Annotated in this window: 35 protein-coding genes, 1 tRNA gene and 1 pseudogene (1 of these 37 running past the window's edge); 10 read left to right on the forward strand and 27 right to left on the reverse strand. The window is 66.6% G+C overall.

Going from position 1 to position 57,671, the window contains the following annotated elements; translation table 11 throughout:
• Positions 1–97 precede the first annotated feature (97 nt).
• Together ABE546_RS08710 and speA are read right to left on the reverse strand one after the other, a co-directional pair.
• A pseudogene (locus ABE546_RS08710) lies at positions 98–420 on the reverse strand (DUF6122 family protein).
• 94 nt (positions 421–514) lie between these two features.
• A complete protein-coding gene (gene speA / locus ABE546_RS08715) occupies positions 515–2,404 on the reverse strand; it encodes an arginine decarboxylase (RefSeq protein ID WP_346463316.1) in 1,890 nt (629 codons plus the stop codon).
• A gap of 191 nt (positions 2,405–2,595) precedes the next feature.
• Between speA and speE the strand changes: the two genes are divergently transcribed.
• Positions 2,596–3,450, forward strand: coding sequence for a polyamine aminopropyltransferase (speE, locus tag ABE546_RS08720; RefSeq protein WP_346463318.1), 855 nt, complete (start codon positions 2,596–2,598; stop codon positions 3,448–3,450).
• A 137-nt stretch (positions 3,451–3,587) separates the two neighbouring features.
• Here speE and ABE546_RS08725 read toward each other — a convergent pair whose 3' ends face one another.
• On the reverse strand, positions 3,588–4,493 hold the full coding sequence (locus ABE546_RS08725) for an aspartyl/asparaginyl beta-hydroxylase domain-containing protein (RefSeq protein WP_346463319.1): 906 nt from the start codon (positions 4,491–4,493) through the stop codon (positions 3,588–3,590).
• Between the two features lie 475 nt (positions 4,494–4,968).
• Between ABE546_RS08725 and ABE546_RS08730 the strand changes: the two genes are divergently transcribed.
• Complete coding sequence (locus ABE546_RS08730; protein WP_070426140.1) at positions 4,969–5,622, forward strand: RIO1 family regulatory kinase/ATPase; 654 nt, start codon at positions 4,969–4,971, stop codon at positions 5,620–5,622.
• A gap of 39 nt (positions 5,623–5,661) precedes the next feature.
• Here ABE546_RS08730 and ABE546_RS08735 read toward each other — a convergent pair whose 3' ends face one another.
• Positions 5,662–6,000 (reverse strand): P-II family nitrogen regulator, encoded by a 339-nt coding sequence (locus ABE546_RS08735; RefSeq protein WP_070472404.1) that lies wholly within the window; start codon positions 5,998–6,000, stop codon positions 5,662–5,664.
• 126 nt (positions 6,001–6,126) lie between these two features.
• Between ABE546_RS08735 and ABE546_RS08740 the strand changes: the two genes are divergently transcribed.
• The gene (locus ABE546_RS08740; RefSeq protein WP_019185256.1) at positions 6,127–6,390 is read left to right on the forward strand and encodes an accessory factor UbiK family protein; all 264 of its coding nucleotides are present in this window, start codon (positions 6,127–6,129) and stop codon (positions 6,388–6,390) included.
• A 22-nt stretch (positions 6,391–6,412) separates the two neighbouring features.
• Here the strand turns inward: ABE546_RS08740 and yidA are convergent, their stop codons facing one another.
• A complete protein-coding gene (gene yidA / locus ABE546_RS08745; RefSeq protein ID WP_346463321.1) occupies positions 6,413–7,252 on the reverse strand; it encodes a sugar-phosphatase in 840 nt (279 codons plus the stop codon).
• Between the two features lie 159 nt (positions 7,253–7,411).
• Between yidA and ABE546_RS08750 the strand changes: the two genes are divergently transcribed.
• The gene (locus tag ABE546_RS08750) at positions 7,412–8,914 is read left to right on the forward strand and encodes a YifB family Mg chelatase-like AAA ATPase (RefSeq protein ID WP_346463323.1); all 1,503 of its coding nucleotides are present in this window, start codon (positions 7,412–7,414) and stop codon (positions 8,912–8,914) included.
• A gap of 96 nt (positions 8,915–9,010) precedes the next feature.
• Here the strand turns inward: ABE546_RS08750 and ABE546_RS08755 are convergent, their stop codons facing one another.
• From ABE546_RS08755 to lanKC, 5 genes are read right to left on the reverse strand one after another with little or no spacing between them, the layout of a single operon-like run.
• On the reverse strand, positions 9,011–9,706 hold the full coding sequence (locus ABE546_RS08755; RefSeq protein WP_346463325.1) for an ABC transporter ATP-binding protein: 696 nt from the start codon (positions 9,704–9,706) through the stop codon (positions 9,011–9,013).
• Between the two features lie 50 nt (positions 9,707–9,756).
• Positions 9,757–10,971 (reverse strand): FtsX-like permease family protein, encoded by a 1,215-nt coding sequence (locus ABE546_RS08760; RefSeq protein WP_346463327.1) that lies wholly within the window; start codon positions 10,969–10,971, stop codon positions 9,757–9,759.
• A gap of 11 nt (positions 10,972–10,982) precedes the next feature.
• A complete protein-coding gene (locus ABE546_RS08765) occupies positions 10,983–12,302 on the reverse strand; it encodes an ABC transporter permease (protein WP_346463441.1) in 1,320 nt (439 codons plus the stop codon).
• The gene (locus tag ABE546_RS08770) at positions 12,302–13,963 is read right to left on the reverse strand and encodes an ABC transporter ATP-binding protein (RefSeq protein WP_346463329.1); all 1,662 of its coding nucleotides are present in this window, start codon (positions 13,961–13,963) and stop codon (positions 12,302–12,304) included. The genes ABE546_RS08765 and ABE546_RS08770 overlap by 1 nt, the downstream gene beginning before the upstream one ends.
• 16 nt (positions 13,964–13,979) lie before the next feature.
• Complete coding sequence (gene lanKC, locus ABE546_RS08775) at positions 13,980–16,688, reverse strand: class III lanthionine synthetase LanKC (protein WP_019185249.1); 2,709 nt, start codon at positions 16,686–16,688, stop codon at positions 13,980–13,982.
• A 766-nt stretch (positions 16,689–17,454) separates the two neighbouring features.
• Between lanKC and ABE546_RS08780 the strand changes: the two genes are divergently transcribed.
• Entirely contained in the window at positions 17,455–18,126 is a 672-nt protein-coding gene (locus ABE546_RS08780; RefSeq protein WP_346463330.1) for a VOC family protein, read from the forward strand.
• A gap of 64 nt (positions 18,127–18,190) precedes the next feature.
• On the opposite strand, the gene ABE546_RS08785 is transcribed toward ABE546_RS08780, so the two are convergent.
• The 3 genes from ABE546_RS08785 to ubiA form a co-directional block, all read right to left on the reverse strand.
• Positions 18,191–18,334: a hypothetical protein gene (locus ABE546_RS08785; protein WP_019185247.1), complete on the reverse strand. Its 144-nt coding sequence runs from the start codon at positions 18,332–18,334 to the stop codon at positions 18,191–18,193.
• Between the two features lie 267 nt (positions 18,335–18,601).
• Positions 18,602–20,026 (reverse strand): TIGR00366 family protein, encoded by a 1,425-nt coding sequence (locus ABE546_RS08790; protein ID WP_346463332.1) that lies wholly within the window; start codon positions 20,024–20,026, stop codon positions 18,602–18,604.
• A gap of 184 nt (positions 20,027–20,210) precedes the next feature.
• Positions 20,211–21,104, reverse strand: coding sequence for a 4-hydroxybenzoate octaprenyltransferase (ubiA, locus tag ABE546_RS08795; protein ID WP_319624331.1), 894 nt, complete (start codon positions 21,102–21,104; stop codon positions 20,211–20,213).
• 158 nt (positions 21,105–21,262) lie between these two features.
• On the opposite strand from ubiA, the gene ABE546_RS08800 reads away from it, so the two are divergent.
• A tRNA-Arg gene (locus tag ABE546_RS08800) sits at positions 21,263–21,339 on the forward strand.
• A 186-nt stretch (positions 21,340–21,525) separates the two neighbouring features.
• Here the strand turns inward: ABE546_RS08800 and ABE546_RS08805 are convergent.
• The 10 genes from ABE546_RS08805 to ABE546_RS08850 form a co-directional block, all read right to left on the reverse strand.
• A complete protein-coding gene (locus ABE546_RS08805) occupies positions 21,526–22,320 on the reverse strand; it encodes a SapC family protein (RefSeq protein WP_346463334.1) in 795 nt (264 codons plus the stop codon).
• Positions 22,321–22,388: 68 nt separating this feature from the next.
• On the reverse strand, positions 22,389–24,119 hold the full coding sequence (locus ABE546_RS08810; protein WP_346463335.1) for a putative porin: 1,731 nt from the start codon (positions 24,117–24,119) through the stop codon (positions 22,389–22,391).
• Between the two features lie 50 nt (positions 24,120–24,169).
• Positions 24,170–24,862 carry an energy transducer TonB gene (locus tag ABE546_RS08815; RefSeq protein WP_346463337.1) on the reverse strand — a complete coding sequence of 231 codons (693 nt, stop codon included), beginning with the start codon at positions 24,860–24,862 and terminating at the stop codon, positions 24,170–24,172.
• A gap of 4 nt (positions 24,863–24,866) precedes the next feature.
• On the reverse strand, positions 24,867–25,280 hold the full coding sequence (locus ABE546_RS08820) for a biopolymer transporter ExbD (RefSeq protein ID WP_088433529.1): 414 nt from the start codon (positions 25,278–25,280) through the stop codon (positions 24,867–24,869).
• Positions 25,281–25,290: 10 nt separating this feature from the next.
• Positions 25,291–27,102, reverse strand: a complete 1,812-nt coding sequence (locus ABE546_RS08825; RefSeq protein WP_346463339.1) for a DUF2341 domain-containing protein — start codon at positions 27,100–27,102, stop codon at positions 25,291–25,293.
• Between the two features lie 37 nt (positions 27,103–27,139).
• The gene (locus tag ABE546_RS08830; protein ID WP_346463341.1) at positions 27,140–28,768 is read right to left on the reverse strand and encodes a ShlB/FhaC/HecB family hemolysin secretion/activation protein; all 1,629 of its coding nucleotides are present in this window, start codon (positions 28,766–28,768) and stop codon (positions 27,140–27,142) included.
• A 151-nt stretch (positions 28,769–28,919) separates the two neighbouring features.
• Complete coding sequence (locus ABE546_RS08835; protein WP_346463343.1) at positions 28,920–42,542, reverse strand: filamentous hemagglutinin family protein; 13,623 nt, start codon at positions 42,540–42,542, stop codon at positions 28,920–28,922.
• Positions 42,543–42,731: 189 nt separating this feature from the next.
• Positions 42,732–43,757, reverse strand: coding sequence for a DUF4880 domain-containing protein (locus ABE546_RS08840; RefSeq protein WP_346463345.1), 1,026 nt, complete (start codon positions 43,755–43,757; stop codon positions 42,732–42,734).
• A complete protein-coding gene (locus ABE546_RS08845) occupies positions 43,754–44,284 on the reverse strand; it encodes a sigma-70 family RNA polymerase sigma factor (RefSeq protein WP_346463347.1) in 531 nt (176 codons plus the stop codon). The genes ABE546_RS08840 and ABE546_RS08845 overlap by 4 nt, the downstream gene beginning before the upstream one ends.
• Complete coding sequence (locus tag ABE546_RS08850; protein ID WP_346463349.1) at positions 44,284–45,048, reverse strand: STN domain-containing protein; 765 nt, start codon at positions 45,046–45,048, stop codon at positions 44,284–44,286. The genes ABE546_RS08845 and ABE546_RS08850 overlap by 1 nt, the downstream gene beginning before the upstream one ends.
• Positions 45,049–45,119: 71 nt before the next feature.
• On the opposite strand from ABE546_RS08850, the gene ABE546_RS08855 reads away from it, so the two are divergent.
• Complete coding sequence (locus tag ABE546_RS08855) at positions 45,120–45,467, forward strand: hypothetical protein (RefSeq protein WP_346463350.1); 348 nt, start codon at positions 45,120–45,122, stop codon at positions 45,465–45,467.
• A gap of 3 nt (positions 45,468–45,470) precedes the next feature.
• Here the strand turns inward: ABE546_RS08855 and ABE546_RS08860 are convergent, their stop codons facing one another.
• The 4 genes from ABE546_RS08860 to ABE546_RS08875 all read right to left on the reverse strand — a co-directional run bounded on the left by ABE546_RS08860 (position 45,471) and on the right by ABE546_RS08875 (position 53,913).
• Positions 45,471–45,926: a hypothetical protein gene (locus ABE546_RS08860; RefSeq protein ID WP_346463352.1), complete on the reverse strand. Its 456-nt coding sequence runs from the start codon at positions 45,924–45,926 to the stop codon at positions 45,471–45,473.
• A gap of 107 nt (positions 45,927–46,033) precedes the next feature.
• Positions 46,034–47,389, reverse strand: a complete 1,356-nt coding sequence (locus tag ABE546_RS08865) for a Gfo/Idh/MocA family oxidoreductase (RefSeq protein WP_346463354.1) — start codon at positions 47,387–47,389, stop codon at positions 46,034–46,036.
• 53 nt (positions 47,390–47,442) lie between these two features.
• The gene (locus ABE546_RS08870; RefSeq protein WP_313219383.1) at positions 47,443–50,415 is read right to left on the reverse strand and encodes a TonB-dependent receptor; all 2,973 of its coding nucleotides are present in this window, start codon (positions 50,413–50,415) and stop codon (positions 47,443–47,445) included.
• Between the two features lie 138 nt (positions 50,416–50,553).
• Positions 50,554–53,913, reverse strand: coding sequence for a TIM-barrel domain-containing protein (locus ABE546_RS08875; RefSeq protein WP_346463356.1), 3,360 nt, complete (start codon positions 53,911–53,913; stop codon positions 50,554–50,556).
• 333 nt (positions 53,914–54,246) lie between these two features.
• On the opposite strand from ABE546_RS08875, the gene ABE546_RS08880 reads away from it, so the two are divergent.
• The 3 genes in view from ABE546_RS08880 to ABE546_RS08890 are tightly spaced (at most 23 nt apart) and all read left to right on the forward strand, a layout consistent with a single transcriptional unit that may run on beyond the window.
• On the forward strand, positions 54,247–55,404 hold the full coding sequence (locus ABE546_RS08880) for an SIS domain-containing protein (protein ID WP_346463358.1): 1,158 nt from the start codon (positions 54,247–54,249) through the stop codon (positions 55,402–55,404).
• Positions 55,405–55,410: 6 nt separating this feature from the next.
• Positions 55,411–56,337, forward strand: a complete 927-nt coding sequence (locus ABE546_RS08885) for an ROK family protein (protein ID WP_313209336.1) — start codon at positions 55,411–55,413, stop codon at positions 56,335–56,337.
• 23 nt (positions 56,338–56,360) lie between these two features.
• Positions 56,361–57,671, forward strand: the 5' portion of a protein-coding gene (locus tag ABE546_RS08890) for a D-tagatose-bisphosphate aldolase, class II, non-catalytic subunit (RefSeq protein ID WP_346463360.1). It continues 18 nt past the right edge of the window; only the first 1,311 of its 1,329 coding nucleotides appear in the window; the start codon lies at positions 56,361–56,363; its stop codon lies beyond the right edge, outside the window.

Below are 57,671 nucleotides of genomic sequence, written 5' to 3' on the forward strand. Positions count from 1 at the left end.
TGAGCCGACTGTTGTTCGGCTGTTTTTCGCGAGCCCCCTAACGCGTCCAGGTTTGCGTCAGCCGACCAACGGTCGGCTCTACCGGGGGACCGGTGGTTCAACGGGTCTGGTGCATCCACCAGCAATCAATGGCATCCAGCACGATGTGGATCATCAGCCCGATCCCGAACAGGCGCGTCTTCTTCGGTACACACAGCCCCGCATACACCGCGATCGCCGGTGCAGTGTGCAGCGGATGGAAACCGATGCTGCAGCGGTTAGGGGCGTAGATCGGGTCGGCCAGCAGATGGTCCAGATCGATGATCCAGCCCAGCAGCATCAGCACCCAGGCGGACATGAAACGCTTGCGCCAGAACATCCACGCCAGCAGCGCCGGCACGGCCGCAGCAGGAACAGATGAAAGATCGCGCGGGCGCTCATGGGGTTTCCAGGTGCCTTGGGGGGGCCGCCAGGCAGTGCCCGACGCTACGGACGGCCGGGTGAGGCCCGAAGGCCATCACCCGTCGCCACCGGTTTACGCCAGGGGCTCGTCGGACAGGTAGGTGTAGCCGGTCAGACCCGCTTCCAATGCCTCGGACAGCTCCTGCGCGCGCTCCGGCGACAGCTTCGCCGCCGCCACGCGTTCGGCATAGCTGGCACGCAGGTCGGCCAGGCTGTAGCCCACGTAATCCAGCATCACATCGGTGGTGTCGCCGCGGCGCTGCTGGGTGATCGCGTAGCCATCGGCATCGGCCAGCACTTCCACCGCATCGGTATCACCGAACAGGTTGTGGATATCGCCCAGGATTTCCTGGTACGCGCCCACCATGAAGAACGCGATGCGGTAGCTCTCGCCCGGGTTCAGCGCGTGCAGCGGCAGCGAGCTGTCCAGGCTCTCGTTCTCGACGTAGGTCTTGACCATGCCATCGGAATCGCAGGTCATGTCGGCGATGATGCCGCGGCGCTGCGGTTGTTCGTTCAGGCGCTCGATCGGCACGATCGGGAACACCTGGTCGATCGCCCACGCATCGGGAATCGACTCGAACACACTGAAGTTGACGAAATACTTGTCCACCAGGCGTTCGTTCAACTCGTCCAGCGCCGGGCGATGGCTCTTCTCGTCGTAGCTCAGGCGCGCACGCACCGCATGGGCGATGGCGTAGAACAGGTCATCGATGCGCGCACGCTGCGGCAGGTCGATCTGGCCCAGCGCATAGCTGGACAGGCCTTCGGCATGGAAGTGCTGCGCTTCCTGGAACAGCTCCACCGCCGGGCGCTCATCGAGCTCGGCGTGGATCTCACGCAGGTGGCGGATCGCCGCCGGCTCGTCGTCGTGCTGGTCCGGCACGCGGCCTTCCTGCGCCTCTTCCACCTCGGAGACGTTGGCGATCAGCACCGCGTGGTGCGCGGTCATCGCGCGGCCGCACTCGGTGACGATCCGCGGCGGGGTCAGGCCGTGTTCTTCGCAGGCATTGGCCAGCGGCTGCACGATGTTGCTGGCGTACGAATTCAGCCCGTAGTTGATCGAGCAGAAGCTGCGCGAGCGGGTGCCTTCGTAATCCACGCCCAGGCCGCCACCGACGTCCACGTGGGTGATCTTCGCGCCCAGGCGCGACAGTTCCACGAAGTAGCGGGTGGCTTCGCGCATGCCGTTGGCGATGTCGCGCACGTTGGAGATCTGCGAGCCCATGTGGAAATGCAGCAGGCTCAGGCAGTCGGCGTATTTGGTGTCGCGCAGCGACTTCCACAGGTCCAGCAGCTGGCGCGGGGACAGGCCGAACTTGGCCTTGTCGCCGCCACTGTTCTGCCACTTGCCCGCACCCAGCGACGCCAGGCGCATGCGCACGCCCAGGCCCGGCTTCACATCCAGCGCCTTGGATTCCTCCAGCACCAGCTTCAGCTCGGACGGCTTCTCGATCACGATGAAGGTCTGCAGGCCCAGCTTGCGGCCGATCAGGGCCAGGCGGATGTACTCGCGGTCCTTGTAGCCATTGCAGACGATCAGCCCGCCCGGGCGCGACAGCGCCAGCACGGCCATCAGCTCGGGCTTGCTGCCCGCTTCCAGGCCGAAACCCTCGCCGTGGTGGCTGGCCAGGGTGCCGGCCACGCCACGGTGCTGGTTGACCTTGATCGGGTACACGGCGGTGTAGCCGCCCGGGTACTCCCAGTCGGCCTGGGCCTGCGCGAACGCGGCCTGCAGCTTGCCCAGGCGCTGGCCCAGGATGTCCGGGAAGCGCACCAGCAGCGGCAGCTTGGCGCCGGCCTCGCGGGCGGCGTCCACGATCTTGGGCAAGGACACCACCGGGCCGTCCTGGCCAGTCGGTCTCACCACCATGTGTCCTGCCTGATCCACGTCGAAGTAGCCATCCGCCCAATGCGGAATCGAGTAGGTCTTGCGGGCTTGGTCGAGGGACCAATCGGTCATTTCAGTGGGCCTGGTTGGTAAAAAAGGGGGTGCATGATAACGCCTATGTGGCGACAGCTCCGTTATCATGCGCGCCCGCGCCCGTGCTCAGGCTTCAAACCTGAACGGGCAACCCGTCCGGACGTGGCTTGCGCCACGCGGCACCGCCGCCAGCCCGGCTCCAATACCCTTCCGAACAGGACTGCTACTCCATGACTGACAACAACAACTGGTACATCGAGCATTTCGAGCGCACCGGCTCGGCCATCGGCTACCGCCTGACCGGCAAGCTGGATGAAGTGCAGTCGCCGTTCCAGAAGATCGAGATCTTCGCGACCACCGACTGGGGCAACCTGATGACCATCGATGGCGCCATCATGTTGACCAGCAAGGACAACTTCTTCTATCACGAGATGATCAGCCACCCGGTGCTGTTCACCCATGCCGCGCCCAAGCGCGTGGTGATCATCGGCGGTGGCGACTGCGGCACCCTGCGCGAAGTGCTCAAGCACCCGGGCGTGGAGAGCGTGACCCAGTGCGATATCGACGAGCAGGTCACCGTGATGGCCCGCAAGCACTTCCCGGAGCTGTGCGATTCCAACGACGACCCGCGCGCCGAGCTGATGTTCGATGACGGCGTGGCCTACATGGCCAACTGCCCGGCCGGCAGCGTGGACGTGGTGATCGTGGACTCCACCGACCCGGTGGGCCCGGGCGAAGGCCTGTTCAACAAGGCGTTCTACGAGAGCTGCTTCAAGGCGCTCAAGGACGACGGCATCCTGGTGCAGCAGTCCGAATCGCCGCTGATGCAGCTGGACCTGATCAACGAAATGCGCACCGAGATGGGCAAGGCCGGCTTTGGTTCGTTCAAGACCCTGCCGTTCCCGCAGCCGTGCTACCCGACCGGCTGGTGGAGCGTGACCCTGGCCCGCAAGGGCGAGAGCAGCTTCGACTTCCGCCAGGCCGATTCGGCTGGCAAGTCGTTCGACACGCTGTACTACACCGCCGCGCTGCACACCGGCGTGCTGGTGACGCCGCCGTTCGTGGCGGCGGCCCTGAAGGGCTGACCGGAGGCGTGCCGACCCACGGTCGGCACCTACCGGGATGTGATGCGGCAACAAAAAACCCGCGCTGGCGACAGCGCGGGTTTTTTGCGTTTCCGGTAGTGCCGGCCGCTGGCCGGCAACCCCCTGAACCCCTGGCCTCAGATCGCCCAGATCCCGGCAATCACCGCCAGCACCAGGCCCCACTTGATCACCTGGTAGGCCACCACGCTGCGCTCGCGCAGCGCCTTGGCCTTCAGCCGCACCTTGTACACGCCGCCAAACGCCTTGTTGACCCCACCGGTGGGGTCGCCCGGCAGGTTCGGCGAGGCGCCACCGGCCAGCAGCGTGGACGCCACCGCGCGGTTGAACAGGCCCGGCAGGCCGAAGCGCAGCGGGCGGGCGATGTCGCAGAACAGGATCACCCGGTCGTCGGGCGTCTCGTTGTGCGCGTGGTGGATGTAGGTCTCATCGAACATCATCCACTCGCCATCGCGCCAGCTCTTCTTGATGCCATCCACCACGATGTAGCAGCCATCGTCGTTGGGCGTGGTCAGGCCCAGGTGCAGGCGCAGCGAGCCGGCGAACGGGTCGCGGTGCGGGCGCAGTTCGCTGCCCGAGGGCAGCTGGGCGAACATTGCCGCGCGCACGTCCGGCAGCGATTCCAGCAGCGCGGTGGTCTTCGGGCACAGCGTCTTGGCCGACGGGTGCGACGGGCCGTACCACTTCAGGTAGAACCGCTTCCAGCCGCGGCGGAAGAACGAATTGAAGCCGGCATCGTTGAACGTGCTGGACGCGGCGATCTTGTCCGCGTCGCGCAGGGCCAGCGCTTCGTCGCGGATCATCTGCCAGTTCTGGCGCAGCGGCTCGAGCTGCGGGAATTCCTTGCCCGGATCCAGGAACGGCGTGGTCGGTACCTTCGAGAACGCGTACATGATCACGTTGATCGGGGCCATGAAGCTGGAGTGGTCCAGCAGCTGCCGCGACCAGCGCGCACGCACTTTGCCGCGGTAATGGATGTACAGCACGCAGGCGATGAACAGCCCTGCCAGCACGATCTTGATCATCAGTCTTCCTCCGGCATGGCCGGACCCGAAATGGTGGGGGCGATGCACGGCAGTGACCGGCATCGATAGGGCGGCAGGAGGCGGGGACGTGCCGGGGAGGGGCGGCCGCCGATGTCGCGAGCAACAGCATATGGTCCGCAGCGCCTGCGTCGCGGTCAAGCACGGGCTGGGCGATGTTCAGCGCCGGGTGACCCGTGCAACCGCCTGCTGCGTTGGACGCACGGCAGCGTTGCCTGCCCCGCACTCCCCGGTGATCGCCAGCAACCCGCTGATATAGAACGAAATTATTCCAAACGATACAAGATTGTCCGCTTCAGCGTGACGAACTGTTCCACCCCGGGCTACGACATTTCTCCGACATCATCTGGATTCGTGTACTGGCCAGTACTAAAATTAACGAAATCTTTAGTTCCCACCATAAGCAGCACCGGTACGCCTGACGCATTGCGCCGACCGCCGGGTCGCACAGACCCCTATGAACACAATCGTTGCCTCGTGTGTCGATGACACCGCCCCCGCCGAGCTGCTCAAGCGCGGCGAACGCCTCCTGGAACCCGACGTCTACCGGACCTGCCTCAACGGGCAGCCGGCCGTGGTCAAGGATTACACCCGTTACCGCGGCACCCCGCTGTCGCCGATCGCGCGCCTGCTGGTCCGCCGCGAAGCGCGCATCCTGCAGCGCCTGAGTGGCTGGAAGCATGCGCCGGCCCTGCTTGGCACCATCGGTGGCCTAGCCTTGGGCATGGAATTCATTCCCGGCCAGACCCTCAGCGCGGCCCAGTCGGTCGGCATCGAGGTCTTCGAGCAGCTGCAGTACGCCCTGACCCGCCTGCATGCCGCCGGCATCACCCACAACGATCTGCATGGCACCAACGTGATGGTCAGCGGGGGCGTGCCGGTGCTGGTGGACTTCACCTCGGCCTGGCGCAGCCCGCGCTGGCTGCCGGTGCACCCGGTCTCGCGCCAGCTGCGCCGCAGCGACATGAAGAACCTGCTGAAGATGCGCCAGCGCCTGACCGGCGAGCGCCCCAGCGCCTCCGAGGCCGCCCAGGTGGCCGACCCGCGCTGGGTGGCCGGCGTACGCGTGGCCTGGAAGCGCTTCTACCGCTGGTTCAAGGGCCACGCCTGACAGCGCTTGCCCATGCGCCCATGGGCAAGCCGGCGCGCGTTACAGCGCGTCGGCGTCCAGTTCACCGGTGCGGATGCGCACCACGCTGCCCAGGTCGTACACGAACACCTTGCCGTCGCCGATCTTGCCGGTGCCGGCGGCTTTGACGATGGCTTCCACCACCTCTTCGACCTGATTGTCGACGACGGCCACCTCGATCTTCACCTTGGGCAGGAAATCGACCACGTATTCCGCCCCGCGATAGAGCTCGGTGTGGCCCTTCTGCCGCCCGAAACCCTTGACCTCGGTGACCGTGATCCCGGTGACGCCGCGCTCGGCCAGCGCTTCGCGCACGTCGTCGAGCTTGAACGGCTTGACCACCGCCATGACCATCTTCATCCGTCTGCACTCCTGTCTCTCAGGCTGCGAGGATAACGCCTGTCCGCCGGTGAACGCGATGCGCGCGGTCAGTGCCGCCGGCAGCGTGGCGGCTTATCCTTGGCGCATACCCTGCGGAGCCGCACCATGATCGACCTCAACCACCTCGATGACCTCGCCCGCCGCCTGAGCGACATGGTCCCCCCGGGCCTGCGCCAGTCGCGCGAAGAACTGCAGGCCACCTTCAAGACCGCGCTGCAGGCCGGCCTGGGCAAGCTGGACCTGGTGACCCGCGAGGAATTCGACGTGCAGCGCGCCGTGCTGCTGCGTACCCGCGAGAAGCTGGAGGCGCTGGAGAAGACGGTGGCCGAGCTGGAAGCACGTGGCGGATCGGCTGCGCCGCGCGAGTAAGCCGGGCTTGCGCTGACGCGCGTCAGGCGTCCTGCAGCACGAACCGCTCGATCGCCAACGCCACGCCGTCCTCGGCGTTGGTCGCCGTCTCGAAGCGCGCGGTCTGCTTCACCGCCGGAATCGCGTTGCCCATGGCGACGCTGGTTCCGGCGAACTGCAGCATGGTCAGGTCGTTCTCCTGGTCGCCCACGGCCATCACGTTGGCCCGGTCCACGCCGAGGTGCGCGGCCAGCTTTTCCAGGCTCGGTCCCTTGCCGGCGCGGTGATCGAATACTTCCAGGAAGAACGGCGCGCTCTTGAGCACCGCGAAGCGATCTGTCAGTTCCGACGGCAGGCGCTGGATGGCGGCATCCAGCACCTCCGGCTCATCGATCATCATCAGCTTGATGAACTGCATCGCCGGGTCCATGTCCGCCACCCGGCGATACGACAGTGGCACGTTCGACAGGTGCGAATCGGCCACGGTGTAGTGGCTGATGTCCTGGTTGGGCGTGTACATGCGCCGACCATCGAGCGCCTGGAAGTGGATACCGAGTTCGCGTGAGATCCGCTCGCAGAACACGAAGTCCTCGAAGCTCAGCGGAAACTCGACCACGCGCTGGCCGCTGCCGATGTTCTGCACCAGCGCGCCGTTGCAGGCGATGCAGTAGTCCTGCTCGCTCTGGATACCCAGCTGCTGCAGGAACGGCGCCATGCCAGACACCGGGCGACCGCTGGCCAGCACCACCTGCACGCCCTGCGCGCGGGCGCGGGCGATGGCCTGCATGACCCGGGGCGTGAGCGTGTGTGCGGGATCGAGCAGGGTCCCGTCCATGTCGATGGCGACCAGTTCGATGGGGCCGGAGCGGTGGTGCATATCCATGGTGTTCGACGGCGTGGTGCGTGGGGGCATCCAGTCTAGCGGCAGTACCGGATACGGTGGCGGTGCTTGCCTACCCCGTGGCGCGGCAAGCGCTGATGGATGGGGTTATCCATGTGCTGCCATTGTGTTCGGCATGCCGCAGACCCCGGAAACAACCGCATGAGCCTCGCGCTGGTGCACAGCCGTGCCCGCGCCGGTGTAAAAGCCCCCGCCGTGCGCATCGAGGTATTCCTTTCCGGCGGGTTGCCGCACACCCAGATCGTCGGGCTGCCCGCTGCGGCCGTGCGGGAATCGCGCGACCGCGTGCGTGCCGCGCTGATCTGCGCGCGGTTCGAGTTTCCGCAGCGGCGCATCACCATCAACCTGGCTCCCGCTGATCTGCCCAAGGAAGGGGGCCGATTCGATCTGGCGATCGCGCTCGGCATCCTCGCCGCCAGTGGCCAGATCGATGCGCAATCCCTGGACAAGTACGAATTCCTGGGCGAACTGGCCCTCACCGGCGAGCTGCGCGGTGTAGACGGTGTCCTGCCTGCCGCGATTGCGGCCGCCCGGGACGGCCGGAGCCTGATCGTGGCTGCCGCCAACAGTGAAGAGGCTGCGTTGGCCCAGCATGCCGACGTACGCATCGCCCGGACGCTGCTGGAAGTCTGCAGCGCCCTTGAAAGCGGCACGCTGCCGCCGGCTGTGGCCGCCGCCACGGTGCCGGTCAGCATTCCCGACCTGCGCGATGTGCGCGGCCAGCTGCAGGCCCGACGGGCGCTGGAAGTCGCGGCGGCCGGCGGGCACCACCTGTTGCTGCTCGGCACGCCGGGCTGCGGCAAGACGCTGCTGGCGTCGCGTCTGCCCGGCATCCTGCCCGCGGCCAGCGAGCTCGAGGCCCTGGAAGCGGCAACCATTGCCTCATGCAGCGGCCAGGGCATTGATGCGGGGCGCTGGCGGCAGCGGCCCTATAGAGCGCCGCACCATACCGCCAGCGCGGTGGCGCTGATCGGCGGCGGCTCGCATCCCAGGCCAGGCGAGATCTCACTGGCACACAACGGGGTCTTGTTCCTGGACGAACTCCCGGAGTGGAGCCGGCACGCGCTGGAGGTCATGCGCGAGCCGATCGAATCCGGGGTGGCCGTGGTCAGCCGCGCGGCAAGGACGGAGCGCTTTCCCGCGCGGTTTCAGCTGGTTGCGGCGATGAACCCCTGCCCGTGCGGCTGGGCCGGCGATCGCAGTGGCCGATGCCTCTGCAGCGAAGAGGTGATCCAGCGTTACCGGGGGCGGGTTTCCGGGCCGTTGATGGACCGCATCGACCTGCACGTCGAGGTGCCGCGGCTGGACCCGCGCGAGCTGCGCGATGACGCGCCGCTGGGCGAAGACAGCGCGAGTGTTCGCGCCCGGGTGGTGGCCGCGCGGGAGGTGCAGCTGCTGCGCAGCGGAAAGGCCAATGCCCAGCTACTGCCGTTCGAGCTGAGCGCGCATTGCCGGTTGTCGCGGGAGGATCAGCAGCTGTTGGAGGATGCTGTGGAACGGTTGCAGCTGTCGGCGCGCTCGATGCATCGCATCCTGCGAGTGGCGCGGACGTTGGCGGATCTGGGGCATCAGGAGGAGATCAAGACCGCGCATGTGGCGGAGGCGATCGGGTATCGGCAGTTGGATCGGGGTGGGGGGACGTGATGCGGCACAAGCCGGCGGAGTCCGATCCGTCAGCTTGCCGGTAGCCGGCAAAGCCGTCAGGCGGCTAAGCGGCTAAGCGGCTAAGCGGCTAAGCGGCTAAGCGACCACAAGATTCACATCGGGCCTGAATCTGTCACTGAGGGTACCGTCCACAATGTGCACGTTTCTGGTCGCCTTCAGGGCGAGATCAGGATCATGGGTGACCATGATGATCGTGGCGCCGCCAGCGTTGATCTCCTGCAGCAGCTCCATGACAGTTCCCGCCATTTCGCCGTCCAGATTGCCTGTCGGCTCATCCGCCAACAGGAGCCGCGGGCGGCCAGCCAACGCTCGCGCGATGGCTGCGCGCTGCTGCTGTCCACCAGACAGTGCTCGTGGAAAGTGATGCATTCGGGAGCCGAGGCCGACACGCTGCAGTACGCGGATGATTCTTTCAGTGCGCTCTTTCACGCCGAGTCCGCGATACCTCAAGGGCACATCGACATTGTCGTAGAGTGTCAGATCAGGGATCAGATTAAAGCCCTGGAAGATGAAACCAACCTTTTCATTCCTGATCCGACTTCGATTGCCGTCACTGAGTCTGGACACATCCCGGCCATCCAGTGTGTACGTACCCGTCGTCACATCCTCCAAAAGACCAGCAATGTTGAGCAATGTGGACTTGCCAGAGCCCGAGGGACCGGTAACAGCGAGGAACTCCCCTTCGCCTACGTGAAGGTCAACCTCCCTCAAGGCATGCGTTCGCACATGTTCGACCTGAAAGATCTTGCTCAATCCCTGCATTCTCAACATTTTCCGCCTCGCGCTTTAGGGAGACGCCTTTCAGGCGCCCTTAGATCAATTCAGAACGACCGGATCGCCTGAACAGGCGTGATCATCGATGCCTTCAGCGCCGGCGCAAGTACTGCGAACTGGCCGAGTATCCATAGCGCCGCGGCGCCAAGTGGCAAGTACATCGCGGGCAGCCGGGGCAATTCATAGAAGCGCATCAGCGCCAGATTCAGTCCGTAGGCCAGCACCAGGCCTGCGGCGACGCCGACGCTCACGATCATGAAATTTTCGATCTGGAAGTAGCGAAGCACGTCCCATCGTGTTGCTCCCAATGCGCGGCGGATCCCGATCTGCTTGCGGCGCTGCTCCACCCAGTAGCTCGCCAACCCGCCGATGCCGAGTGCAGTAGCACCGAGGAGCGCGGCGATGACGCCCGCCAGAAGTCCCATCATTACCGTTGCGTCATGGAAGAACTCTGTACGGAGCTCAGTCAACATTCGACTGGCGGATTGATCGAAGACCACATCAGGGGCGGCAGATGACACCACCCTTGCTACTTGGCCAAATACCCGCGGGAGATCGTCGGGCATTGCTCGAACGATGTAACGTCCTGCAAGGTATGGCCCAGGACTTGCTGGCACGAAGAGGGACCAATCATTTCCCAAGGCCTCGCCACCGCCGGGTTGCGAGATGATGAGATGCTCGACGACGCCGATGACAGTGAATCGCGTATCCAACGCCCACAGGCTCCGCCCCACGGCGCTCTGGCCGGGCCAATAGCGCTCCGCCAATTGTTGGGTAATCAGCACGGGCGCATTCGAAGGGACGTACTGAGCAACAGGCGTGTACTCCGCCGGCTCTGGCATCCTGCCCGCGACAAGCCTCAAGCTCAACGCCTGGAGCGCAGCGGAGTCTCCCAGGTAGAAATCCAGCACGCCACCAGGTTGCTCCAGCTCCTCGTCGGTGCTCACGCCGGCCCGGATTCCCGGCTCTCCAAAAGGCACAGCGCTTATCACCCCCACCGACTCGACACCGGGAATCGCCCTGAGGGCACTCGTCACACGGGCATTGATGTCATTGGCGTTGTCCGAGCTGAAACCAGAGAGTTGAACGACACCAAGCGCAGACTCCTGGATCCCGCTGTCCAAATTCAGTGCCCGACGTCTTTCCATAAACATGAAGATTGCATTGCAGAGCACTGCGCATGCCAGTGCAATCTCCGCTGCTATCAGAAACGTGGCCAATCGATGCTTTCGCAGGGCGGCGACGATGATTCCCACTTGCATGATGGACTCCGCTATAGCAGCTTCAATTGGGCCACTGGCTGGATCGAGCTGGCCCGGTAGGCCGGAAGGGCACCGGCCAGCAAACTGCTCACCAAAGACAGGACAAACGTAGCGATGAACATGGTGACGTCCAGGCGTATCAGGTCTGCGTATGCCACCGGCTGGGTGCGAATCGCCCATAAGGCGAACAGAGTCAGAAGCAGGCCAGCGACCCCACCAATGATGCCAATGACCCCCGCCTCCACAAGGCACTGCGTAAACACCGCTGTCCTGCTCGCTCCCAACGCCCGCCGCAGTCCAATCTCTCCGCCATGCCTCATGAACTTGGCCAGCAACAGGCCCACGACATTCGCCAGGCAGATGATGAGAAATGCGAATGACAGAACGGCCTGAACCTTCACATCACTGGGTACGACGCGATTGAAGTCCAGCCACTCCATCAGCGATGGCATACGAGTGTTCTGGTCATGCGCAATACGACCCAGGCGCTTCTGCTCGCTGGCATAGTTGGCGAGATAGCGACGGTAGTTTGCGACCTTCTCCCGACTGCCAAGCTCCACCCATACACCGACCGCCACGCACGGTGACCCCTGCAGGACGCCGCTGCGCTCTGGGGCGGCCCAGCACGTAAAGGGCTGGAAGTCCCCTTCGTTTATCTCAAGGCTCGCTGACATCGGGAGAAGGACATCATCGGCTGCGCCATAGAATCCTGAGGTCTTGCCACCAGAGAAGCGCCCCCCTCGGATTTTGTAAAACAGGGGCGCAGGGCGCCATGGCTTGAGCACGCCTATCACTTGCAGCTTCGCATCTTTGACACTGAGGGTCTGACCGACGCTGTCACGACCTCCGAACAGTTGCCGATTCAGGCGATCGGATATGACAACTACCCGGCTGCGCCGCCTATCGTCCTCCTGCGTCCACGCTCGCCCGTACTGAATCGGCACCTCGAACATCGGGAAAAAGTCCGCTGTGGTCGAGGTCGAAGACACCATCAATGGAACGGTACCGGTCAGATCTGATCGTACTTTCACCGGGCTCGACACGACCATCGTCTGCCTGTCGGCCTGGCTGGACGACCACAGATCGTGGGCAGTCCGGTAATCCAGTACGTCGTACGGCTCGCGTCCTCTGGAAGCAGGGTTCACATCGACCTGAGGGTAGAAGATGCGGGCACTCTTTCCCGGAAGTGGATCGCCCGACAGCAGGCGCATGACGGTCAGCGTAGCCATGCAGGCACCAATACCGACGGCGATCGCCAGAACCATCAATCCGGTGACGACCTTGCTTCTCGCTGCGTTGCGCAGAGCGACCTTGACGTAGTAGAAAATCATCATGAAGCATTTCCGTGGTTCGCCACTAAGGTTCTCTGCCTTCCTGACGTCGCCCGCGGTTGGTCGGGGCTGAACACACTCGGTGAGGGCTGCTCCAGCGACCCAAGGTGGTGACATTCGTCGAAGAGGTCTCGGAACCGGCTGCCGCCATGCATGATCATCACTAGGGTTCCGCCTTCGGTCCATGCCATGATCTCTCGCATCGCGACGTCCTGAGCGCTGGTATCCAGGTTTGCGAGGGGCTCATCCAGCACATAAAGATCCGCTGCTTTGCTGAGCACCATGGCCAATGCGAGCTTCTGCTGCTGCCCGGCTGACAGCTGGTCGGGATAGGCCGTTAGGATTTCCGGACAGTCCAGGCTAAAGGACTGGAGCAGGCGCTGCTCGACGTCAAGCTGTCCAACCCTCAGCGGTGGAAATGCAAGTGGCAGCGTAGCGGCACTGATCCGGGAAGGAAGCGAAACGCCCCCCTGCGTCGGGTACAGGCATCTTGCCAGAATGTTGGCAAACGTTGTCTTCCCGGATCCGTTGTCGCCCGTGATCAGAACGCGGCGCCCGGCCTTCCAGGCCACCGATACATTCCGCAGCACGTCGGCCGCGTTGTAGGAGAAGCCAACATCCATGGCGATCACGCCGTCGCTGACGTCGAAATTAGGCGTCTCGTGACCATGAAGGAATTGGGTGATCCGATGAACGGTTGCGCCATGGCTCTGGAGCTCGGCCCAGTGCTTGAAGATCGCGATCAATGTCGTCGCGGCCCGCCAGAATGAATTCATGAAGGCAATGAATGAGCCGAACGTCATCTTTCTCTGAAGGACGAACAATGCGCCAACAAAGATCGAGCAGACATCCGACAGCACCATGGTCAGGTCACTGGCACCCTGCAGGGTGCGGACGGCCTTGAATCGCTTGTAGCCGGTATCAAGCAATACGCCCATACCGTTATCGAATTCCTTGACCGTCTTGTTCACAAGCCCAAAGCCGCAAACCATCTTGATGCTTCCAACGGCCTTGGTCAGCAGACCGAGCACGTCGGCTTCATTTTCCCGCTCGGTCGATGTCAGGTGGCGGATTCTGTTGCCGACAGACAAGCTCACGACTGTCGCCACGGGAATGATGACCACCAGCACGGCAAATGCTTGCCAGGAGATGAGGATCAATGCGGAGACCAGGGCCAGCAACATGGAGATCTTCGTCGCAAGCACTCGCACCAACGCAAGCATCGGAACCAACCCATCCTTTACATCCGCTCGTATGCGCGATACGTAGTGCCCGACCCCATTGCGGAGGAAACAACGGTAGTTTTCGGTGTAGAACGCTCCAAGCAGATCCGCACTGATTCGCCTCACGATCCTGTTATCCAGGCGTTGCTGCCACAACGAGGTGGCGTAGGCGCCAGCATTCAGGGATATGCCAAGCACCAGATAGCCGAGCACCAAGATAATCACCCTTTCAACTTCGCCGCTGGACGACGCATGATCAAGAATTGCCTTGATCAGCAAGGGGTGAATCAGGCCTTCGGCAGCGCCGATCAGCACACCTGCAGCAGTCACGCCGATGTATTCACGTCGATCGCCGCCCAACAGACAAGCGAAGTCTCTCACGCTAGTCTTGGCAGTGGAGGCAGCCTGCACTCCTTGTCCTCGGGCTGCGAATTTCATTGCGCGCTCCTCGCGATCACGCAGACGCTTGGACAGCGTGCGCACCGATGCGCTTCAGCAGTGGCCCGTCCATGACATCCAAGCAGAAGTCATCGCCATCAGGAGCACTGAGCCTCTGGACGGCGCGTATGACCCCGGCCATTCCAGTTGCATAATCACACGATATGCGGAAGAGGTTCTCTCCAGGCACCGCAGCCATGTCGTCGTCTCCGAAAACATAGAGATCGGTAAGGCCTTGGTAGGCACGCTGGGCCATTTCCAGATACTTGGGGTTGCCGGAGTACACGTGGGCATCAACCAGCGTGTCGATGAGGCCAGCCAAGCCATACATGAGGCCTGCGAAGCCGGCGTACTTTCTGTGCAGATCTAGTACGAGCTGATCCACCGTCTCCCAAAGTCCGTACCGGATGGCCACCTTGACGATGCCGGCGGTGCCTTGCTCAATGTAATGCTCATAAGTCGTGATCCCTGCCGGAGCAGCGGCAAATGTCGTCACCCCTGCCTCCAGCTCATGGCCATGAGCGAGGTCGTAGCACAGGGCAGCCTTGCCCAGAGTTCGCCAGCGCTGGTCTCCGGCGGCCTGTGACAGTCGAAGGAAGAAAAGAGCGATTCCGGATTGTCCATAGCCAAAGCCGATTCGGACGACTCCATCGTCTTCCCAATACAGCCCGTCGTTGCTCCGAAGCGCGGAGGACTCGAGCTGTGCCGCGAGCTCCAGGGCCAGGTCAAGATAGCGATGGTGACCAGAGACCACGTAGGCGGCCAAATCGGCCAAGCCCAGGCCTGCCATCCCGTAGTACAGGGAAGGATGTGTGATGTTCTGCGCACTCCTGTTGGCTTGGTCCACAAAGCTGAGGCCAATGGCGGCCTCTCCCATTGCCAGGTGCGCCCAACCGATCCCCGCGAGGCCGGTCAGGAATCCCGGCGCCGCATTCTGGCTGTTCAGGCTAGAGACCTCGGCGAGATGCCGATCCCATGCCGCTTGGGGCACCTCCACTCCGGCACGGATGAGCGCGTAGATCACCCCTGATGACCCAAAACCAAGGCTGCTACCGTTTGTCGCCAGCGCGAATGGATCGCACGGGAAGAGCGTGTGATTCGGGTCGAGGCGATAATTGACTTGGATGAAGGCGGCCAGCCTCTTCAGCACGCTGTCAGCGGGAAGGCGTCTACCAGCTCTGGAGGCATAGGGCTGGCGAATGCTCACCGGCTGCAGCAGCCGTTCCTCCGCCTCTTTCAGGCTGACCTTGCCTCGTGCGAGGTCACGGATGACCCCCATGACGGGCGTGTCCTCCCAGCCGATATCCCACACAATCTCAGGCAGCACTGTATCGAACAGATCATCTCTGATGTAGGCCATGGCGACGATCGGGAACATGGCGTACATCATGATGGCAGCCACGGCATAGTTGTCATCTTCGTAGCTGCTGATCCTTGCCCGGCTCTTAAGCTTGCTCCGGAAGCCAGGTGTGTGGATGTCCTCTGACTCTCCGAGCTCGGGTCGAAACGCGGCCTCAAGATCGATCAGGCGGACTGCCAGACTGTTCTTGGCAACAAGGATATTGGGAGGAGACAAGTCACCGATCACCATGCCCGCCCCATGAGCTAGATCAACTGCACGCATGATGTTGACGAAGATGTCCCTGTACATCGCGTAGAACGCATCACTATCCGCCAGCGTCGGGCGTACTTTCATCAGTGGAGAGAACTGCAGCATGACCTGACGCATGTCATGGGCATCGACGTACTCTTCGACCATGTAGAGGTTTTCCCAGTCCCAGAAGGTATCGAGGACCGCTGGCGCGATACCCAAGGAACTCAGGATGCTCAGGTTCTCCATCTCGCGCTTGAGACGGGTAGTCGCATCCCCGCCGTTCTCGTAGAGCTCGACATGAGGACGCGCCTCCTTGATGACCACCTGTCGGCCGGTAGCGCGCTCGATCGACAGATAGACACCTCCCGTGTTGGAGAAGCCCAGCGCGCTTTCGACGAGATATCGTCCCCCATTGAGTGATCGGTCGTCAGTTTCATCCTCATCACTCGGGAACGGATCCTGAGCCCACGGCGGACTCTCGAAGTATGGGTTCCGGCGGTCAGGCATGTGCTCTCCCGATGGCCCCACTAGCATCGGTATCCGCTTACCCATGATGTCCAAGTGGCTCACCTGAATGATGCCGCCATAGCGGTAGTACAGGCAGCGGCTGTCCTTGTAGCGTCTGTCGGACAGAATGTAGGAGCCGGTCCGGGCGCCAAGCGCCTGGTAAAGCGCCTCGATCACCTGGATGAATTCGCCCTCCGTGTGCGGATAGACGGTGATGAACTTTCCGGACCCTCCCCGGGGCCATCGCTTGGATGTCATCATCCTCATCGTCCGGCAATCGTTCGCGAACTTGAACTGGACATCCTGCTCCAGCAACAGCGCCGCAGCGTCAGCCAGCATGGCGCGGCAATTGTCCTCGATCGCCGACAGGTGAATCTTCCACCCTTGGATGGGAAGAGAGCGCACCTGAGCATCGCCACCAGGCGTCACGTGCGACCAAACATTCTTCCGGCGAATTTCCCAACCACGCCCATGCGCTGCCAGTAGTGGTCGCACGATTGCGGCGAGCTCATCGCCCGGCGTGTAATGGTCGTAATCCGGCTCATAGAAGCGATCATCGCTATTGATGAACGTGATCTTGTCTACGTGCCGAAGTTCCCGCAGTGTCAGATTTTCAGATGCCATGGCGCGCGCTCCTTGAATGGGCTCGGCGCTTGACCCATGTATTGAGCCAAGCGGTGTCCAACACTGCTGCGGGAAGGACATCGGGCAGCGGTCCCCTCTCCGGCTGGATACGCCGGCTAGCGATCCTGAGACGCACGTCGCAGGTAGGACGCCGGGATGAGAGCTCCTCCTCTCACCTTGCCCACCGTCAGGCAGGATCTCCAGCTTGGACGCCGATCACTGAAGGTCTGAATCGTGGGTGCGTTCCACACCCACGATTATTCACATCAGTCACAGGCGGTGGTTAACGATCCACGCTCCCGGCGCCGCAGCAGGTGTGCGTCGAGCTACCCGAGCTGTTTCCCATCGTGCCGGCATTGGTGTCCAGGGCTAGGCGCTGCAGATTGAGTACGCGATTCATGAGATACCTCCTTATTATGAAACGAAGAATCCGATCTGACTTGATTGTCTATCGAATCAGTCGGTGACACTGCGCACTGGCATTTCAGTTGCGCAGATAAATGGGCATTACGAAACAGCAACAACCGTAATGGACCGTGTAGCGCCGCGGATTGCGGTTGATTCTCCTGCCGATAAATGTCCGCGAAGGGGCGAAGGCGTTGTCGAACATTCAACGCCTTTCGTAGCCAAGCGAGTAGCCGGTCTTCTCCGCGTAATGAAGTAGGAAATGCCCTTGTGACGGTGTCCATTTGATCAGATCAACGCATAGCGCGCGCCTCGGTTATCCAGCAGAATCTCGACGTATCTACGCGAGGCCTCCCGCACCATGCGCATCCATCAGATCGATCTCCCTGTGTCCGATGTCGCCGCCACCGTGGCGTACTTCCGCGATGAACTTCAGCTGCCGGTCGAGGGCTCAGCCGTGCGCATCGGCTGGAGCACTCTGCAGTTGCAACCCGCAGGATCGAACCCGGTCGGCGGTGTGCACCTGGCGTTCAACGTGCCCGCCAATCGCTTCGAGGCGGCCACCGACTGGCTCAAAGCACGCGCCACCCTGCAGCGCGATCTGAAAGGCCATGACCACTTCACCTTCGATGGCCGCTGGGATTCGGAATCGATCTATTTCACCGGGCCGGACGGCCTGATCCTGGAATTGATCGCGCGGCGACGCTTGCCTGCGGGCGAGTGCCAGGGCGGGTTCCACGGCAGCGAGATGACCTGCATCAGCGAGGTCGGCCTGCCCGCTGAACACGTCGGTGAAGTGCAGGCAAACGCACAGAACGCCTTCGGGCTGGAGCCTCTGTCACAGCCCACGCCGCACTTCGCACCACTGGGCGATGACGAAGGCCTGTTGATCGTGGTCGATGCCACCCGCCGCTGGTTCCCCGAGCAGAAGGTGCTGCCGAATGCGCGCGGCATCCGCGTGGTGCTGCATGACGTGGTACCGGGTGCGGTGGTCGAAGACGCAGCACTGGGCTGGCACCTGCGCTCGGCCTGAGCAGGCCCGGACGAACGAAGCCCCGCCGGAGCGGGGCTTCAGTTCACACAGCAGCCAGCTGGGCTCACTCTTCCTCGTCCTGCTGGCCGCCCTGCTGCTGGTTCTGGTTGCGCTGCTGCTGTTCCTGCTGCTGTTGCTGCTGCTGGCCGCGACCACCTTCCTGCTGCTCACCGCGCTGATTCGGGTTCTGCTGGTTCTGCTGAGCCATCTCGATTCTCCGGTTGCCGCAAACGGAATGTCGCGGTCCGGGCCATCCTCTGCAGCGCGAGGTTAACGACGTGTGGGGGTTTGTATACGAATTCGTCAACGTCTCCACGCCCGCCTTTTCAGCGAGTGCAGACCCCATGTCGCAGTAGGCGTTGACCCGCATATGAACGGTTCGAATGCCCTTATTCCGCTTCCCACAGAATGCCTCGCCGTGCGACTGAACAGGGCATCGCTGAGCCAACGTCTGCAGATGACGCGCAGATGACGATCACGGCATCACCGGCGGCACGTAGGTCAGCGTCATGCCGAGCAGCCACAGCAGGCCGAGCACCAGCGGGATGTGCACCAGCAGCTGGATGAAGGTGAAGCCGACGATGTCGCGCGCCTTCAGGCCGAGCACGCCCAGCAGCGGCAGCATCCAGAACGGGTTGATCAGGTTCGGCAACGCCTCGGCCGCGTTGTAGACCTGTACCGCCCACCCCAGATGGGCCTTCAGTTCGTTGGCCGCCTGCATGACGTACGGCGCTTCGATGATCCACTTGCCGCCGCCGGAGGGCACGAAGAAGCCGAGCACGGCCGAGTACACGCCCATCACCAGCGCGAAGGTGTCGGTGGTGGCGATATGCACGAACAGGGTGGAGAGGCGATGGGCGAGGGTCTCATCGCCACTGCCGGTGGCGTGGGTGAGGATCATCGCGATGCCGCCATACAGCGGGAACTGGATCAGCACGCCGGTGGTGCTGGGGACGGCCTTGGCCACGGCGTTGAGGAAGCTGCGCGGGCGCCAGTGCAGCAGCAGGCCGAGCGAGATGAACAGGAAGTTGTAGGTGTTGAGGTTGGCGATGGCGGTCACCACCGGCTTGCTGGCGAACTCGCCGAACAACCAGCCGAACGCGAGCAGCGAGAGCAACACCGTCAGCAGCGGGCTGTACTCCAGCCACTCGCCGGGGCGGGTGCGCGGCTGCAGCGGCTCGGCCTCGGCGCGGGCAGCGCCTTCGAAGTCCTTGGCGGTGCGCGCAGTGGCGGCGCCGGGCGCGGTCAGCCAAGCGATCAGCAGCGACACCAGGATCAGTGCGGATGTCAGCGCGATCGACTGCCACAGGAAGATGGTTTCGGTGAAGGGCAGCACGCCGGTGATTTCCACTAGTCCGGGCGGCATGCTGGCCGGGTTGGCCTGCAGCTGGGCGGCCGAGGAGCTCAGCCCCATCGCCCAGACCGCGCCGAGGCCGAGATACGCCGAGGCGCCGGCGGCGCGGTAGTCCATGTGGAGTGCTTCGCGGCGGGCCAGCGCGCGGACCAGCAGCCCACCGAACACCAGCGAGAAGCCCCAGCTGAGCAGCGAGGCCAGCATACTGATCAGGCCGACGTAGACCACCGCGCCACGGCCGGTTTTCGGGACGCGGGCCAGCAGATCGATGAAACGCGCGACGATCGGCGCGGTGGCCACCGCGTAGCCGCCGATGACCACGAAGGCCATCTGCATGGTGAAGGGGATCAGGCTCCAGAAGCCCTCGCCGAATGCCGTAGCGGTGGCCTGCGGGGTGGCGCCGAAGCCCATCGCGGCGGCCGCGACGATGACCACGCCGAGCACCGCGAACACGTACGCATCAGGGAACCATTTTTCCGCCCAGGCGGCTGAGCGCAACGCCGCGCGCGCCATCCAGCCGTCCTGTACCACCGTCGACGTGTTCATTGCCCCGCCCTCCCCGATCATTCAATGGGAGGGATTCTGGGCGCTGGCCACGGCGCTGTCAGTCGCCTAATGGTCGTAGTGCCGGGGGCTGCCCGGCTCCGCGAGGTGGTCGGGTGCCGGCCAGCGGCCGGCACTACCCATGTGCGCGTTACCGGTAGCACCCGACCGTTGGTCGGGTGCCCCCTCAGCGCAGCGCCAGCGACACCGCGATGCCGGCGAACAGCGCGGCGCCGACCCAGTTGTTGTGCAGGAAGGCCTTGAAGCACGGATCGCGTTCGCGCTTGCGGGCGATCCAGAACTCGTAGGCGATCAGGCCGGCGGCCACGCCGACGCCGAGGCCGTAATAGACGCCCAGCCCGGCGCGCAGGCCGACCAGCGCCATCGTGCCCAGGAACAGCGCGTAGAGAATCCCCTGGATCACCAGGTCCAGATCCCCGAACAGGATCGCGGTGGAGTGCGAGCCCATCTTCAGGTCGTCATCGCGGTCAACCATGGCGTACCAGGTGTCATACGCGGTCGACCACAGGATGTTGGCGCCGTAGAGCAGCCAGCCGATCACCGGCACCTCGCCCTGCACCGCGGCGAAGGCCATCGGGATGCCCCAGCCGAAGGCCATGCCGAGGTAGACCTGCGGCAGGTGGGTGTAGCGCTTCAGGTAGGGGTAGCTGGCGGCCAGGAAGACACCGATGAAGCTCATGCCGATGGTGAGCCAGTTCAGGGTCAACACCAGCGCGAAGGCGACGATCATCAGCCCGGCGAACAGGGCCAGCGCCTCGCGGCCGGAGACGGCGCCGCTGGCCAGCGGGCGGTCCTTGGTGCGCTTGACGTGTGGGTCCAGCCAGCGGTCGGCGTAATCGTTGATCACGCAGCCGGCCGAGCGGGTCAGCCAGACGCCGGCGGTGAACACGAACAGCGTCCACAGCGGGGGCAGCCCGCCGGAGGCCAGCCACAGGGCCCACCAGGTGGGCCAGAGCAGCAGCAGGGTGCCGATCGGGCGGTCGGCGCGCATCAACTTCCAGTAGTGCCGCCAGCGCGACGGGGGCGCCGCTTCGGGCGCTTCAAAACGTTCGTAAGCCATCGGTAAAGGATACCGCCTGGGCTGGCCGGGCGCGCCGCCGCCCGGTGCATCGATGCAGGGGGCAGACCTGCGCGGCGTTTACGGATAGAATGCTCCTCCCGCGCCGCTTCGGCGGTCCGTGGCCCCATCAGGCGGCCCGGCGGGATGCAGGATACAACGCGCTCGTAGCTCAGCCGGATAGAGTAGTGGCTTCCGAAGCCATTGGTCGGGGGTTCGAATCCCTCCGGGCGCACCATCCTCGCCATCTTCCCTTGCAGGTATTTCCGCTGCGGCGCGCTTTTGTGCGCTCGGACGGAGTGCCGTGCCGGCTGCCGCGCGCGAACGCACCGGATCGGGTGCCGCACAGATGACGCCACTCGAAGGGCTGGTCTTCCCACCGGCCTGGAGTGACGGCACCTGCACGGCGCCCCGGTAGAACAGGTCAGCCTGTGGCGAGGTCGGCGAAGCGACCCAGCGAAGCCAGGTGGAAATACACTGGCGCCAGCCAGCCCTGGCGATGCCAGTGCACGAGGGTGGCATCCGGCAGCGCATCCAGACGCGCGGGATCGACGACATGGAAGCCCTGCAGGCTGTGGCGGCGGCCATCGGCGAGGACCACGTCAGCCTGGCGCTCGATCAGCACGCCGGCCTCGGCCAGGGCGGCACTGAAGGCGCGGGTGGCGATGTCTTCGCGGGTGAAGGCTTCGCAGAACTGCAGGGCATGACGCGTCATCGCCGAAGGCTGGTCGCCCTCGAACAGCGGCAGCCCTTCCTCGCCCTCCTGCACGATCATGTCCGCATCGGCATCGATGGCCAGCACGTAGCCGTCCGGCTCGCTGGTGCGCGCGAACACGAACGGGTAGCGCCGCACGTAGGCGGGAATGTAGGCGCCGGCCTGCCATTGGTCGGCGATGACGAAGCGGTTCTGCTCCGCCTCCAGGCCGAGCACGGCGATCGGCAGATGATCGGGACCGGCGAAGACCAGCGGATACGCGCGCGAGGCCGCGGCGAATTCCCCGATCATCACTGGAATCGAGTGACTGCCGGCGGCGAACGCGGCGCCGGTCTGGCGCACGCGCCAGTGGGCATGAAGCTGCGACGACAGCACGACCGGGCGGCGGTAGAGCATGGGCCAGCTGGCCGGCGGCGTGATGCTGTCGGCCGCTGCCGAGACGGCATCGGCATCGGCATCGACGTCGTCGCCGGCATCCGGCGCGAGGGAAGTGTCGGTGTTCATGGTGAAAATCCAATGTGGGGCAGCAAGGGAGGCGGCACGCCGCCTCCCGGAGACAGGCGTTGCGTCGGTCAGAAGCCTGCGTTGACTTCCAGCTGGAAGACGTCGATCGACAACGGGGCGCCGGTGACCTCCTTGGCGGCCATCCAGCGCCCGGTCAGCCACACGTTCCGGTCGAACATGTAGGAGCTGCTCAGGTAGTAGCCCTTGGCATTGGTGCCACCGAGGTGGAAGTTGGAATCGTTGTAGGCATCGGGCAGCGCATCGCCTTCCAGGCGTTTGTAGCCCACCGCCAGGTTCCAGTCGCCGGCCTGCTTCATCACCAGCTGGCCGAAGGTCGCCTGCGCCATGTACGCCATGTCACCGCTCTGGATGTCCTGCGGCCCGGCCACGCCGTTGGCGGCAGTGCCCAGGTTGGTGACGATGCCGCCCTGCGCGCGTTCCCACATGCGGTTGGGATCGTAGGCCAGGTTCTTGATCGCGTGCCCTTCCAGGCGCAGGGCATTGCCCGCGAACAACGGCGTTTCCCAGGCCAGGTTGAGGTCGAGCAGTTCGAACTCCGAGGCCAGGCCAACGTATTGCGGCATCGGGGTGTTGGCCGGGTCGAGCGGATTGAGCGCGATGTTCCGCAGCAGCATCAGCGTATTGCCCTTCTGCATGAATGCAGGGCGCGACCAGTCGCTGCTGCAGAAGTCCGCGCCGGCATACAGCGCGCACGGCTGCGAGTACTCGCCGGCGGTGTTGCGGAAATCGTAGTAGCCGACCGCCGCACGCAGTTTCTGCGCATCGCCGAACTGCCACTCGGCGCCGACCTGCGCGCCGTTGAGCCACTTGTTGTCGCTCTTCATCTTGTCCTGGCTGGTGTTCGGGAAGCTGTCGGAGGAGTACTCCAACGGCGTCAGGCCCAGCGTGGCGAACAAGGACAGGCCGTCATCGCCGATCGGCTGCGCGTACTTGAACGCCAGGCCATCGAAGTTGAGGTCGTTGGAGAACAGCGTGTCGGTGGACCAGTACGGATTGCCGAAGCGGCCACCGAGGATGTCCAGGCCCGCCACCGGCGACCACGACAGCCATGCCTGGTCGAGCCAGGCGTCTTTCTTGGCCAGGCCACCGCCCAGCGTCTGGGTGGAGGACACCGGGCCGTTGTCGTTGCCGGTCGCCAGGCGCACGCCGGCACGGGTGTGCTCGCCCAGCTCGGCGATCACGCCCAGGCGTGCGCGGATCCGCCAGGAATTGTTGCGGTCCTGGCGGGTATTGCGCAGCGGCGGCAGATCCAGGTTGGTGTTGCCGTTGACGTCGTAGCCGTTGCCGGCGTTGATCCGCGCCCAGTCCACTTCGATGTCGCTGTTGCGCTCGGAATACAGGCGGCTCTCGTTGCGCACGCGCACGTCACCCTGCACGCGCAGGCGCTGGGTCCACTCGGGCACCTGGTCCGGCGCCGCCCAACGCTCGGCCTTGGCCTCGGCCATGACGCTGGCCTTGACCTCTTCGCGGATCTCATCGCGCACGGTCTGCGGGATGTAGGGCACGCGCACGTCACCGGGCTGCGCGGCGATCGCGGTGGACGCCGGCGCTGCGGGAGCTGCGGCCGATTCGCGCTGCGCCTCCAGCAACAGCGCCTGGCCGGCCTCGGGCTTGAGCGCACCGCTGTCCATCAGACCGCGGATCAGCTTGATCATGGTGCTCTCGCCGCCCGTGGCCTGGGCGTGGGCACCGCCGCTGACCAGGACCAGGGCGACACCGGTGGCGATGGCGGTGCTGCGGAGTCCCAGCAGCGCGGAGTGGAGGGTTGAACGGGTCATCGGCTTGCTCGCAGAAAGGAAAGATCAGGGAAGAAGAAAGACAGCGCAGCTCATCCGGCCGGACGACGGCCCTGCACCAGCACGCGCGCGGGGAAGCTCAACGACGCCGGTGGCCGCTCGTCGATGCGGCCGATCGCGCGGATCGCCTGCAGCACCGCTTCATCGGCTTCGGTGTTGCCGCTGCCGCGCGCGAGCTCGACGCGGGTCACCTGCCCGGCCTCGTCCAGCCAGACGTTGACGGTCAGCTGGAAGGCCAGGCGCTGCACCTTGGCGTCGCGTGCCACGGCCTGTTGCAGCACGTAGCCCAGGTAACGGCCGTAGCTCGCATTGCCGGCGCCGCCGGCACCGGTACCGCTGCGCCCGCCCCCCGAGCCGGACTGGATGCCGAAGCTGTCGCCGCCGGCCTGCGCGTCGGCATCCATCGTCACCGGGTCGGCGGTGTCGGGCGTCGGCGCTTCTTCGGTGGGCTTGGGCACCTCGTCCAGCGGCTCGGGCTCGGGCATGACCTCTTCAGGGGTCACCTCCGGCTCGGGCTCGGGCTCCGGTGGGGGCGGCGGCGGTGGCGGCGGCAACATCACCATTGGGATCTCGGCCACGGGCCGGCGCGTACTGGCGGTGTCCTTGAACAGCAGGTACCAGAGGAGCAACGCCACGGCCGCCAGGCCGACGAGCAACGCCGCCACGGGCCACCAGCGGCGCCACGCGGGCACGCTGTCACCGCTGCGGGAGTGGAGGGAAGTCACGCCCTCACCCCTGCACTTTGCCGGTGACCAGGCCGACCTGGGTCAGCTCGATCTTGCGCAGCAGGTCGAGCACTTCGACCACACGCGCGTACTGCACCTGCGCATCGCCGCGCACGATCACCGGGATATCCGGGTTCAGTGCCTTCTCCGTGCGCAGGCGATCCTCCAGCTCGGCCAGGCTGACCGGGTAGGCGTCCAGGAAGATCTGGCCGGCGTTGTCCACCGTGATCGCCTTGGTCTTGGGCTTCTCCAGCGCCATGCTGGAACTGGCCTTCGGCAGGTTGACCTCGATCCCGGGAATGGTGGCGTTGCTGGTGAGGATGAAGATCACCAGCACCACCAGCAGCACGTCCACGAACGGGGTGACGTTGATGCCTTTCTCGCGTTTCTTGATGCCGAACCGCTTTGCCCTGGCCATGGTGGTCTCCTCAGGCCAGCGCCGGGCGCGCTGCGGCGGCCGGTGCGGTGCGATCGAACTCTTCGGCCAGGCGCGCGGTGAACTCATCGACGAACACCGACATGTCCGCCGCGATCGCTTCAGCGCGCGAGGCCAGCCAGTTGTAGCCAAACAGCGCCGGGATCGCGACGCCCAGGCCGGCAGCCGTGCACAGCAGGGCGGCTGCCATGCCCGGGGCCACCGAGTTGATGTCCACCGCGCCGGCCATCGCCGCCACCGCAAACACCAGCATGATGCCGATCACGGTGCCGAACAGGCCGATGTACGGGGCGCCTTCGATCGTGGTGGAGAGCCAGTTCATGCGCTTGGACATGCGCTCGGTCTCGCGCGTGACTTCGGCGTCCATCGAGGCGCGGATCGAGGTGATCGCCGCGGCGGTAAGGCCATGGTGGTGCGAGCCGCGCCCGTCCATTTCGTCCATGGCGATGCGGTACAGCCGCCACAGCGTGGAGTTGTCGCGGATCTGCGGGGCCAGGCTGCCGGTACGTTCCAGCGCCTGCAGCGAGGCGACCGGTGCACCGGTGACCTTCTTGTACTGGGCGGTGAAGGCCTCGTTGGCCTTGGCCACGGTGCCAAAATAGCGGCTCTTGGCGATCATGATCGCCCACGACAGCAGCAGCATCAGGCCCAGCACGATCACCACCACCCAGGCATCGACCGGCATCGCCTTGAGGATGAAACCGAAGTGGCTCACACCCGCCGACTGCTCGTCTTCGCCGAAGGCGATCAGGCGCGATTCGGCACCCTGCGCGGTGGCATCGGCCAGCAGTGCAGTGGCCGGGCGTGCCACCTTGGACACACGCACTTCATCGATTACACCGAGGAACGGCTGCGCGGCCGGAATGGCAGCCGCATCGCCCGCCGCACCCGCGGCGGGTGCATCGCCACCGAGCAAGGCCTCACCGGTGAAGGCCGGCAGGCCGGTGGCCAGACGCACTGCTTCGCGGCCGGCGACGTACAGGATCACCGCATTCTCGGTGCTGGTCACCGCCACGTGTGCCCACTGGCCCGCCACCAGCGCCGGAATCGGCTGGCTGCGCTGGTCGTTGACGCGCACGTAAGGCACGCCGTTGTCGAGGCCAACGAGGAAGACGTTGCCGCCCTCGCGGCGGGCGTAGATCGCCTGGTCCGGGCCGAGCTGGTCCGGTTTGATCCAGGCAGAGACGGTCATCGCACCGTTGGCGGCAACGGCGAGTGACGGCGCACCGGGCAGATGCAGCGGCGCACCGGCCAGCTGGGCACCGCGGCCGATGATCGCGCCGTCTGCGGGCTTGAACTCACCGGTGAGCGTGTTGACGTACGCCGTGGTGTCACGTGCCTCGGTGCCGCTGTCGGCGAAGTGGTAGACCGCGCTGTAGTCTGGATCGAACACGCGCTGGCCATTGGCCGCCGCCGGCGCACCGGCGTTGCCGTAGTACATCCAGATCGTCTGCGCTGCAGTGCCACTGAGCGTAGGCACATCCACCCAGATCAGGGCCATGCCCAGCGCCGCGTCGTACTGCTCCACCTGGTGGTTGAGCACGGTGTGGCCATCGGCACCGATGAAGCGCAGGTCGTTGCCGCCCTCGGCAACACCATCGAACGCGAAGTTGCCGGTGTGCAGGCGGATCAGCACGGGCGTACGGCCGAGATTGCCGCCCAGCGCGGCCCCGTTGGGGCTGGCATCGAGCGTGATCGGTTTGCGGTACTTCCAGTCGGCCTGCCACCACGCGGTCTCGGCGTGGGCGACGCCGAGCGTGGACATGCTCAGACAGAACAACAAGAGGGCAAGAAGGCGTTGCATGGACGGTATCTCCGGAAAATGCTTGGGAAAGTCAGGCTCAGTAGCTGGCGCCGACGCTCAGGTGCAGGCGGTTGGCATCTTTGGTCGTGGTCGGGCCGTCGCGCAGCGTCCGGCCGTAGTCGAAGCGGAGGTTGTAGTGCTCGCCGATGCGCAGGCTGCTGCCCACGCCGATGGCACTCATCGCGGCGCTGTCGGCCTGCTCGGGCAGCGGCCGGCGCAGGCCCAGCCAGGCGCCATCGAGGAAGCCGTAGAAGCGCCAGTCCTGCAGGCCCCACAGGCCGAGCGGGCGCGTGCGCCATTCCAGCGTGGCCAGCGCGCCGTAATCGCCGATGCCTTCGGCCGAGCGGTAGCCACGGGTGGTGAACATGCCGCCGGCGGCGAACTGCTCGCCGGAGACCAGCGGCTGGTCGGTCATCTGCGCCGACAGCCGCGCGAACCACTGCGCACCACTCTCCAGCGTGTAGGTGTCGCTCAGTTCCAGCTTGAGCGCGAAGAAGCTGGGATCGGCGTAGGCGCGCTTCCAGTCGAACTCATCATCGGTACTGCCGTAGCCGAACAGGCTGCGCGCACCGAACACCGCCTGCACGCCGACATTGAGCTGGTGCCTGGTGCCCTGGCGGAAGCCGCTGTAAGCCACGGTCACGGGCGCGTACTTGAGCGGGGCGAAATCCGAGGCCTGGCCGACCATCGCGACCGATTCGTCCAGGTCCTTGAAGTCGACACCGGCCGAGAGCTGGTGCCACCAGGCGCCCGTCATCGGGAAGGTGCGGCTGAGCTTGACGCCGACCGCGTGGCCCTTGCCGGTGACATTGGTCTGGCCGGTGGACACCACGTTGCTGTCGGAGCGGTAGCCGGAGAAATCCAGCATCCAGTCCGGGCTGCCCAGCGGCAGACCGTAGGCACCGGACCACACGTTGGCCTGGTCCAGGTCCTGCGGCGCGGCGAAGAACGTCAGCGAAGCGGTGTGCTCGCGCTGCCAGAGGTTGTCGTGGCCGACCGTGAGGATGCTGCGCAGTGGCTCGGTGTCCACGCTGTGGTCGTTGTTGAGCGTGGCGCCGTAGCGCCAGGGGGACGTGTCATCGACCTTGAGCTCCACATCCATCGTGCCCTCAGCGGCGCCGGGCTTGACCAGCGGCACCACCTGACGCTTGCCGCCTCGGTTGAGTTCGGTCAGCTGCGCCTGCGCGCGTTCGAAGTCCGGCACGGCGCCTGCCTGCAGCGCCGGCACGCGCTCGGCCAGGCGCGCGGGATCGTTGTGCTCGGCGCCGACCACCTTGACCTGGCCGATGCGGGTCTCGGTGACCTGCAGGATCACCACGCCGCCGCTGACCTGCTGCTCGGGCAGATCCACATAGACAGACTGGTAGCCCTTGCCCTGATAGGCCGACTGCAGCGCCACGCGCGCCGCTTCGACATCCTGCAGGGTGCGGTCCGGGCCGAGATGCGGGGAGACCGCCTGCTCGATATCGCGCGCGCCGAGCACGGTGTTGCCGCGCACCAGGTACTCGTTGATGTTGACGCGGGCAGCCGGGGCGGCCGCGGCCGCCATCGGGGCAGCGACGGCGTCGGCATCGGCAGGCGCGGTCTGCGCGTTGGCCAGCGAGATCGCGCAGAGCAGGCCCAGTGGCAGGGATGCCCGTGCCAGCGCCGGGGAGATTGAAGACATCAGTGGCTTCTCAATGCGGAAAGGGATTCAGATGCGCAGGAGGTGAGCGTGCGCGACGGCGGTAACAGCGCCGTTGCACCGGCAAGCCAGTTGCGTGCGCGCGCATGGCGTTGGCCACGCGCGCTGGCCAGAGGCAGGAAAGACGTCGTCATCACTGTCGCTTCGTCGTCGCAGCATCGAGGCGGGCGCGCTGCTCGATGCTCAACTCGCCCATGCCGACCACCTGCACCACGCTGTCCGGGTCGTAGCGGTCCTCGTGCTTCGGCGGTGCCACGCTGCTGGTTTCGCTGCCGAAGCCCAGCACCTGCACGCTGATCGTGGAGGGGCGGGTCTGCTGGGTCTGGCGCTTGACCATCTCCTGCGCCGCCTGCACTGCGGTGTTCGCCGCCGCGCTGGCCGAGGTCAGCGCACTGACGTTGACCGCCGCGACCACCGGAATGCCCACTGCCTTGCCCTGTACCTGGATGTTGTCGGCATTGAGCACCTGCAGCGCGGCCAGGTTGACGTTTCCGGAGACGCGGATGCCGGCCTCGCCTGCATCGATGGTGCCCAGCGGCGCGATCAGGTCGATGTCACCCGGCGGAATCTCCGCGATCGGGTTGAGGGTGGCGATGCCCGCACCGGTATTGGGGGTGTTCGGCGACAGCGCGACGTTGCCGACGGTGTCGTAGACGCGGCGCTGCGGGGTGTAGACCACCGTGGTCTTGCTGCCGCGGCCGGCATTGATGTCGCCCTCGGCCGACCACGCCAGGATGTTGCCGCCGAAGGTGGTGAAGATGCGGCTCTGCCCGAGCAGCAGGCTGCCGCGCGAGTAGATGTTGATGTCACCCTCGCCCTGGGTGAGCACACCGGAACCGGCCCCCGGCAGGAAGCCACCATCCACGCCCACCAGGGTGCGACCGCCGGGCACCAGCAGATGGATGTCGCCGCCGAAATCGGTGTGGATACCGGCGTCGTTGACACGGTAGTAGCGCACCCCGGTGGTGGGGCGACCGGCGGCAATCCAGTCCGCTTCGCTCAGGTAGGTCTGACCCGGCTTCGGGCGGCGGCCCGCCGCCGATTCGAGCACGCCCTCGTAATACAGCGCACTGCTGAACATGGTCAGGTCGCCCTGGTAGGCGATCTCGCCCCCCTTGGCATCCTTGGTCGGCAGCAGCGTGGCGATCGCCTCGCGGCCGCGCAGGTAGCTGCCCTCGCGTGGGCCATCGACCGCGGTGTACTCACGCCCCGCAGCCTTCAGCTCCGCGTAGTACACGTTGCGCAGGAACGCGCTCTGCTGCTCGGCGGGCAGCGCGGCGAAGAACGCCTGCGCGTCCATGCTGGCGGCGTCGAAGTGCAGGCCGCGTCCGTTGGCGCCCCCGAAGCGGCCGGTCAGCCAATTGACCAGGTGCAGTTGGCTCTCCAGCTTGAACTCCCGGGCGAGATCGCGGCTGGCGGCCGTGCCGCCGCTGGCCACCGCCGTTGCGTGCGCCTGGTCCAGGGCCTGCTGCTGTTGTGCCAGGAACGCGGCGGCACCGGCCTCATCGCCGCCGTAGCCGAACTGCGCCTGCAGCCACTGCGCCAGCGACACCGCGCCGCCATAGACACGGACGACCTTGCCATCCTGATCGCCCAGTGCGCGGCCGGGATCGGCGAGGTTGGCCGCATCCAGATAGCGCGCGGCAAAGGCGTTCCAATCCGCGCCGCGCTCGCCAAGACCGGCCGCCACCGCGATGCTGGCGCCGCTGCTGCGGTCGCCGGGCGTGGCGCCGGTGACCGGTCCCAGGCTGCGCAGTTCGCCCTTGTCAGCCATGTACACGTCGCGCCCGGCGCTGATGTCGAGCAACCCGGGGCCGGCGACGTAGAACGTGCTGAAGCGGATGTCGCGCCCGGCCTGCACGACCGACACGTCGTCGGCACTGGTATGCACGATCAGGTTGCCGCGTGCGGTACCGCTGGCGATCGCCGTGGGCCGGGGCTCGGCGGCAGGATCGCCGCGGTTGATGGTGCCCATCCAGCCCAGCGCACCATCGGCATTGCCAAACACCGTGCCGACGTTGTCAAAGGCACCCAGCGGAGTGCCCGAGTTCACGATATCCCGGCCGGCACGGATGGCGACGGCACCGCCACCGTCGTACCAGGTGCTGGTGATATTGGTGGTGACCCCGTTGTTGAAGACGCCGTACTGGGTATCGACCACGCTGCCGCTGCGCAGCCCGACCAGGTCGCCGTGGAGCGCGTAGTAGCGCGAAGGCGTCTGGCCAACGTGCACGTAACCGGACGCGGTCGGCGAAGTGAAGGAGAACAGCGGATAGATCTGCAGGGAGCCGTTGGGGCGGTCGCCTGAGATCAGCACGCTGGGCGCCAGGGCGCCGGTACTGACGTTGTGCAGGAATTGACGCCCGTACCACATCTCCTGCCCCAGCCCGACGAAGCCAGGATTCCACGGATTGGGCAACGCGGTCGGGTCTGCGCCGGAGGTGCCGAAGCCGGTGCCGTTGGCATAGATCGAGCCGGCCGCGAGCAGTTCCAGTTGACCGGTGCCCTGTGCGTCGAACTGCCCGTTCACCGGCGACGGCGCCAGTACCACGCCCGCCACGAAGTCCTCGTTGTTGGTGCCGGCGGTCGGGGCCGTGCGGGCGCGACCGTAGTAGATGCTGCCGCTGGCAGCCACCGCGCGCAGGACCGAGGGATACACGTGATTGCCGTCGGTCGCCCGGGCGTCGGTGCCAGCGTTGCGGTCCTGCATCGCCAGCGACGGCGTCAGGTTGCCGCCGGCGGCCATCAGGTCCACCGCGGTGGAGGGGGTCCACAGCGAGAACCAGCTCCAGCCGCCGTCCTGGTAAGCGTTGCCGCCCACGCTGAAGGGCGTGCCATTGTTGAACTGGGCGACCCGCCCCGGATCGGAGACGGTGCCCAGCACCAGGTCGCCACGCGCATCCAGACGGGCGCCGGCATCGCCGAGCACCAGCACCGGACCACCGGCTGCGGTAGCGGCCGTTGCGGTATACACGTCGTAGGGACGCGACTCCTTGGCGTCCTGGCGGTTGCCGTAGCGCAGTTCCACGCCGCCCACCGACCCGGCTTCCAGCCGCAGTGCACCGCGCAGGTTGGTGAAGCTGCCATTGACGTCCAGTCGCTGCGCGTCGTTGACGGTGATCTCGTTGGCCACCGGGGCGCTGTTGCTGCCCGTGAACGAGCGCAGCGCGGGGTCGGCGTTGAGGCCGCCGCCGATGCGGATGTCCAGATCGCCGCCGCCGGTCTGTACCAGCGCGCCATCGGCGCTGACCCTGCCGGTGCTGGCAACGGTCAGGTTCAGGCCCGCGCTGCGGGTGATGTACGCCGCGCCATGGTCGCCGCGGCTTTGCAGCATGCCCGCATCGCCGCCCGCCTCCAGCAGCAGGTTGCCACCGCCGAGCGTGCCGAAGCCGGTGAACCCGATCAGCTGCGGCATGTTGACGAAATTGTTGTCGTAGTTCGCGTTGTCGGGTGCGGCAACGTACGTGCCGAAGTTGATCCACCATGCGGTCGGCAGGCCTTCCGCACCGGTCTGCACGCTGCCGGTACCCTGTCGCCACAGCCAGTTGCCCACCGATGCGCTGGTGCTCAATCGCGGTGTGGCGATTCCCAGCGCTTCCGTACGCGTCAGCGCTCCATGACGCCCGATGCTGTCGCCCGAGATATTGCTACCGGCGCGCAGCAGCAGGTTGCCACCTGCTTCGGGATACCACGCCTGGTACAGGCTCTGGCTGCCGCCATCGACAAGGTGCTCGAACACCTCGCCGGCATCTCCCAGCACGCTGTTTCCAAGCGGATTGGCATTGCCGGGTGCGACGCGCGCGCGCGCCTGGTTGTACGGATCGCCCCCGTTGCCGGCCAAGGCAGCCGACGGAGTACCGGCGGTGTAGACGCCATACAGCGAGGTGGTGGCGATGTCCTTGCCGGAGACCAGACGCAGGTCGCCGGTACCAGTGCGCACCACGCTGGGCAACTGTTCACGCCCGGGCAGTGTCCTGAACTCGGTGTCCGGCGGAACCTCTGGCGAGTCGATGGCAGCCAGACCGTCGAATCCAAGGTCGTTGAGGTTCTCCGGACCACTCCAGATCAAGCCCCACATCATCAGCTCGGAGATTTCATCGGCGGTGAATGTCGCACCCGCGACCGGCACGAAGCTGAGGATGTACTCGCCGAAGAATCCCATCACCATCTGTTCAAACGTGGCCACATCTCCCCACATGTACGTCGCCGGCGAGCCGGTCCCGGGAATCTCCACCACGGCGCCACCCTGGCCGTAATGCGGATCGGACAGGCGCAGGCTGCCGGTGCCGGCAGGATCCACCGTCAGGCGATCCGCGGCGGCCATATCGGCGCCCGCCACCAGGCTGATGTCCCACGATTGCGACCCGGCCGCCAGCATCGGCGCCAGTGCCCAGATGCGACCCTGGTTGCCATCGGCGTCCACCGGTCGCAGGTTCACCGTGGTGGCGTCGCCAGGCAGCTTGACCTCGGTGTCGCTGGGAATGAAGGCGCCCTTGGCCAGGCCCAGGTCAGCGGCCAGGGTGACCAGATTGCCGAGTGGCGACGCCGGCAGGGCCACCCCGGCCGGCCAGGTCATCGCCGCGATGCGGGCGGCCAGCGGCAGGCGCAGGCCGGCCGACAGACGCGCGCCCTGCGGCAGCGTGACCGCATCGGCCAGGACCGTGCCTGCCGCATACAGCAGCGCACCGGAGGCATCGTGGACGGCCGCGCCCAGTACGGTGCCCTTGGCCAGCGCCAGCGGCAGGGCGAGACGGGCGTCGGCGGGCAACAGGGTGCCGGCGGCCATCTGCATGTCGCCGATGGGCAGGTCGTAGTTGAGCACCTTGCCCGAATTGAACACGGTGCCGGCAGCGAGCGTGACCAAGCCGCCATGCGGAACCACCACGTCGCTGCCGAACAGCTGGCGGCCGGCGGTGAGGTACCAGCCGTTGTCGTCGAACGTGGTGCCCAGGCGATTGCCATCGAAACCATCGCTGATGCTGCCGAACACCTCCAGGTCGCCCTGCGCGCGCAGCACCAGCGCACCGGCCTCACCGGAGCCGCGCACGCCGGTGCGCTGGCTGCCGGGGTTGAGGCTGGCGTAACGGTGCGCGGACAGATCCAGATCGCCATCCACGTGCAGATTGCCGTCTGCATTCACCGCCAGGTCGGCCACGACCTCCACGCCCGGGCGCAGGTGGAACGCGTCGCCGTACGCGCGCAGGCCCGCCAGGCGCTGGTCGACCAGTGCGCTGTTGGCGAGTGCGGCGTCGATGAAGGTGGTGCTCTGGGCATGCAGGCGGTCCAGGTACGCCTGGTCGATGACCTGGTAGCTCTCGCCGCGGGTGCTGGCCTCCGTGCCTGCCGCTGCGCTGTTGTCGGTGATGAAGGCATTGAGCTGGATCGTCTTCGCACCGTCGATGCTGATCGGGCCGCCGGTCGCGATCGCCACGTCGTTGCCGCCCACGCGCGGCGCGTTCAGCGCCACCGTGCCGACATTCCTGCTGCTGCCGGCCACGCGCAGGTCCATGCGTGCGCCACTGGCGATGGCCAACGTGCCACGCCCCGAATCGATCTCGATGGTGGCGCGGTTGGGCGCATCGATCGCCGCCCCGTAGCTGTCGCGGCGCAGTACGCTCGCGCTGGCATCCAGCACGGCCGCGCTGCCCAGGGTGACGCCATTGCGCGCGGCCAGACGGATGCTGCCGGCCTGTTCGCCACTGGCATCGACGGTGCCGTTGACCCACAGCTGACCGTTGTCCAACGCGATGTTCACCTCACGCGCCACCACTTCGTCGCCCAGCGCAAGATCACCCTCGCCGATGCGGAAGCTGCGCCCGCCGGTGACGCCATCGCGGGTCAAGCGCGAATTGAGCCCACTGAAATCGTTGATCCCCTGGCCGTGCAGGTCGATGCGCCCGGCGCTGTACGGCACCTCGGTTCCACCGGCGTCGTAATGCCCACTGCTGCTGCCCAGCAGCTGGCCGGCCAGATCGAGGGTGCCTGCGGCGGCGTGTGCAGTGAACGTGCCGGCGCGGTTGTTCTGCGCGGCCAGGCTGATCTTCGCGCCGCTGTCCTGCTGCACGTCGCCCTGCCGGCTGTCGATCAGCACGTCACCGCCCCAGCTGTACTTGGCGGTGTCGAAGAAAGCGATGCGGCGGCCGGCGAGGTCCAGCTGCGCGCCATCGGCGAGGCGCACGTCGCCCTGCGCCGCGAGGCGCAGTTTGCCGCTGGGCAGCAGCACGGCGGTGTCCAGCAGCAGGCTGCCGTCGCGGCTGTCCAGCGCGATCTCCGCGCCCAGCGCGGCGGCCAGGGTCGCGTTGTCGGGCGCGACGGGCGCGCCGTTGCCGGTGACATGCAGGTTGCCCCCGGTGGTGATCGTGTTGACCGACCCGGCTGCGCCGGTCAGCAGCGGCGTGTTGAGGAACAGCTCGCCGCCACTGCGGGCATAGGAGCGGGTATCCGCATTCCAGTCACCCTGGGTCTCGAAGATGCTCAGGCTGCCCTTCTGGTTGGCGGTCACGCGGCCGCTGGCGTTGAGGTGCACGCCGGCGAAGCCCAGCGCAAGGCGGTCCTGCGTGCGTACGGTATCCGGCTGGGTACGCGGGCCGTAGCCGAACACGATGTCGCGGGCATCCACCACCAGCTGGCCGTGGCCGGTGCCCGGGCCGTCGGCGACGATGCTGCCGGCCGGCGCAAGTGCACCGCTCCAGATCAGGGTATCGGTGTGGATGCGGGCCACGGCATCGGCATCGCCATAACCGTAGATGGCAGGCGTCCCCAGCACCAGCTGCTGCAACGCCGATTTGCCGGTGACTGCATCGTAGGTGGACAGCGATACATCGCCGTAAAAGTTGACCGACTCGCGTGCGGTCAGCGACAGCGCTTCCAGTGCCGGCGCGCCGACGCTGGTGTCGCCCAGCAACAGCCGACTGAGCACGTCCTGGTTGAGCGTCATGCCGGCCGGCAGCGTGCCGCGCGCGGTGGCGTCGGCGATCGCCTCGGCACTGCCGACGTTGATGCCACCGACCGCCAGTGCCAGGTTGCGGGTGCCATAGCGCACCGCATCGCCCAGCACGAAGCGGTTGTCGGTCGCGGTGGCGATGGTGCCTTCGGAGTACAGACGGGTCGTGCCCGCGCATCCGCTGAGCACGGCGCAGGCGCCGATCTCGATCGCGCCGGCGCCGTTGCCCTGGCCGTCGACCGCTTCCGGCGCCAGCAGGTTGATCTGGCCGTTGGAGACGGCCAGCAGCGCAGAGCGGCCCGGCGTATAGATGTAACCCTTCGCGGCGTCATAGGCGGCGGCGCCCTGGCCCAGCGTGTTGATGCCCGCGCCCTGTTCCAGGGTGATGCCACCCGCCTGGCGGCCAGTCATCAGGAAGACCTCCGCCGCCTCCAGCTGCGCACCGGCACGCATCACGATGCTGTTGCTGGACCCGCCGCCATCGATGTTGATCACGTTGGCCGACTGCAGCGAGCCGTTGGCCGGATTGGCGTAGGTGCTGCGCAGGCGGCCGCCGATTTCCAGGCGCGCTGCGCCGACCCGGTTCAGCTCGCTGGCATGCATGGAAATACCCGCGAAGTCCTCGGTCGCTTCCGTGCCGTCGGCGAGAATTTCGTAGTTCGTTGCATTGAACAGACGCGCGACCGAACCGGTGCCCGCCGTGGCGGGAACATCCAGCACCGTGGCGTTGAACCGCAGCGAAGGCAGGTCCAGCGAGCCGGCCACATCCGGGCTGGTCACCATGAAATTGACCGCCTTGGCGTCGCGTTCGAGCAGCGGGCGCGGCGCCCCCTCGCGCATGGCCTGCTGCAGCGCGAAGGTGGCGTAGCTGGTTTCGTTGTACTGCGAATAGGTGCGCAGGGTGTCGGCGGCGGTCACCACCCACTGCGTGGGGAGCGTGTCGCTGCTGCCGGTGTTGGCGATGCTCTGCCGCGCCGAGGTGCTCCACGAGCCGTTGCGCATGGCCTGGGTAGTGCCGAACGCGGTGGCACTGCCGGCAAGGCCGTTGCGTTCCACGCGGAAGGCACCCGGCAGCAGTGCATAGCTGGACGGCAGCAGCGTATAGGTGCCTGCCGGCAGCCCGGGGATGCCGGCGCCGAGGGTGATCTGCTGGCCGATGGCCGGATCGCCGGCACCGCGCTCGGCATCGAGCGGAGCCTGCCCAGCCTGTACCCCGGGCAGGATGGCGTATACCGGGTTGGTGGACAGGCCCGGCAGCGTGAACCCATCGCGGTCCATCTGCACCAGCGGGTTGAGGCGCGCATCGGTGGAGCCACCGCGACCGGAGAGGAACGCCGCGCCGGTCAGCTCGCCGCCGCCGGACAGATCCAGCACCGCGCCGGCCTGGGCGTTCACCGCGTGCGAGCGGAACTCCACCGCCGGTTCACCGCCCACGCCCTGGTAAGCCACGTCGACGCCGTTGTAGTTGTAGACCAGCCCGTCGACCGTGCCGCCGTAGGGCATCACCAGGCCGTTGGCGCTGACCGAGGTGACGCTGCCCGGCAGCAGGTTGACCACGCCGGTGTAGCCGGTGCCATCGGCGCGCCCCAGAATGATGTTGCCCAGCGGTGCGCGCAGTACCCCGCCCTGGTTGATGGTGGCGGCACTGAAACGCATCGTGCCGAACACGCTGTAGGGCTGCGGCGGCAAGGTATTGCCGATGCGCTGGATGTCCAGCATGCGGTCCGGATCCAACTCCGTCGTGAGGGTGCCCCATTCGTTCAGCAGGGTCCGCAGGCCCACCGTGACATTGCCGCTGCCGTAGATCTGCGCCGCCGCCAGGGTGGTGTCGCCGGGCGAGAACAGGTCGGCCTCGCGCAGGCGCAGGTCGCCCTGACTTTCGATGCGCACCGCGCCGAACGCGTCGCGCTTGACCGCCAGCGGGTCGACCGCGTTCTGCACGATTTCACCGTTCGCGCCGAAGCCGACCATGCCCACCACATCGACCAGACTGCCTGCGAGCGTGATCGACGCCGCGTCGGCGAGCGCGGCCACGCCCAGCGAACCGGACGCCGGGCTGATATTGCGCGAGCCGGTGACCGGGTTGGGCATGATGGTGTTGTCCGGCTGGCGGCGCGCCGAGCCGGCCAGGCGCAGGTACGGTGCGGCCAAATGCACCTGGCTGTCGCGCGTGGCATCCGTGGAGAGCCCCAGAGCGCTGGCCGTGAGGTACAACGCCTGGCGCATGTCGAGCGCTACATCGCCATCGAAGCTCAGCAGGCCATTGACGTACAGCGAAGCGGTATCGAAGCCACCGGCCTGGATCGCGTCCACGCCGTAGCGGGCCTTGCCATAGACCAGGGTTGGATCGAGCTCGCCGGCGACGGCCTCCGTGCCCAGGCCGCTGCCGCTGTAGTGCTGTTCGATCACCAGCTCACGCGGGACGCGCACGCCGTCGGCGACCTCGATGCCCTTGCCGCTGAAGCGCTCGACCGGCCCGTAGATCGGCGTTTCAAGATTCAGCGCCAACGTGCCACCGCGCGCGCCGCTGCCACCGGCGGCGGCATGCAGGGTGCCGTCAACGAACAGCCCATTGCTGGCACTCAGCGCGATGATGCCGCCGTGGCTGGCAATGGGGGTCGTGCCGAGATCGGGCAGGTCCAGCACCGCCTGCGCACCGGAGGCGTCCAGGCGGGCGCCCTCGCGCACCACCACGAATGCATCGATCGCCGGGAGGTTGCGCGATGCGAGGTCATGCCGTGCGCCGATCTCGATCGTGCCGCCCGCCAGCACCTGGCCGTGCCGACCGCCGGCTTCATCCAGGGCCGTATAGGCCATGCCGGACACGTCCAGCACGGCCTGCTCACCGATCCAGATCGAGCGCGCGTTGGGCGTGCCCTTGGGCAGGTTGAGCAGACTGCCTTCGCCCAGGTCACCGCCAAGTACCGTGATGCGTCCACCGCGGGCCTGCAGGGCACCGTCGAGGGTGATCTGTGCGTTGCCGGTCAGGGTGATGGCCTGGCCGGGATCGACGTTGATCCGGCTGTTGCGGCCGATCTCCAGGTCGGCCGCGTTCTGCGGCGTGCCGGCGGTCAGTGACAGCCCGGCGCCCTTGCGCAGAATGACCTCGCCGCTTTTCGGATCGTCCTGCTGCAGCGGTGGCAGCCAGACCGACAGGGCATCGGCAGGATCGGCACCGGTGGCCAGCGCACGCGCGGCAGCGAGGTCGACCTGCAGCATCGGCATCGCCACGTCCAGGTGCGCCCCCTCGACCACCTTGACGCCATCGCGGCCCACCACGTTGTACTGCTTGAAGCCGCTCTGGAACAGACCGGTGTCCAGCGCCAGGAACGACTGCACCGGCACATCGCGCTGCCAGACCGTGCCGACCGGCAGGCGGGTGCCGGCCGGGACCGTGACCGCGGCAGTGGCCACGGTACCGGCGACATAACGGGAGGTCTGTGCCGGAATCGGCAGACCACCGGGGAATACATTGGCCGGCACCACATAGCCGGCCGGCAGGTCGGTGATGGTCCACAGGGTGGTGCCTGCCGGCAGGATCTCGCCGGCGGACCGGACCGGGCCGTAGTCGGCCAGCTGCACGGCAGCCGGCAACAGCCACGGTGCCTGGGTGGTCACCGGCTTGGTGCTGCTGACCTCGGGCCGGATCGTGAGCGGCATCGGTTTGCCGCCGGCCACATGGGTAATGGTGATGGAGAAGCTCAGCGGGATCACGTCGCCCGGCTGGAGCGTGACGTCGGCGGCCAGGCGTACCGGCAGCGTGCTGGCCTGGCCGGCGGCCAGCTGCTCGATCGCATCCGGCACGTCGCCGCCGATGCTGACCATCGTGCCGTTCTCGATGTTGAGCGCCCCGCCGCCCTTCATGCCGTGGGCTCGGATGCTGCCATCCAGCGACAGCACGCCGCTCCCCATGTTCTGCCCTGCGGCCAGGGTGACGCTGCCGCCCTTGCCCCCGGTTACATCGCCCTCCTCGCCCATGGCCGCACCGGAGGACACGTCGATCACGCTGCCCTTGCCCAGGGCCACGTTGCCGGTGCTGCGCACCGCCACGCTGCCGCCGTCGAGGAACGGCAGTCCGCCGATGGCCGCCGGGTCCTGCGCCTGGTTGGTCCACAGGCCACGCGCATCGAGGGTCACGCCATCGCCGACCAGCACCTGGTGCAGCAGGGTATCGCCGGGACGCGCGCTGATCGGCAGATCCTGCCACTCGATGCCGCTCGAGGTGCGCTGCACGACCATGTCACCCAGTGCGATGCTGCCGCCCCTGGCGCGCAGGTCGGCGTTGATGCGGACATCGCTGGCATGCAGGGCGATCGTGCCGCCCAGCGCAACCTCGAGCGCCTGGTCGACATCGATGCCGGCGTGCGCGTACACCTCCACGCCGCCGAAGCGCTGCGCGTTGAGCCAGGCCGCGTCCAGACCGATGACGCCGATGCCGGAGACACTGGCTGCATCGCCACCGATGGCCACATGTTCGGCCAATGCGGCCGGGCCGAAACGCTGCTGGCCGCTGTTTTTGTCGTAGTACGGCAGGTAGCTGCCGATCACCAGCTGACCCTGGCGTGCAACGCTGGTCTGTCCCTGCTGGTAGCCATCCAGCGCGGCATCGCGGGCGCGTTGCTGGCGGTCGCCCTGGAAGGTCGTGGTGTCCACGTCGCCCTGCAGCTGCGCTGCACGGGTGGCGACGATCAGCCGGCCGGCATCGCGGCCGACGGTGTAGCCGTTCTCCAGCCTGCGCTGCGGTGCGATCAGCGGGTTGTAGTAGAACTCGGTATTGCCCCAGCGTGCATGGGTATCTTCGAACCCGCGGTACAGCCCGCTGTAGAGCAGATCGCCCGGCGCGGTGGAGGCGTTGTAGAGCTTGCCGTCGGCGCCCTTGAGGTGGGTCAGGTTGACGTAGCCGGTCTGCACGTCCAGCGCGCCACCGGAGAGGTTGATGTTCGAGCCACGCTGCGTGGTCACGTTGCCGCCGGAGAACTGCACGGTCCCGCCCTGCGCCGACCACTCACCGATGCCGTGGCCGGTCACCCCGAGGTAGCCGCCGACTTCCAGCAGGCCACCGGCGGTGTACCAGCGATCGGTCTCATAGCCGTTGGTGCCGGCCGGAACCAGGACCAGGTCGCGGCGGTCAAGCCAGATGTTCCTGCTGTTGAGCGATTTGTCGTCACGGTTGAGCGCGGCGTCACGCTGCTCGTTGCCCTGCACGTTGATCTGGACGTTGTTGGCCTCCATCGCGATCTTGACCCCGACGTAGCCGGCCACGTCCAGGCGCGCGCCCTGGCGGACCTCGCTGTCGGCGGCGTCGACGAAGATCTGCCCGCCCGTCGCCAGCGTCAGGCTGTCGTCATCGAAGGCGACCTTGCCGCCGGTACTGATCTGCACCAGCGACTGGTCGCGGCGATGGGCGATACCGTCGCCGACCTTGTCCGATTCCTGCACCAGCGTTTCGCGCTGGACGTCCAGCGCGGTGGTGGCGCTGGCATCGAGCACGATCGCGGTGGTGCTGCCCTGGTCCAGCAGGACGCTGCCGGTGGTATCGGCACGTTCGTTCTGCAGATGCACGGTGCCGCGGGTATGCACCGAGCTGGTCGACACCACTGCACCCTGCTGCCGCACGTCATGGCCGGCCAGGGTGATGTCGCCGGTGCTGGCCTGGATCAGGCCGCTGTTGCTGACCACGCCACTGGCGATGGCCACGACGGCATCGGCTGCCACCGGCTTGCGCAGCGTGGTGACGACGTTGCCACGGGTGGTGGAGGTCTGGTTCTGGTCGGTGCCCATGCCCTTGCGGATCACGAACGCATCGCCGGCGGCCAGCGTGGTCTGGCCATTGGCGGTGGTGATCTGGCCGTGGTTGTGCACCTGGCGGCCGAGCAGCAGCACGTAGCCGCCGCCTTCGGTGACCGAGGTGGGCACCGCCGTGGTGATCTGCGCACCGCGCTCCACCACCACGTCACCGGTGGCCGCACCATGGGCGAAGCCGTTGGTGGTGGTGGTCAGTTCGTTGCCGAAGGTCGGGATGAAGGCATTGCCCTGCGCGTCGCTGTACAGACCCTTGCGGAACTGCGCATCACTGATGTTGACCGCCGAGGCGGCCAGGTTCTTGACGTTGACCTGGCTGCTGCCGTCGAACACCACGCCATTGCGGTTGACCAGCATCACCGTGCCCTGGCCCTGGATGCGGCCGAGGATCTGCGACGGGAGCGCGTTGGGATCATTGACCCGGTTGAGCAGCGACCAGCTCGCCTGCTGGTCGAAATCGACCACGGTGTTGCGGCCGACGTTGAAGGTCTCCCAGTTGAGGATGGCCTTGTCGCCGGTCTGCGCGATGCTGACGGTGGTGGTGCCGTCCTTGCTGCTCTGGGTCGGAGCGCTGGCGTTGAACCAGCCGCGCGTCAGGGTGTCGTCATCGATCTTCAGCCCGCCCTCGCCCAGCCCATCGGGCACCTGGCCGGCGCGCAGCCGCGCGGCATCGCGGGCGGTCTGCTGCATGCGCTGCTGCATGGCGATCGCCTGCGCGGCAGTGTTGAGGTTCTCCAGCGAGGTCTTCAGCGTGTCGCGGGCCTGCTGCGCCTGCTGGTCGGTACGCACCAGGTTGGACGGCATGCCGTTCGGCAGGCGGCCGGTCTGCGCGGCGGTCTGCTGCTGCACGCCCTTGTTGGCGAACCATGCCGGACTGAAGGCCTGCTGCGCGTTGACGCCCGCCGCGACGCCACCGGCCATCAGCAACACCGCGATGGCCTGCGACAGCGCGCGCACCTGCGGCACCTGCGGGGCCGTGCATCCGATCGAACCGCTCTGCTGCTTCACCATCGCTGTCACCCGTCGCAATATCGTTCGCTGATAAGGGCAAGCGCGTGCTGCCGTCCTGCAGCGCGATCCCGTCCATGGCAGGAGCGAGCGTGGCAGTGCAATGCGTTGCGCTTGTTACGAGGGATAAGACGGGGGCAGGTGACAACGACTGAACCGTTGCAACAAAAAATTCATCTGCGCACGCGCCGCTCAGCTCAACAGCACGACGCCACCGGGCATGCTCACCACCTTTGCACCATAGGCATCGCGCACCAGATCGATGAAGGTATCGATGCGCGCCAAAGGGATGCGCGCCTGTACGCGCCGTGCCGGCAATGCGCTGCCGGTCAGCACGATACGGCCGGTGCGGTAGCGGTTGATTTCGTCCACCACGTCCTGCAGCGGCTGATCATCGAAGACCAGCCAGCCGCGCCGCCAGGCGTCGATGGTGTCGGCCGCGACCGGCGCCACGGAAGCGATCCGGTCCGCCGTCAGGCGTGCCTGCCAGGAGGGCTGCAGCACCACGGTACGCGCGCCCCGCACCAGTTCGGCTCGCCCGGCCAGGCAGGTGATGCGGATGTCGCCACCGACGCAGCGCACGTTCACCCGCGCACCCGGGGCCGGCATCAGTCGCGCACCGTCGACACCGATCACGAAGCTGGCAGCGGCCGAGGCCGGCACCGCGAACTGGGCTTCGCCCTGGCTCACCACGATCCCGGCCGAGCCATCGGCGGGACGGCGCATCGTGGTGCGCGCGGCCATGGCCACGGCCACGCTGCCGATGCTGAGGTCGCGGCGCTCGCCGGTCGCGGTGCGGTAGTCGGCACCCAGCGCGTCCAGCGCCGGCCACAGCCCCAGCGGCGACTGCACCGCTACCCAGCCGACCGCGGCGGCAGCGGCAGCGCCGCCCAAAAACGCACGTCGGCCTGGATTGAAACGACGGGGGCGCTGCCGTACCGGGAGGACGGTTGCGGATGCGGGCAGCGGCACGCCGGCGTTCGGCACCGTGGCCTCGGCCGGACCCGTACTGGCCTGCAGCGCCGGCGCCAGCGCCGACCACAGCCGGCGTGCCCGGGCGAAGGCCACGGCATGACGGGGATCCAGCGCACGCCAGCGTCGGAACGCGTCCGCGTCGGCAGCCGTCACCGGGCCGGTCTGCAGGCGCAGCAGCCAGTCATGCGCTTGCGCCTGCACATCAGCGGGCGATGGGGATACGGAGGTCTTCATATCAGTCATGACGGTTTTCCCGCCCCGGGACCGAAACGCTGCACCAGCGGCCGGTCCAGCCGTCCTGCGCAATGCTGCAGGGCTTTCTTGAGGTCCTTGCCGACCATCCGTGAGGAGACCCCGTGCTGGTCGGCGATGGTATCGATGGGCTGCTGGTCGATACGCGCGGCGATCAGGATGGCGCGCTGGCGCTCGGGCAGCTCGCGCAGGGCATCGGCCAGCGCCGCGAGCTCGGAACGCCCGTGCGCCACATCGGACGGGTCCAGGTAATCCGGGGCTTCATCCATCAGCGCCTCCACCTCGGCACCGGTCAGCACCCGGCCGTGGGCGATGCGCTGGTCGGTAGCGGCATTGACCGCCATGCGGAACAGGTAGGCCACCGGGTTGCGCTGCGGCTGCGTACTGCCCATGCGCTCCACCCGCAGCCAGGTCTCCTGCAGCGCGTCCATGGCCAGGTCATCCGAGCCCAGCCGGCGCCGCAGGCGTTTGCGGAAGGCTTCGTAGTGATCCAGGAACAGGGTGCGCAGACCGGTCATCAGCGGGCCCGGCACGGCGGCGTCGCGCCCGGTGTTTCAGGCAGCAACAGCAGCGTGATGGGTTGTGGCAGGCCAGCCGGAAGGCCCGGTAACGGCAGGTCGCGCAGGCGACTGACGATCGCCGTGTCGCGTGCCAGGTCACCGGTGGATTCCAGCAGCTCCGGTGCGCGGATGCGTTGATCCCGTTCGGTCAGCCAGAAGCGCACGCTCGCCCGGTAGTCACCCGGCCGCGTCAATGCCGTGCCGCACAGCGCCTGCTCCAGCGAGTGCTGGATCACCCGGGCACCGCGCTGGCGGGTCCGCTCGGGCAGGGACGGTGCACGCATGGGTGTGGCATCGGGCAGCAGCTCGTCGGCGGCCACGGATCCCACCGGCACCAGCGTGAACGCACCGTTCTCCACGAAATGCGGAACGAGTCCGGTACCGCCCAGCATCCGCTGCAACGCGTCGCGCCGGGCGTACCGCCCCGACAGCGCGGTCGAACGCAGGCCACCCAACAAGCGGGCATCGATCAGTACCGCCACCCCGGTGATCTCCCCATACAACTGCAAGGCCTCCGGCAGCGGCTGCGCCGGAACATCGAACGTGTACTGCGTGTGCGCGGCATCGATGGCGTCCTGGGCCAGCGCCATCGCCGGCGGCCAGGTCATCGCGAGCAGGAGAAACAGCCAGCCACACGGGCGCAGAGAGTTCCTGCGCCGGCCGCCGATGCGTTTGCCTGCCCGCCCCTGTTGGTCATGCGCCCCGGTGTCATCAAACTGCATGCAAGACGCGCCAGCATCACAACGCCAAGCCGGTCACGTTAGGTCGGTTTCATTGCAGAGCGGTGACAGCCATGCCGGACCTTCGATCACTTACCGCAGCGGGCCTGTGCATCGCCCTGCTGGTCGTGCCCTGGGTCGCCCGCGCGCAGGCAGACCCAGCGCCGGCCTGCATCGAGGTGGAGGTCAACGGCGAGCGCATCCGTGATTACGATTGCTTCAGCCGGCTGCTCGCGCCTGCGCCGGCCTCGGCGGCACCCGTACAGGCACCCGGCTCGCTGTTGATCGTCCGCCAGCCGCCATCGGCGCTGGGGCTGGCCCATCGCGCGGCCACCCAGCAACGCATGGGCAACACCTTCGGCATATCCACCCAACCACAGCGTCCGCCCCCGCCGCCACCAGCGGTCAGGCCAGGACGATGACGCTCAGGGGATGGGCGTGTCGCCGGCCGCAGTGGGGATGAGTGAGAGCCCCAGATTCAACGGCTGGCGCATGTCCGGCGGTGGTGCGACGGGCAACGGCGCAGCACTGAGCAGCGCACGCAGCTCGGCATCTGCCACGGCATCGCCCAGTGACGCGAAGCGGCTATCGATGATGTTGCCGGTGGCATCGATCCACAACGACACGGTCAACGCGGCACCCGGATCCTTGCGCTCGGCAAGACGGGCCTGCAACCGCTCCACGCGCGGATCGCCGGTGTTGCTCAGGCGCTGCGAGAGCGCCTCACCCGACTGCGCGGCATAGGCCATCCAGTGCGCAGGCGCGGCATCGGCGGCCGTCGCGGCGCCAGCAACGACCAGCCCACCCAACACGCTCCAGCGGTGGGCCCGCTGCCACCAGCGGTGCAGCCGCTCTTTCCACCCATACGTATGTTCCGCCACTGCCGTCATGCTGCCCGTCCCCGAAATGGAACCGGGCCGCGCAGGGCGGCCCGGTGGGCGATTACTGTGCGACCCGTCCGTGACAGGACGATGGCGGGCGATGCCGCTCAGTACGATCCGTCGAAGGCGAAGATCGGCTTGCGCTGCTTCCACAACCCGGCGGTGAAGTCAGGGAACTCCAGCGTCTGGAAGCTGTTGGCGATGGACTGCTCGGACAACGGCGTAATCGCGCTCCAGGTGATCGCGTCGTAGATGTCGATCGGCATCGGTGCCCTGGCCTTGAGAGCCTCCACGAAGGCATGGATGACGAACCAGTCCATGCCACCGTGGCCGGCGCTGGCAGCGGTATCGGCATGCTGCTTCCACAGCGGATGCTCGTACTGGTCCTGGTAGGCCTGGAACGGTTCCCACTTGTGCGGCGGGCTGCGGCCTTCGATGTGGATGGACTGGTTCACATCCATCCACAGGCCCTTGGTGCCCTGCACGCGGAAGCCCATCGAGTACGGGCGCGGCAGCGAGGTGTCGTGCTGCAGCAGGATGGTCTCGCCGTTTTCGCAGGCCAGGGTGGTGGTGACGATGTCGCCGAGCTTGAAATTGACCTTGGTGCTCGGGTGCGTCGTGCCACCGCTCTTGGCCACGGTGTATTCATGCAGCCCACGTGCCTTGCTGGCAAACGCGTTGATGTGGGTGAAACGGTTGCCACGGTTGATGCCGGTGTACATCGCGCACGGGCCGATGCCGTGGCTGGGGTACAGCTCACCGTTGCGCTTCACCGAATGCTCGGTGCGCCAGCGTGCTTCGGACCATCCCTTGGCACCGAACTCCACGCCGCTGTCGTAGGGCTGGCTGGGGTCGCCGGAATTGAACTTCACCCCGCGCAGGTCGTGCTGGTAGCCGCCCTGCAGGTGCACCAGTTCCCCGAACAGTCCCTGGCGCACCATCTGCAGCGCGGCCATCACATCGCGGCGATAGCAGACGTTCTCCAGCAACATGTACGGCGTGCCGGTGGACAGCTGGGTCTTGAGCACGTCCCAGTGGTCCTGCAGGGTGATGCCGGCGACCACTTCGCAGCCCACCGCGACCTTGGCCTGCATGGCCGCGATCGCCATCGGCGCGTGGTATTCCCAGGGCGTGGCGATGACCACGCCATCCAGGCCGCGCTGCTCGATCAGCCGCTTCCAGGCGTTGACGTCGCCGTCCTGACCATACGCCTTGGGCGCCGGCTTGCCGGCCTTGGCGACCATGTCCATGCCGCGCTTGAGCATGATCGGCTCGATGTCGCACAGCGCGACCACCTCCACGTCATCGCGGCGGACCAGTTCCTTCAACAATACCTGGCCGCGCATGCCGGTGCCGATCAGGCCCAGCCGTACCTTGCGACCGCGCGCCCAGGCGGGCGTGTTCGGCAGCAGGCTGGTGGCGGCGACGGCCGCGCTGGCGGCGATGAATTCTCTGCGTTTCATGGACAGTACCTCGTGTGAAGATCGCGCCGGCCAGGACCGGCGCGAGGGGAGCATCAGAACTTGTAGCCGACGGTCAGACTGTAGCCGCGACCGAAGATGGTGGCGTAGTCGCTGGAATCGCCGAGGAAGCTGTTCGGGTCATAGAACGGCAGGCGGTCGAAGAGGTTCTTGATGGTGAAACCGACGTTCCAGTGGGCATCCGGGCGCCAGGCCACGCTCAGGTTGGCGGTCCACCACGACGGGGCGCCATCGCACTTGCTCTGCTCCACCGGCAGGTAGCCGGCGGTGCAGGTCTGCGGGTTGTTGTCTTCCTCGTCGATCTGCTGCAGCGCCCACTTGGTGCCGCCCACGTAATTGACGAAGACGCTGGTGGTGACCTGCTTGTAGCTCCAGTCCGCGTTCAACGTGGCGCGCAGGCGCGGGTTGTTGTAATAGCCGACCAGGTCGCCGTAGTACCAGCCGCTTTCATCATCCAGGTAAGAACGGTTGCGGTTGGCGATGGTGGCGGCCACGCCGATGTTGAGGTTGCCCCACTCGCCCAGCGAGAAGCGGCTGCGGGCGTCGATGTCGAAGCCGTCGATCAGGGTCTTGCCACGGTTCTTGTACTGGCCCACCACGCTGGCCACGTTGCCCACGCTGTAGCCGGGCAGCGTGCCGGGACAGGCGACGCCGCTGGCCGGGTCGGCGCACATCGCCGCCAGCGCGGCCAGGTTGGCGCGGTCGCTTTCGGTGATCGGCGAACGGGTGGAAGAGATGATGTCCTCGTCGCGGGTGAAATCCGGGGCAACGATTTCATTGCTGCGGTAGATGAACCAGTAATCGGCCGACACCGAGAGCCACTGCGTCGGCTCGTAGACAAAGCCGAGGGTGGTGATTTTGGCCTTCTCCGGCTTCAGGTCCGGGTTCGGCTGGGTCATGCGCGCCACGGTGCGGCTGCAGTCGGTATTGAGCAGGGACTTGCCCAGGTCCACGTCACCGCCGCGCTGCGACCGCAACAGCAGGTTGGCGATCGCGTTGGTCTCGTTGCAGCGCACTTCATCGCGGTAGCCCCCCAACTGGGCGAACACGCCGCCGTTGCCGGACTCGGCCAGGCTGGGCGCGCGGAAGCCGGTGGAGTAGGTGCCGCGCAGCATCAGCTGATCGAACATCTGGTACTTCAGGCCGATCTTCGGGGCCAGGTTGGCGCTGAAGTCCGGGTACTTGTCCACGCGCAGTGCGGCGTCCAGTTCCAGCTTCTCGGTGAGCGGCGCCACTGTCTCGGCGAACAGCGCATAGGTGTTGCGCTTGCCGTCGAACCACGAGCCGCCCTGCTGGGTGATCAGGCCGTTTGCCGCATCCGGGTTGCCCGGGGTGTAGAAGGTTTCGCGGCTGGCGTTGAAGCCGAAGGCTGCACGCACTTCACCGGCCGGCATCTGGAACAGCGGACCTTCGATCTTGCCATCCAGCGTATGCAGGCGCGTCCAGGACTGGATGTCGAAGGTCGGGAATGCTTCGCGGATCAGCGCGGCGTTGGCCTCGCTGATCTCGCCGAACTTGTAGGCCGGGTGGTCGGAGATGATGACGCGGCCGGTACCCGGATCGACGGAGTACGGGCCGAAGGCCTTTTCGAAGCCGGCCAGATTCACGTTGGTGGTCTGGTAGGTGACCGAGTGGCTGCCGGCGGTGGCGAAGGCGGTTTCCCAGTTCCAGTCGCCGACATCACCGCGCATTCCGGCCACCACCCGATAGCTCTGATCGGTGTTGCGCTGGCCGAAGTGGTTGGCGCCCACGTCCTGCAACAGGTACTGCAGGCCGACCACGCCGCCCATCAGTGCCTTCAGTTCGGGCGAGGCGTTGTTGTATTCGTTGTTCGGGCCCAGGTACGGATACAGGAACTGGTTGACCGTGGTGCCGGTATTGCGCGAGAACCAGCTGGTCGGGTTGCCGGTGGTGGTGCCGTAGGCACGCGGCGTACCGCCGTTGGCGGTCAGGTCGATGTCGGTGTACGTGGCTTCGGCGAAGGCTTCGGTGCTGTCGCCGATCAGGAAGTGGGCGTTGACGTAGGCGGTGTTGCGCTCGGACTTGGCGCCGGCGTCGATCTCGTTGTTCATCCACGTCTCCCAGATACAGCGCGGGCCGGCCGCTTCGCTGGTGAGTACGTTGTTGCAGCCCGGGGCGGCTTCCTGCACGCGGCGGCCGGTGACCGGATCGAAGGCGAAGTAGCTGCCCGGGTTGAACTCGCCCGGCTTGCTGCCGGTCCCCAGACGCAGGTTGGGCAGGTAGTTCGGGTTGTTGACGTAGTACTGGTCGGGCCGCTTGTCGTAGAAGTCGCTCAGCGGAATCGCATCGCGCCGGTACAGGTTCACCGAGGCGTAGACGTTGTAGCGGTCTTCATCCAGGTCGCCGAAGCCGGCGGTGATGCTGCCCTGGTGTTCGCCGTAGGAGCTGATCCGCGAGGATTTGTCAGTGGTGAGATTGATCTCCGCGCCCTGGTAGGAGCGCTTGGTGATCACGTTGATCACACCGGCCACCGCATCGGTGCCGTACACGGCCGAGGCACCGTCGGTCAGCACTTCCATGCGTTCGATCGCTGCAGCGGGGATTGCATCGATGTTGACGAACTGGGTCTGGAAGCCGGCCGGCGCGCCGTAGTAGGACAGGCGACGGCCATTGAGCAGCACCAGCGTACCCTGTGCGCCGAGGCCGCGCAGGTTGGCCTGCGAGGCACCATCCGAACCGGTGAACAGCGAGCGCGCATCCTGCTGACCCGGACGTGCCGCCGGCAGATTGTCGAGCACCTGCAGCAGGGTGCGCGCACCCATGTTCTCGATGTCCTGCTTGCTGATCACCTGCACCGGCGAGGCGGTTTCCACATCACTGCGGCGGATGTTGGAGCCGGTCACCTCGATGCGCGACAGCTCGGTGGCCTTGGTATCGGGCGTTGCGTCCTGGGCGCTGGCACTGCCGACCACCGCGACGGCCAGGCCGAGTGCGATGGACAAGGGGGTGGCGGTGATGCGGCGATGGCGATGGCGTTCGGTCAACATCTTTGGCTCCTTGTTCGATCCGCAGCGTGGGGCTGGCGGTGGATGGGTGTTTTCGGGCAAACGTCCCCCGTGCCGCGGCCAGACGGCCGCAGACGGGAAACGGGAGAGAGCTGTTTTTCTGAAAGCGTGTTTCTTCGGTTACGGCGACACGATGCTGGCGGTATCGCCCTCCTGTCCGATCAGGGCGGCATTGGCCCAGTTGCCACAGACCTGCGCGGGTCGATCGCCCTGCGCCCCGAGCGTGCGCAGGCTCAGCCGCTGCAGGCCGCGCACGTCCAGCTCCGGTTTGACCACGCCGGGTGCGTTGACCAGGCCGCTGTCGTACAGCAGCCGACCGTCACCCCACACCTGGAACTGCATGCCGCCCGCGGTGCGGCACTGATCATCGATGCCCAGGTCGGCGCGCAGCAGGCGCCAGCTGCCCGTGAGTTCCAGATCGATCCGGCTGCTGGCATTGACGCCCAGGCCGCGGCGGAAATGCAGACCGTTCATGCGCATCTCGGCCTGCCCACCCAACGCGTGGTCGGCAGCGACGCTGGCCTTCAACGGGGTCGGCATGGGCAGCGCGGAGAGATACAGCTGCTGCGCCGGGCCTTCCGGCTGCGGATGCTCCAGCACGTGGAACGTGGACAGCACGATCGGGCCGACATCGCGCGGCTGCAGCGCATCCACCGCACGCGCCACGCTGCCCTGCGCCGCGGTCACCATCGGGTCGGCAGCGCTGGCACCGTCGCCTTCCGGGTTCTGCGTGCTCAGCACGCGGAAGCGCAGCAGGCGGCCGGCATGGGCGGGGAAGTCGATCTGCTGCATGCCCTGCTGCAGGGTCAGGCGACCGCGCTTGATCGGTTCGCCCCACTCGCCGTTGCTGTCGGCCATGTAGATCTCGTAGTCGCGGATCTGGCCGTTCTTCCAGTGCGGGTCGTTGCGCGGCGCCAGTTCGATGCCGTCGATCAGCTTGCGTTCGCCGAAGCCGAGCACCCACTCATGCGCACCGGTCTTGACCGCCTGGTTGCGCACGGTGCGGAACCACGTGGCCGGATCATCGTCGAAGGCTTTCTCCATCTCATAGCCCTGCTCCTCGGCCGGCCGGTTGACCACCAGCAGGCTGTCAGAGGGCAGCGCGCGGCCCAGTTCCGGTGCGGCCGGGAAGGCATCGTCGGCCGGTGCGGCGGCGATCGGCAGATCCAGCTGCAGCGTGAGTGCCTGGCGGATGTCGGTCGGCGCGGTGCGCACGTGCAGGGTGCCGCGGCGCTCTGCCGCATCGAAGTACCAGCCCTCGCCCGCACCTTGCCACGCTGCCTGGTCGGCCAGCATCGGCAGCGCGCGTCCGCCCAGCGTCACCGTGGCCGGGCGCTGGCGGCTGAGCACGCGCAGCGCATAGCGGCGCTGCGGCAGCTGGCCCGCGTACTGGCCCTGCACCGGATCGATGCGCACCTGCACCGGGCCCGTGCCCTGCGCCGGGGCCTGCACCGTGATCGCCTGCGTGCTCGATTCGCCTTTCTCATAGCCGCGGGTGGCGCCATCATCTTCGTACAGCGTGTACTGCGAGGTGCCTTGCGGGTACAGATCGAAGGTCACTTCATCCAGCGGCTTCTCACCGTCGTAGAGCATCGCCGGGTACATCGGGATGATGGCGCCGGCGCGCACGAACACCGGGATCGTGGCCAGATCGACCGGACGATCCAGCGAGCGCCCCTCGGCGCCGGCCTGCAGCTGGCGGCCATCCCAGTAGTCGATCCAGCGGCCCTGCGGCAGGTGGATGTCGCGGCGCCAGCCACGGCTCGCGGCCTGGCTGCGGTACACCGGTGCGATCAACAGCTCGCGGCCGAGCAGGAACTGGTACTTGTGCGCTTCGGTGTAGGCCTGCGGGTCCTGGGGGTAGTCCCACATCAGCGCGCGCAGCAGCGGTGCACCGCTGGTCGCTGCATCGTGTGCCAGCCCGTACATGTACGGGGTCATGCGCATCTTCAGCTTGAGGTAGTCGCGGTTGACGCTGCGGTAGGGCTCATCGAACCACCACGGGTGCTTGCGCGCATTGCCCGACCAGCCGGACATGCCCATCAGCACAGGGGTGAAGCTCTTCCACTGCAGGTCGCGGGTGAAGGTCTCGGCGCTGCCGCCAAAGATCGCGTCCACGTCGCCACTGGCGTAGGCCATGCCGGACAGGCCCGAGCCGATCAGGGTCGGAATGTGCCAGCGGATGTAATCCCAGCTGCTGCTCTGGTCGCCGGTCCAGGCCACCGCATAGCGCTGGATGCCGCCCCAGCCCATCACCGTCCACAGGAACGGGCGCGAATCTGAGTTGTCCATGATGCCGTTGAACGCGGACTGGTTGGCATCCATCGCGAACTGGTAGCCCTTGCCGGTCCAGGCCACGTCCAGCTTCTGCACGCGGCTGCCGGCGGTGCCCACTTCCCAGGCGATCTTGTCGACGCCGTTCTCGGTCCACAGGCCGGTCTTGAAGCCGTACTTCGCCAGCCCCTGCACGGTCTCGGGCAGCTTTTTGTAGCCGCAGCCGTAACCATCGTTGGGAAGGATCCAGCCCCCCGGCATGTCGTGCTCGCGGTACTGCCTGGCCACGCTGTCGACCACGTCGGGCGTGGTGCCGGTCGGGCCGTCGCTCCAGCCGTCGGGCACGCTGCCCGGCTTCTTGATGTTGTTGCCATCGTTGTAGCAGTCGGCGTCGCCATAGGAGAACGCCCAGCGCGGCAGCAGGCCGGCGCGGCCGGTCAGCGTGGTGTAACGGTCCAGCAGCGTATGCAGGCTCGGCCCGACGAAGTAGTACGCATCGAAGCGGTCCTCGCGGTGCAGCAGCGTGGCCTGGTCGGCCTGGCGCAGATCGTAGGTGCCGTCGCTCCACGTGTTGCGCAGCATGCCCCAGCCCCGCGAGCTCAGCAGCATCGGCGCCGGGTTGGGACGATCGCCTTCTTCCCAGCCACCGGAGTACGAGACCTCCAGTTCGCGGCCCTTGAACTCGAAGCGCCCGTTCTGCTGGCCACCACCGTAGAAGTGCTCATCGCTTTCGCTGGAGAGCACCTGCACGCTCTGGTCCTTGTCCAGGTCCAGCGGCTGCAGTTCGCGCCACAGCGCGACGTCGCGGTCGCCCTCGCGGCGGACCAGCGACAGGCGCAATGGTTGGCGCTGGATGTGCAGGACCAACGCATCGGTGCGGATGCGCACCTCGTTGGCATCCTCTTCCAGTTGGACGGCGACCTTCGCGGGCGGCTGCGGCAGCACGATCGGGGCGGCCTTGTCGCCGGCACCGGTCAGCGTGCCGTTACGGCCGGCGCGCACGCGCAGGACGTCATCGCGCAGCAGGTCCACGCGCAGCGTGGCGCCGGTATCCGTGCTGAGTGTCCAGCCGGCGGTGCCGTCTTTGGCGGGGGCGGCGGTGATCGCACGGAGGTTGCCCACCGGCTCAGCGTGGGCGGTGGCAGCCAGAGCCACTGCGGTGAGCAGTGTGATCGTCAGACCAGTGCGTCGAAACCGGAAGTCCACCTTGCCCCCAAGCCCGCGGTCAGCGGGAAACTGAAACCAGTGCGGCCGACTCTAGGGCACGGTCTCGAAAGATGTCAACAAATTGCAAAGAAAAAGAAAGGATATTTTGGTATAAACGAAAGATTCGGCAACGCCGCGCTTTCCAAACCCCACCTGAATACGCATTTTTGGAGTGCTGAAACTGTGGTGCAACGCGGCATTCGCGCGCATCTCCCGCCGGTCAACCCCGAATGAAAGACGAAAACTGTGACCCACAGACCTTTTCTTTATCTTTCGATATTTGACATTTCGAAAGAAAACGCAGAAGGTGCGGTCGCCCAACAGGAATTGCGAATGGACGCTTCTCTGCTCCCTGATTTGCCCACGTGGCAGCGCCTCGGTGGCGCCTATACCGCCGAAGAAATCGCCCAGCAGCCCCGCTTGTGGGCCGCGCTGGCGAGCCTGCTGGACGCTGCGCAGGTACGCATCAATGGCTTCCTCGGGGAGGCCCTGCGCGATCCCGACCAGTTGGTGATCTTCACCGGCGCCGGCAGCTCGGGCTTCATTGCCGAGATGGTGGCCGACCAGATCAATGCGCAGTGGCCGGCGGAGGTGCGCGCTGTGCATACCACCAGCCTGCTGACCCATCCGGCGCTGTACCTGCGCCGCGAGCGCCCGACCCTGCTGGTGTCGTTCGGGCGCAGCGGCTCCAGCCCGGAGAGCGTGGCCGCGGTGGATCTGGTCCGCGACCAGGTCGAGCACGCGCGCTTCGTCGATATCACCTGCAATGCCGAAGGCGAACTCGCCAAACGTGGCCACGGCCGCAGCGATACGCTGTCGCTGCTGATGCCGCCGGCCAGCTGTGATCGCGCCTTCGCCATGACCAGCAGCCTGAGCTGCATGCTGCTGGCCGCGCTGAGTGCGTTCGACAGCGCCCCGTGGGCAGCGCGCCTGGAGCGTCTTCGCACGTTGGCCAGCCATGGCGAGCGTGCGCTGGATGCCTGGGATGCCGCGGTGGCGGCCTTGGCCCAAGCGCCGTATTCGCGCGTCATCTATCTCGGCAGCGGTCCTCTGGAAGCCGTCGCCCGCGAAGCCGCGCTGAAGGTGCTCGAACTCACCGCCGGCCGCGTGCTGGCACTGGCCAATACACCGCTGGGGTTCCGCCATGGGCCCAAGTCCACCCTCAACGGTGAAACGCTGGTGGTGATGCTGCGCAGCGCGCAGCCGCTGGCCCGCCGCTACGAGCAGGACCTGTTGCACGAACTGCGCCGCGACGGCATCGCCGGGCGGGTGCTGTCGATCGGGCCGGACGACGCGGACCGCGCCGACGGCGACTTCGTCCTGGCCGCACCTGCACTGCCCGATCCGTGGCTGGCCCCGCTGTGGCTGCTGGTGCCGCAGTGCTATGCGCTGCAGCGTTCGGCCGCGCTCGGCATGACCCCGGACAATCCCTTCCCCGACGGCACGGTCAACCGTGTGGTGCAGGGCGTGACCATCCACCCCCGCGGCTGAGCACGCATGCAGACCTGGTATGGCATCGACATTGGCGGCACCAAGATCGAACTGGTCGCGTGCGACGCCACGCTGAGGGTGCACCACCGCCAACGCGTGGCGACGCCGACCCGCGACTACGCCGCGTTCCTGCAGGCGATCGTCGATCTGGTCGCCGCGGCGGATGCCGCGCTCGGCCAGCGCGGCCTGGGGGTCGGCATCGGCCTGCCCGGCGTGCGCGATCGCGTCAGCGGCCGCCAGCTCAGTGCCAACGTGCCCAGCCTGACCGGTCAGACCGTCGGTACGGACCTGCAGGCACGCCTGCAGCGCCCGCTGGAGCTCGGCAATGACCTGCAGTGTTTTGCCTTGTCCGAGGCCCATGACGGCGCCGCCGCCGGCTACCCCAGCATGTTCGGGGCGATCCTCGGCACAGGGGCCGGCGGTGGCTTCTGCGTCGGCGGCCGGCTGATCGCCGGTCACAATGGCATCGCCGGCGAGTGGGGCCACTGGAGCCTGCCCGCCACGCTGCAGCAGCGCCACGACCTGCCCGTGCTGGACTGTGGTTGCGGCCTGCGCGGCTGCCTGGAGCGTTACGTGTCCGGCAGCGGCCTAGCGATGATCCATGAACGCCGTGGTGGCCACGCGCTGGATGCCGCCGAGGTGGTCGCACGGGCCCAGGCCGGCGATGCGGTCGCGCAGCAGGCGCTGGCCATCCACCGCGACCTGCTCGGCTACAGCTTCGCCAGCCTGATCCTCGCGCTGGACCCGCACGTGATCGTGCTCGGCGGTGGCCTGTCCAAGCTGGAACAGCTCTACCGCGACCTGCCTGCCGCGATCGCGCCCTACCTGTTTGCCGGTGTGCGGGTCCCCCCGATCCTGCCGCCCACCTTCGGCGATGCCGGCGGTGCGCGGGGCGCGGCACTGCTCGCGCGCCAGCACTCCCCCTCCCCCTGAACACTGTTGTTACTGGAGTTGCCATGTCCGCCGTCCAATCGTTGATCGCCGCCCATCGCCAGGGCCACCCCGTCGGGCTGTACAGCGTCTGCTGCAGCAACGCGCAGGTGCTGCTGGCGGCGATGCAGGTCGCGCAGCGTTACGACACCCTGCTGCTGATCGAGGCGACCTCCAACCAGGTCGATCAGTTCGGCGGCTATACCGGCATGACCCCGCCGCAGTACCGCGACTACGTGCTGCAGCTGGCACGCGATGCCGGTTTCCCGGCCGAGCGGCTGGTGCTCGGTGGCGACCACCTCGGTCCGAACGCCTGGCAGAAGGGCCCGGCACAAGCTGCAATGGCAAACGCGCGCGAACTGATCGCCGCCTACGTCGCCGCCGGTTTCCACAAGATCCACCTGGACTGCAGCATGTCCTGCGCCGACGACCCGACCCCGTTGCCGGACGCCATCGTCGCCGCGCGCTCGGCCGAACTGGCGCGCATCGCCGAGCGCACGGCCGCCGAGCACGGGCTGCCACCACCGGTCTACGTGATCGGCACCGAGGTACCGATTCCCGGCGGTGAAGCCTCGCTGGCCGGCGGCCTGCAGGTGACCACGCCGGCGGCCGCAGCGACCACCCTGGCGATCCACCGTGAGGCGTTCTCCGCCCCCGACCTACTGCCGGCCTGGGAGCGCGTGATCGCGATGGTCGTCCAGCCCGGCGTGGATTTCGACCACAGCAGCGTGCACTACTACGATCCGGCCGCCGCCACCGCGCTGTCTGCCTTTGTCGAGCAACAGCCGGGCATCGTGTTCGAAGCGCACTCCACCGATTACCAGACCGAAGCCGGCCTGCACGCGCTGGTCCGCGATCACTTCGCGATCCTGAAAGTCGGCCCGGCGGCGACCTATGCCTTCCGCGAGGCGGTGTTCGCGCTGGCGATGATCGAGCGCGAACTGCTGCCCGCCGCGCAATGCTCGCATCTGATCGAGGTGCTGGACCGCTGCATGGTCGACGCACCGGGCAGCTGGCGCAGCTACTACCAGGGCGACGAGCACGGACTGCGCCTGCTGCGCGCGTACTCGCTCAGCGATCGCAGCCGCTATTACTGGGGCGAGCCAGCGGTACAGGCTGCGCTGGACACGCTGGTTGCCAATCTCACCGCGCACGCGCCGCCGCAGATGCTGCTCAGCCAGTTCATGCCCGAACAGCTCAAGGCGATCGAGGCCGGTGAGCTGCGGCCGGCGCCGTTGGCGCTGATCCGGCACAAGGTGGCGCTGCGCCTGGCCGAGTATGCCCGGGCCTGCAATCGCAACTGCTCAGGGGCGGATAACGAAACCCGACAGGCCAAG

It is taken from the genome of Stenotrophomonas sp. TWI377 (assembly GCF_039674525.1).
Classification (GTDB): domain Bacteria; phylum Pseudomonadota; class Gammaproteobacteria; order Xanthomonadales; family Xanthomonadaceae; genus Stenotrophomonas.

Coding starts and splice junctions, on each gene's coding strand:
- speA (WP_346463316.1), bottom strand. CDS start 2,404: ATGACCGATTGGTCCCTCGACCAAGCCCGCAAGACCTACTCGATTCCG.
- speE (WP_346463318.1), top strand. CDS start 2,596: ATGACTGACAACAACAACTGGTACATCGAGCATTTCGAGCGCACCGGC.
- ABE546_RS08725 (WP_346463319.1), bottom strand. CDS start 4,493: ATGATCAAGATCGTGCTGGCAGGGCTGTTCATCGCCTGCGTGCTGTAC.
- ABE546_RS08730 (WP_070426140.1), top strand. CDS start 4,969: ATGAACACAATCGTTGCCTCGTGTGTCGATGACACCGCCCCCGCCGAG.
- ABE546_RS08735 (WP_070472404.1), bottom strand. CDS start 6,000: ATGAAGATGGTCATGGCGGTGGTCAAGCCGTTCAAGCTCGACGACGTG.
- ABE546_RS08740 (WP_019185256.1), top strand. CDS start 6,127: ATGATCGACCTCAACCACCTCGATGACCTCGCCCGCCGCCTGAGCGAC.
- yidA (WP_346463321.1), bottom strand. CDS start 7,252: ATGGATATGCACCACCGCTCCGGCCCCATCGAACTGGTCGCCATCGAC.
- ABE546_RS08750 (WP_346463323.1), top strand. CDS start 7,412: ATGAGCCTCGCGCTGGTGCACAGCCGTGCCCGCGCCGGTGTAAAAGCC.
- ABE546_RS08755 (WP_346463325.1), bottom strand. CDS start 9,706: ATGTTGAGAATGCAGGGATTGAGCAAGATCTTTCAGGTCGAACATGTG.
- ABE546_RS08760 (WP_346463327.1), bottom strand. CDS start 10,971: ATGCAAGTGGGAATCATCGTCGCCGCCCTGCGAAAGCATCGATTGGCC.
- ABE546_RS08765 (WP_346463441.1), bottom strand. CDS start 12,302: ATGATTTTCTACTACGTCAAGGTCGCTCTGCGCAACGCAGCGAGAAGC.
- ABE546_RS08770 (WP_346463329.1), bottom strand. CDS start 13,963: ATGAAATTCGCAGCCCGAGGACAAGGAGTGCAGGCTGCCTCCACTGCC.
- lanKC (WP_019185249.1), bottom strand. CDS start 16,688: ATGGCATCTGAAAATCTGACACTGCGGGAACTTCGGCACGTAGACAAG.
- ABE546_RS08780 (WP_346463330.1), top strand. CDS start 17,455: ATGCGCATCCATCAGATCGATCTCCCTGTGTCCGATGTCGCCGCCACC.
- ABE546_RS08785 (WP_019185247.1), bottom strand. CDS start 18,334: ATGGCTCAGCAGAACCAGCAGAACCCGAATCAGCGCGGTGAGCAGCAG.
- ABE546_RS08790 (WP_346463332.1), bottom strand. CDS start 20,026: ATGAACACGTCGACGGTGGTACAGGACGGCTGGATGGCGCGCGCGGCG.
- ubiA (WP_319624331.1), bottom strand. CDS start 21,104: ATGGCTTACGAACGTTTTGAAGCGCCCGAAGCGGCGCCCCCGTCGCGC.
- ABE546_RS08805 (WP_346463334.1), bottom strand. CDS start 22,320: ATGAACACCGACACTTCCCTCGCGCCGGATGCCGGCGACGACGTCGAT.
- ABE546_RS08810 (WP_346463335.1), bottom strand. CDS start 24,119: ATGACCCGTTCAACCCTCCACTCCGCGCTGCTGGGACTCCGCAGCACC.
- ABE546_RS08820 (WP_088433529.1), bottom strand. CDS start 25,280: ATGGCCAGGGCAAAGCGGTTCGGCATCAAGAAACGCGAGAAAGGCATC.
- ABE546_RS08825 (WP_346463339.1), bottom strand. CDS start 27,102: ATGCAACGCCTTCTTGCCCTCTTGTTGTTCTGTCTGAGCATGTCCACG.
- ABE546_RS08830 (WP_346463341.1), bottom strand. CDS start 28,768: ATGTCTTCAATCTCCCCGGCGCTGGCACGGGCATCCCTGCCACTGGGC.
- ABE546_RS08835 (WP_346463343.1), bottom strand. CDS start 42,542: ATGGTGAAGCAGCAGAGCGGTTCGATCGGATGCACGGCCCCGCAGGTG.
- ABE546_RS08840 (WP_346463345.1), bottom strand. CDS start 43,757: ATGACTGATATGAAGACCTCCGTATCCCCATCGCCCGCTGATGTGCAG.
- ABE546_RS08845 (WP_346463347.1), bottom strand. CDS start 44,284: ATGACCGGTCTGCGCACCCTGTTCCTGGATCACTACGAAGCCTTCCGC.
- ABE546_RS08850 (WP_346463349.1), bottom strand. CDS start 45,048: ATGCAGTTTGATGACACCGGGGCGCATGACCAACAGGGGCGGGCAGGC.
- ABE546_RS08855 (WP_346463350.1), top strand. CDS start 45,120: ATGCCGGACCTTCGATCACTTACCGCAGCGGGCCTGTGCATCGCCCTG.
- ABE546_RS08865 (WP_346463354.1), bottom strand. CDS start 47,389: ATGAAACGCAGAGAATTCATCGCCGCCAGCGCGGCCGTCGCCGCCACC.
- ABE546_RS08870 (WP_313219383.1), bottom strand. CDS start 50,415: ATGTTGACCGAACGCCATCGCCATCGCCGCATCACCGCCACCCCCTTG.
- ABE546_RS08880 (WP_346463358.1), top strand. CDS start 54,247: ATGGACGCTTCTCTGCTCCCTGATTTGCCCACGTGGCAGCGCCTCGGT.
- ABE546_RS08885 (WP_313209336.1), top strand. CDS start 55,411: ATGCAGACCTGGTATGGCATCGACATTGGCGGCACCAAGATCGAACTG.